This is a genomic window from Streptomyces sp. I05A-00742, assembly GCF_013055795.1.
Taxonomy (GTDB): Bacteria; Actinomycetota; Actinomycetes; order Streptomycetales; family Streptomycetaceae; genus Streptomyces.
In genome coordinates this window covers 1-55,578 of record NZ_JABETO010000032.1, presented here as the reverse complement: position 1 = coordinate 55,578, position 55,578 = coordinate 1, and the positions used below count along the sequence as shown (strand labels likewise).

Sequence of the window (55,578 nt, the reverse complement as noted above, 5' to 3'; positions counted from 1 at the left end):
TTGCAGTTTGGTTTCCCTTGCAGTACAGAGCCTGCGGAGCATGTAACCCGCAGGCTTTTGTAGTTTTCAGACTTCTTGCAGGTTCTGGAGCAGGGCAACCCTTTGGGCCCAAGGAGGGCTTTATGGCTACCGGAACCGTGAAGTGGTTCAACGCTGAAAAGGGCTTTGGCTTCATCGCCCAGGACGGCGGGGGCCCCGATGTCTTCGTCCACTACTCCGCGATCAACGCCTCCGGCTTCCGCTCCCTCGAGGAGAACCAGCAGGTGACCTTCGACGTCACTCAGGGTCCGAAGGGCCCGCAGGCGGAGAACGTCACCCCCCAGTAGTCCGGGACCGGCCCTCCGGGGCCGGCGCGAGGTGACAGGCCGGTCGCGGCCGATGCAGTACCAAGGAGCCCTGTCCCACCGTTTCGGCGGCGGGGCAGGGCTCCTGTCTTTGACCGGACGTCTTTGATCGCCGCCGATCGCCTCGCCGCTGATCGCCTCGCCGCCGATCACCGCCGATCTCCGCTTGATCCGGCCGCGAGCGGGTTCGATCAGGAACGGGGCCGGTCAGGACCGTCACCGATCATGGCTGCGCCGCCCGGCGCCACGGCCGGAAGCGTCACATCCGGGCATATTCCTGTTTCCGGACCCCGGACATCCGCTCCGCCCGGCATTTGTTTAACAAATCCTTAACCCTGTTCGTACAGCGCATCGATTTCCCTGCTGTGCCGTTCGAGAATTATCGAACGCCGCAGTTTGAGGGTGGGGGTCAGCTCCCCGCTCTCCACCCCGAAATCGCCCGGCAGGATCGCGAACGCCCTGATCCTGGCCGGGCCGGCCGACCGGGCGTTCACCGCGTCCACGGCCTCCTGGCACAGCCGCCGCACGCCCGGGTGGCGCGCGGGCCCCTCCGCGCCGAAGCCGACGCCCTCCCGGGCCGCCCAGCCCGCGATCTCCCCGGCGTCCAGGGTGAGCAGCGCGACGGGGTACGGACGGCGGTCGCCGACCAGGACCGCGTGGGAGATCCAGCGGGACTGCCGGAGGGCGGATTCGGCCAGTGCGGGCGTGATGTTCTTGCCGCTCGACGTGATGATGATGTCCTTCTTGCGGCCGGTGACCGTGAGGAAGCCGTCGTCGTCCAGGGAGCCGAGGTCCCCGGAGCGCAGCCAGCCGTCCGCGTCCAGCACCGCGGCGGTCGCGGCGGGGTCGCCGTGGTACCCCGGGAAGACCCCCGGCCCGCGGGCGAGGATCTCGCCGTCCGGGGCGACGCGCACCTCGCAGCCGGGGACCGGCCGGCCGACCGTGCCGGGCCGGAACGCCCCCGGGCGGTTCAGGGTGACCACCCCGGACGTCTCGGTCATCCCGTAGCCCTCGTGGAGGGGGATGCCGCAGGCGCGCAGGAAGTCCAGGGTGCCGGGGGCGATGGGCGCGGCGCCGGTCAGGGCCCAGCGCAGCCGCCCGCCGAAGACGGCCCGCACCGGTGCGAAGAGCCGGTCCTCGGCGGCCTGCCACGCGGCGCGCAGCGGCCCGTCCGGCTCCTCCCCGCGCTCACGCAGGACGGCCGCCCCGAGGCCGGCGCGTACGTCCGCCGCCAGCCGCGCGGGCCCGTCCGGGCCCGCGGCCCCGGCGAGGGAGAGCGCCATGGCGTGGACCTTCTCGAAGAGGCGCGGCACCGAGGGCAGATGGGTCGGCCGGACCTCGGCGAGCTCGGTCACGATGTCCTCGGTCCGGCCGCCGTAGTAGCAGAGCGTCGCGCCCCGCAGCAGGGTGCCGAACTGCACCAGCTGGGCGAGGAGATGGGCCAGGGGGAGGTAGAGGTACGTGGTGTCGCCGGGGTCGTAGGTGATGATCCCGGCCGTCGCGTCGTGGGCCGCGGCGAGGTTGCCGTGGGTGAGGCAGCAGCCCTTGGGGAGTCCGGTGGTGCCGGAGGTGTAGATGATGCCGCAGAGGTCCGTCTCGGTCCGCTGTTCCGCCCGGGCGAGCAGGTCGTCCACCGTCGCCCCGGCGGCCGCCCCCGCCAGCGGCGCCCCGGTCCCGTCGTCCATCACCACCACGTGCCGCAGCTCCGGCAGCCGGGCGCGGAGCGGTGCGATCCGGGCGGCCCGTTCCGCGTCCTCGGCCACCGCCACCGTCGCCCCGGAGTCGGCCAGCACCCAGGCGAGTTCGTCCTCGCCGGCGGTGGGGTAGACCGGCACCACCACCGCGCCGGCGGCCAGCGCCGCGAGGTGGACGTACGTCCACTCCGGGCGGGTCCCGGCGAGGACGGCGACCCGGTCGCCGGGGCGCACCCCGAGGGCGATCAGGCCGCGTCCGGTGGTCCGTACCGTCTCGCGCAGCCGGTCGTAGCCGACGTCCGTCCAGCCGCCCTCCGGGGCGCGGTGGCGGAGGGCCGGGCCGGCGCCGTACCGGTCGGCCGTCCATTCGGCGAACAGGGCGAGGGTGCGGGGTCGTTCGGGCATGGCGCCTCCGCGGGTCGGGGGTGGCGGACGGACTCCCGTCCTCCGTGCCGGGGGCCGTACCCCCGTGCCCCCGGACCGCTCCGGAACCCTACGCACGCCACCCCCGCCCCAGGATTGACCGAAACGCTCAGCACCCCTGACCCCACCGCTCGGCGCACCATGCCCCCATGGGCGAACTCCCCGTCACCACCGGCGACCGCACGATCGGCACGCACTTCGTACGGGCCGCCCTCGGCGGCGCCGTCCGCCTCGGCCACGACCCCGTCCCCCTGCTCCAGACGGCGCGCATCCCGCCCCTCCTGCCGGGCGACGACGGCGGGCGGGTGACGCCGGAGCAGTTCACTCGGCTGGTCCGGGCGGTGCGCCGGGTGACGCGCGACGAGTTCCTGGCCCTGTCGACGGTCCCCAGCCGGCCCGGCACGTTCGCGATGATGTGCCACGCGTGCGTCGGCTGCCCCGACCTCGGCGCGGCCGTCGACCGGGCCGTCCGCTTCTACGGCCTCTTCCCCGGCGGCCCCGACCTCGCCCTCCGACTCCGCGGGGACGAGGCGGTGTTCACGATCCGCAATGACCTCTGCAGGGTACGGGAAGGGCGCTTTCTCGCCGAGTGCGCGGTCCTCGTCTGGCACCGGCTGGCGAGCTGGCTCATCGGCCGGCGCATCGTCCTGAACTGGGCCGACTTCGCCCATCCGGCGCCCCCGTACGCGGGCGAGTACGAGCTGATGTTCGGCTGTCCGGTGCGGTTCGGGGCCCGCCGGACCGGCGCCGGCTTCGCGCCGCGCTGGCTGACCGCGCCCGTGCTCCGGGACGAGGCCGCGCTCGCGGCGTTCCTCCGCCGCGCCCCCGCCGGCCTGCTGAGCCGCCGCGACTACGGCACGACCGTCGCCGACCAGGTCCGCAGCGCCCTGACGGGAGCGCTCCGGTCGGACCGTCCGGTGCGGCTGCCCGAGGCGCGGGAGACCGCCGCCCGGCTCGCGCTCAGCCCGGCGACGCTGCGGCGCCGGCTGGCGGCGGAGGGCACCTCGTACCGGCTGCTCAAGGACGAGGTCCGCCGGGACGCGGCGCTCGCCGGGCTGGCCGCCGGGCGGGAGTCGGCGGCCGAACTGGCGGTCCGGCTGGGGTACTCGGAGGACACCGCCTTCCACCGGGCGTTCCGCCGCTGGACGGGGACGACGCCGGGCGCGTACCGGCGGGAGGCGGGGAGCGCGCTCCTCCGCGAGCGCTCCGGGTGAACGGGCCCGAGCGCTCCGGCTGACAGGCCCGGGCTCTCCGGCTGACGGGCCCGAACGCTCCGGGCCGACGGGACCGAGCACTCCGGTCGGCAAGGGTGAGCGTCCCGGTCAGCATCGCTATTACCGGTGAGTTACTACGGTGCGAACAACTGCGCGGCACCATCCGACAGTTGGGAGCACTCCATGCGCTTGCGCACCCTGGCCCTCACCGCGGTCACGGCTCTGGCCGCGACCTTCGGCCTCACGGGCCCCGTCCGGGCCGGCACCCCCGTCAGCATCGACACCCCCATCCGCACCGGCAGTCCCGGCGACATCGTCAGCTCCTCCCCCACCGCGTTCCACCCGCTTCCCGGCCAGCCGACCCTCACCCGGGCCTGGCACATCACCTACCGCTCGACCACCGCCAAGGGCGCCCCGAACGTCGTCTCCGGCACCGTGATCGTCCCGCAGGACGGCAGACCCGGCCCCCGGCCGCTGATCACCTACGCCGTGGGCACGGTCGGCCTCGGCGACCAGTGCGCGCCCTCCGCCGGCTTCCCGCTCGGGACGGCGGTCGAGGCCAACCTCATCCAACTGCTGACCGCCCGCGGCTGGACCGTCGCCGTGACCGACTACGAGGGCCTGGGCACCCCGGGCGACCACACCTACGTCGTCGGCCGCTCGGCGGGCCACGCCGTCCTCGACGCCGCCCGCGCGGCGCTGCGACTGCCCGGCACCGGGCTGGGCGCCGACACCCCGGTGGGCATCATGGGGTACTCACAGGGCGGCCAGGCCACAAGCTGGGCGGCCGAACTCCACGACAGCTACGCGCCCGAGCTGGACGTCAAAGGCACGGCCACCGGCGGCATGCCAGCCGACCTGATCAAAACCGCCGCGTTCGAGGACGGCGGCGTCGGCGCCGGCCTGGTCCTCATGGCCGCGTCCGGCCAGAACGCGGCCTACCCCGAACTGCGGCTCGACGACTACCTCAACGACCGCGGCCGCCGCTCCCTGAGCTTCCTCAGGAACAACTGCGTCGCCGTCGACGTCGCCGCCGGACTCTTCAAGAAGATCTCCGACGTGACCGTCCGGAACCCGCTGGAGGCGCCCGACTGGCAGCGCGTCCTGCGCTCCTCGACCCTCGGCACGCACGCCCCCGACCACCCCGTGTACCTCTACCACGGGACGGCCGACGAGCTGGTCCCGTACGCCGGCGGACAGCGGCTGCGCGCCGACTGGTGCGCGCGGGGCGCCGGCGTCCGCTGGACGTCCCTGCCGCTCACCGAGCACGTCACCGGGGCGGTCGTCCAGGCCGTCCCCGCGGCCGACTGGCTGGCGCAACGTTTCGCCGGAAAGCCGGACGCGGGCGACTGCGGCTGAACGACCGCCGGCCGGACCGGGTCAGCCGGCGGGTGACACCGCGGGGGCGACGCCCCAGCGCCTGCCGCTGACCAGGTTCTCCAGCCCCACCCACGCCACGTTCATCAGCGTCTCCGCCGTCTCCTTGGCCGAGGGGGCGGCACCGGCGGGCCCGTTCGCCCACCCGGCGAGCGCTTCGGCCGCGCCCACAAGGGCGTGGGCGAGGCCGGTCACCTCCCGCCCGACCAGCGGCGTCCGCCCCGGCGCCGCCCCGGCGGCCTCCTCGATCAGCCGCACGACGACCTCCACGATCTCCTCGCGCAGCCGGGCCACCACCTGGTCGAACGGTTCCCCGTGCGTACGGGCCCGGCAGCTGAGCACCGCCCACCCCTCGGGGTGGGCCGCGGTGTGCGCGAAGAACGCGCGCAACCCGTCCCAGAGCCGGCGGTCCGCCGGGGCGTGCGGCTCGACGGCGGACCGCACGGCACCGAGCAGCGCCTCCGCCTCGCGCCGGATACAGGTGCCGAAGAGGTCCTCCTTCGAGTTCAGATACAGGTAGATCAGGGGTTTGGACGCCCCGGCGAGTTCGGCGATCTCATCCATCGAGGCGGCGCTGTAGCCGCACCGGGCGAACACCCGCACGGCCGCGTCGATCATCTGCCGCTCCCGCACCTCCCGGGGCATCCTCCGCACCCTGGGCTTCGTCCTGTCCGGCACGGACGTCCTCACGCCGGTCCGGATCCTGGCAGCGTCGGTCTGTGCAGTGGTCACAACAAGCATCCCTCCGCCCCCGCTACAGTACCGGCAGGTAATATCACGCAGGGAGCGGGCGTCAAGGGCGGCCATCAGGCCGTCGGCGGCACCTCACCGCTCAGACAGGTGGACGCCGCGGGCCGCGCCTCCGCCAGGAAGATCGTCTGCGCCATCATGCGGTAGCCGGACATCCCCTCGCGCAGCGTCTCCACGGACTCCTCCGGGTGCACGGAATCCACCACGGCGTACGGCCCCTCGGCGTTGAACTGGTGCGACGCACCGCGCGGTATCTGCATGTCCACCCAGCAGTTCGGGGGCACGATCACATTGTGCCGCTCCTTGCCCTGCGCACCCGGAAGACGGTCGGCGAACTCCCGCAACGGCCCGCCCGCCCAGGTCGGCGAGGGCATGACCCGGATCGGACTGAGGCTCGACGTCCGGATGGTGGTGTCCGGACCCGTCATCATCCGGACGAAGCGCAGGCCCGTGTGCAAGTGCATCCGGGAGCAGATGTTCCGCGCCGTGACGTCGTAGAAGTCCATCAGATACCGGTCCGCGAAGAACCCCTCGAAGGGCGCCTCGACCATATAGACGTCCCCCTCCTCGAACTCCTGCGCCCGCCTGATCCCATCGGCCGGAACCGGCCCGGACCGCTCCTTCCGGTGCCCCTCCCGCACAACGGCCGCCAGCGCTTCCACGACGACGAGCGCGGCGGCGGCCGGGAGCCGGAAGAGAGGCGTGAGGCGACAGGGATCCCCGTCGCGGTACGCGCCCAGATCGTGGAACTCGTCCTCGTGGTCCGGGGAATGCTTCATCCTGACGGTCATGCGTCCTCCCCACCGCGCGAGCCACCTGCTCGCGAACGGGACCGGCACCCCCCGGAAACCGTCCGTCACGGATGGAAACCTCACACCCACGACCGGGCACCGGCCCACACGGATCGCACCCTGACCGTCAGAGTCTCACGCCCACTCCGGCCCTTACTCAACGCGCCTCTCGGCCAATTCACCACGAGAGGAGGGAGATTGCCGGGACCCCACATCTCTCCGGCCACACCTCTCCAGCCACATCAACTGCCGCACAGCTACCCAGGGCAGACCACGCGCCCGCGCGTCCAGCACCCGGAAGAGCTGCCGATGGGTGACGTGCCGCCACCACCACTCCTCCATCGCGGGCACGCTCCCCCTGTCGTTCCCCCGGCCGTTCCCCCGGTCGTCCAGGAGCGACGGGGCGCCCTGCACATCCTCCAGGTGCACCCGGAGGGCCTCGGCGATATCCATCAGCATCTTCACGGTGTTGACCGGGATACGGCCCGACTCGACGCGATAGACCCAGCCCTCGGACCGGCACAGCAGTGCACCCAACTCACGCTGTGTCAGCCGCCGCCGCTCCCGGTAGAACCGCACCCGGCTGCCGAACGCCTTGTGGTCGGTCATGCCACGCATCGCCGCCCCTCCCGGTCGCGCCGCTCCAAGTGTCGTGGGCCGCACTGTGCAACGACAGAGCGCGATGTACGGAGCGGGAACCGGCCTCATTAGGCTCGGCCGCATGCCGGAGCCCGAGAACGAGCACGAGAAGCGCATGGCCCGTCCCCGTATGGCCGCGGGTGCGCTCTTCTTCGACGAGGAGGGCCGGGTGCTGCTGGTCCGGCCCTCGTACAAGCCCAAGTGGGAGATCCCCGGCGGGTACGTCGAGTCCGGCGAATCGCCGCTCGACGCCTGCCGGCGCGAAGTGGCCGAGGAACTCGGGATCACCCCGCCCATCGGCCCCCTCCTCGTCGTGGACTGGGCACCGAGCGACGCCGAGGGCGACAAGGTCCTGTTCGTCTTCGACGGCGGGCTTCTCGATCCGGGGCAGTTCCGGAAGATCAAGCCCGCGGCCGACGAGCTGCTGGAGGCCCGCTTCCAGCCGGCGGAAGCAATCGAGGACCTCCTGATCCCGAGACTCACCCGCCGGGTACGGCAGGCCGTTGCCGCCCGGGACGCGGCGCACTTCCGCTACCTGGAGCACGGGCAACGTCCCCGCGCAGAGTATTGACCGCGTCGAGGAGCCGGTCGCCCTGGCCACCACCGGCGATGCCGGCGCGCAGGACCCACAGGGTCCTTCTGCCCGTCGGGAGCTTCGAACAGCACGGCGCCCATTTGCCGTTGATCACGGACACGGCCGTCGTCTGCCTGATCGCTCGCCGGCGATCCCTCATCACTGCCGGGCCGTGAAGACGGCCGATCCGGCCCCCTCCCGGACCGCCGACATCACCGGGACGCCCAGCCTCCTCTGCACTCGCTGCCCCCTCCGTTCTCATTGGGCTCAACTCTTCTATAGATACCCCCCAGGGGTATATGCTCACGCCGTGAGTCCGCGGGAGCGGCCACACTGGACGGGGAATGGGGATGACGGTCATGGACCACAGCGCACACCACGCCGACACCGCGCAGCACGGCCACGCCGCGCACGACCACGCCGCGCACCAAGCGCACGTGGGACACGCCGGGCACGCCGGGCACGAGGGACACCGGATGGGCGGGGTGACCTGGGGAGCCGCCGCGAGGGCGACGCTGCACTGCCTGACCGGATGCGCCATCGGCGAGATCCTCGGCATGGCCGTCGGCACGGCCCTGATGTGGGGCAACACGCCCACCATGATCTTGGCGATCACCCTGGCGTTCGTCTTCGGCTACTCCCTGACCCTGTTCGCGATCCGCAAGGCCGGCCTGGGCTTCAAGGCCGCCCTCAAGATCGCACTGGCCGCCGACACCGTCTCCATCGTCGTGATGGAGCTCGTCGACAACGGGATCATCGCCCTGGTCCCCGGCGCGATGGACGCCCACCTGGACGAAATCCTGTTCTGGACCTCACTGCTCGGCGGGTTCGTGATCGCCTTCCTGCTCACGACTCCGGTCAACAAGTGGATGATCGGCCGCGGCAAGGGCCATGCCGTCGTCCACGCCTACCACTGACGCCTCTCACTCCACATGCCGAGGGGCGAGGGAGGTTCCCGGACAGCAGGAAGCCCCCGGCCTCGTGGGCGAATTCGAGGGGTCGTCGCAACACGTGATCACTGACGTGTGGTGGCGAGCAGTTTGGACAGACGCTCGGCTGGGGTTTCCCAGCCGAGCGTCTTGCGTGGGCGGCTGTTGAGTTCGGCAGCGGCGGCGTCCAGGTCCTCGCGGCTGTAGCGGGCCAGGTTGGTGCCCTTCGGGAAGTACTGCCGCAGCAGGCCGTTCGTGTTCTCGTTCGATCCGCGCTGCCAGGGGCTGGCGGGATTGCAGAAGTAGACCGGCATGTCCGTGGCGGTGGAAAAGAGGACGTGGCCCGCCATCTCGTTGCCCTGGTCCCAGGTCAGTGAACGCCGCAGGTGAGGCGGAAGTTCGCTGACAGTGGCGGTGAGCGCTTGGTGGAAGTGCTCTGCCCGGTGGCCGTTGGGCAGGTGCACCAGCATGGTGAAGCGGGTGGTCCGCTCGACCAGCGTGCCGATGGCGGAGCCGTGGTTCGCTCCGACGATGCAGTCGCCTTCCCAGTGGCCGGGAACGGCGCGGTCGGCGACCTCCGCGGGTCGATCGCTGATCATCACCATGGGCGCGGTGAAGCGAGGCTGGCGCTTGTAGGCCTGGCGATGGGGGCGCCGGCGGGCTCGTCCGGTCCGCAGGGCCTTGGTGAGTTCACGGCGGAGTTCGCCGCGGCCTTGGACGTAGAGCGCCTGATAGATCGTCTCGTGCGTCACGCGCATCTCCGGGTCGTCGGGGAAGTCACGGCGGAGCTGGTGGGCTGTCTGCTCCGGGCTCCAGCGCCGTTCCAGACGCTCCTGGACGTAGTCCCGCAGCCGGGGGCACCGACCGATCTTCCCGGGCTTAGGACGGGGCCGACGGGCATCCGCGCGGGACTGGGCGACGTAGGGCCGGTAGGTCCACTCGGTGCCGCGCCAGAGCGCGCCGTTGCGGCGAATTTCCCGGCTGACCGTGGAGGGACTGCGTCCCAGCTCGGCGGCGATCGCGCGGACGGAGGCCTTCTCCCGCAGCCGGTCGGCGATGTGGATGCGCTCCTGCTCGCCGAGGTACCGGCTGGACGAAGCAGGGACGGCCGCCCGTTGCGAACGAACGGGCGGCTCTACCCTGCCACTGTTGAGCAGGCGACCGTTGCGCCACCCGCGAGCGGTTCGCAGGTGGACACCTACACGCTTGGACGCCTCTGCACTGCTGTATCCCTGCTGCACAAGCCGGAAGTATTCCTCCCGCTCAGCGTGCAGCCTCTTGCGCCCCTGGGGCCTCCGGTCCCTACGAGCTTCGAACTCCATCGCATCCCCTGAGCTGGGGTGTTGCGACGACCACTAGAACGGAAGGTGCGAGGCCGGGGGCTCTTCCGTGGGTGCTACGCGGCGCTCAGCACCGGCTCCCGCGCCGGCTCGGCGTCCTCCAGCTTCGAGCCGTCGGCCGTGGCGTACGCCTCGCGGTCGAGGATGCCCTCGCGGGAGGCGACGATGATCGGGACGACGGACTGCCCGGCCACGTTGGTGGCGGTGCGGATCATGTCGACGATCGGGTCGATGGCGAGGAGCAGGCCCACACCCGCCATGGGCAGGCCCAGGGTGGAGAGGGTCAGGGTGAGCATCACGGTCGCGCCGGTCAGGCCGGCAGTGGCGGCGGAGCCGATGACCGAGACGAAGGCGATCAGCAGGTAGTCGCGGACCTCCAGGGGCACGTCGAAGACCTGGGCCACGAAGATTGCGGCGATGGCCGGGTAGATGGAGGCGCAGCCGTCCATCTTGGTGGTGGAGCCGAAGGGCACGGCGAAGGAGGTGTACTCCTTGGGGACGCCGAGGCGCTCGGTGACCCGCTGGGTCAGCGGCATGGTGCCGACGGAGGAGCGGGAGACGAAGGCCAGCTGGATGGCGGGCCAGGCGCCCTTGAAGAACTGGAGCGGGTTGACCTTGGCGACGGTGGCGAGCAGCACCGGGTAGACGCCGAAGAGGACGATGGCGCAGCCGACGTAGATGTCGGCGGTGAACGTCGCGTACTTGCCGATCAGGTCCCAGCCGTACTTGTGGATGGCGTGGCCGACCAGGCCGAGGCTGCCGAGCGGGGCGAGCCGGATGACCCACCACAGCACCTTCTGGAGCAGCTCCAGCACGGACTCGCTGAGAGTGAGCAGCGGCTTGGCCTTCTCGCCGATCTGGAGGACGGCGATACCGGCGACGGCGGCCATGAAGACGATCTGGAGCACGTTCAGCTGGGTGAACGGCGTGATGACGTCGGTGGGGACGATGCCGGTGATGAAGTCGAGCCAGGAGCCCTTCTTCTTGGGGTCGGCGCCGTCGGCGGCGGTGAGGCCGGTGCCGGAGCCGGGGTCCGTGAGCAGACCGATCGTCAGGCCGATGGTGACCGCGATCAGCGACGTGATCATGAACCAGAGGAGCGTCCGGGTGGCCAGCCGTGCGGCGTTGGAGACGTTCCGCAGGTTGGTGATCGAGACCAGGATGGCGAAGAAGACCAGCGGGGCCACCACGACCATGAGCAGCTGGACGAAGATGTCACCGATCTTGTCCAGGGTGGTCTGCAGCCAGCCGATGTCGCCGCTCCGGGCCGCCCAGCCGAGCAGGGCGCCGAGGACGAGACCGAGCAGGATCTGGGCCCAGAAGGGCACCTTGGGTATACGGCCGAGGGCGGCGCGGACCCCGGAGGACGGGGTCGCGGTGGAGGGGGGCGTCGAGGACAACGGAATCTCCGGGGACAGACGGGGGTGAAAAGGGGCGCGGGGCGCCGGGAGGTCCGTACGGGATCTCCGGCCGCGTCGGGGAAATCAGCGGCGGCAACAGGCCGCGGACAGACAGCGGCAAAGATCGACGTGCAGGCGCGCCACGAGCACGGGGCCCGCGGGGATTCGGTGCGCTGCTGCTGTCTTCATGTCGACACGTTAACACTGGAACTTTGAGAAACCCAAAGGGTCTCTTTGGGTTCCAGAGGCTCCGACGGCAGGAAAAACGCCGCGCGCCCCGCCGTGGAGCGGTTGCTCGACGGCGAGGCGCGCGGTGCGATGTGACGAAAACTACCCTTGGGGCGAAAACTACTCTTGGGGAGAAATGTCCGCCTCAGACCCGGTCCTCCTGACCGGCGTTGGCCTGGAGGCGCTCCCGCGTCCGCTCGACGCGCTCGGACACCTGCACCGCCATGGCGTCCCGCTGCTTGCGCAGCAGCACCCAGCTCAGGGGCGCCGAGAGGATCAGGGCCAGCAGGATCATCCAGACGAAGTTGGAGTTGTTCGCCCCGAGCGGGACGACGCGGGCGTAGCAGAGCACCCACACGACGGCGAAGCAGGCGATCAGCAGGCCGAACCGCAGCGCGGTGTAGCGGAGCGAGGCGAACTTCTGGCCACTCACAGCCTTCTGGTCGCTCACAGCCGTCTGGCCGCTCACGGCCGTCTGGTCACTCCCGGCCTTCTGACCGCTCTCGGCTTTCTGGCCACTGGGCTGCTGGCTACTCACGGCGGACCTTCTTCACAACGGCAGTCGAAAGGGCTCGTACCAGTCAAGCACGCCCCCGAGTGGATCAGTCGAGAGGGAGCCACATCAGGATGTCGTCGCGGTAGTCGTCCGCGGCGAGCCGCAGCCCGGCCGGCACCCGGCCGACCTCCTTGAAACCGTTGCGCTCGTAGAAGTGCTCGACGCCCGTGCCGCCGCGCACCTCCAGCCGCAGCGCCTCAAGTCCGGCCTCGCGCGCCATCTCCACGGTCTCCTCCATCATCCGCAGCCCGTGGCCGCCACCCTGGAGCCCGGGGTCGACCATGACCAGGACGACCATGGCCCAGTGCCGCATCTTGAAGTCGGGGTTGAGCCTGAGGAACGTGGTGCCGGCCAGCCGCCCGTCCTCGTACGCGGCGAGCATCCGGTGCTCGCCGGCCACCACCCGGCCGATCTGGACCTCGGTCGCGGCGCGCACCTCCTCCTCGGTCACCGAGGCCACGAAGCCCACGGCGCCACCTGCCCGGGAGACGTCGTACCAGAGCCGGAAGAACTCCTCGCGGAGCTCGGGGGTCACCTGCGGATCACGGCGGAAGGTAAGAGACATGTTACCGATGCAACCATTACCGACCGCGCCCGCGCAAGGGAAAAGTCCCGGTGAGGCAGGCGCCTCACCGGGACTTCCGGAGATGGTGAAGGAGGAGAGTCAGACCCGCATCGGCTGCGGCGCCTCGCGGCGGTCCGCGTCCGGACCGTCGTACTCCCGGATGACCTCGTAGCGCGTGTTCCGCTCCGCCGGGCGGAAGCCCGCGTCCCGGATCAGCTCCAGCAGGTCGTCACGGGTCAGCTTGTTCGGCGTGCCGTAGTTGTCCGCGTCGTGCGTGATCTTGTACTCGACGACCGAGCCGTCCATGTCGTCGGCGCCGTGCTGGAGGGCGAGCTGCGCGGTCTGCAGACCGTGCATCACCCAGAAGACCTTGACGTGCGGCACGTTGTCGAAGAGCAGCCGGGAGACCGCGAAGGTCTTCAGCGCCTCGGCGCCGGTGGCCATGGAGGTCCTGGCCTGGAGCCGGTTGCGGATCTTGCCGTCCTTCATGTCCACGAAGTCGTGCTGGTAGCGCAGCGGGATGAAGACCTGGAAACCGCCGGTCTCGTCCTGGAGCTCGCGCAGCCGCAGCACATGGTCCACGCGGTGGCGCGGCTCCTCGATGTGCCCGTAGAGCATCGTGCACGGGCCCTTGAGGCCCTTCTCGTGCGCGAGCCGGTGGATGCGCGACCAGTCCTCCCAGTGGGTCTCGTGGTCGACGATGTGCTGCCGGACCTCCCAGTCGAAGATCTCCGCGCCGCCGCCGGTCAGCGACTCCAGACCGGCGTCGATCAGCTCGTCGAGGATCTCGGAGGCCGGCATGCCGGAGATCTTCTCGAAGTGGTGGATCTCGGTGGCGGTGAACGCCTTCAGGGAGACCTGCGGCAGCGCCTCCTTGAGCGCCTTGAGCGAGCGCGGGTAATAGCGCCAGGGCAGCGTCGGGTGGAGGCCGTTGACGATGTGCAGCTCGGTGAGGTGGTCGTTCTCCATCGCCTTGGCGAGGCGGACGGCCTCCTCGATGCGCATGGTGTACGCGTCCTTCTCGCCCGGCTTGCGCTGGAACGAGCAGTAGGCGCACGAGGCCGTGCACACATTGGTCATATTGAGGTGGCGGTTGACGTTGAACAGGACCGTGTCGCCGTTCTTGCGCGTGCGCACCTCGTGGGCCAGGCCACCGAGCCAGGCGAGGTCGTCGGACTCGTAGAGCGCGATGCCGTCCTCACGGCTCAGCCGCTCACCGGCGCGAACCTTCTCCTCCAGCTCGCGCTTGAGTCCCGCGTCCATGCGTCCACCTCTCTGGTACGTACGGAGTACGTCCGGTTTCCTCCGCCTGGCCCGGTCGAGCCTACTCCCCCGCCCGGGCGCCTCCTCAGATGCCCTCGGGCAGCTCGCCGACCCTGTTCTCCCACTTGGTGGAGAGCACGATCGTGGTGCGGGTGCGGCTCACGCCCTTGGTCCCGGACAGCCGGCGGATGGTGCGCTCCAGCCCGTCCACGTCCCCGACGCGCACCTTGAGCATGTACGAGTCGTCGCCGGCGATGAACCAGCAGTCCTCGATCTCCTCCAGGTCGCGCAGCCGCTGCGCCACGTCCTCGTGGTCGGCCGCGTCGGAGAGCTGGATGCCGATCAGCGCCGTGACGCCCAGGCCCAGCGACGCGGCGTTGACGGTCGCGCGGTAGCCCGTGATGACGCCGGCCGCCTCCAGGCGGTTGATCCGGTCGGTGACGCTCGGCCCCGACAGGCCGACCAGCCTGCCCAGTTCCGCGTACGAGGCCCGGCCGTTCTCCCGGAGGGCCTGGATGAGCTGCCTGTCCACCGCGTCCATTGGCTGGAACCTTTCAATAATCAGCGAACTTGCCGTCTTGCATGTAGAATCTAAGGCATTGAAGGGCTGAAGCCCCGAAAATCTTTCACCGAACGCTTACGGCACCAACGATCCTTCAGGAGTGAACCCGTGTACACGATCGAGATGGCCTATGCCCGCATGCGCGAGCTGCAGGACCTGGCCAACCGCTCGCGTGCCCACCAGTCCGTCGCCGCCGCCCGGCACGCCGAGGCCTCCGGGGCCCGCGCGGCGCGCCGTCCCAAGAAGCGCTAACTCCCCTCCGGGGAGCGGCCTCCGCCGAGCTCCCCCTTCCACCGGCGGTAGTACCGGTGCGGCACGCCCGCCGCGTCCAGTACCCGCCCGGCGACGAAGTCCACGAGGTCCTGGATGTGCGTCGCCCCCGCGTAGAACGCCGGAGAGGCGGGCAGCACGATCGCGCCCGCCTCGTCGAGCGCCACCAGCTGTCTCAGCGTCTGACCGCTCAGCGGGGTCTCCCGCACCGCGACCACCAACGGCCGCCGCTCCTTGAGCGTCACGCTCGCGGCCCGCTGGAGCAGGTCCTTCGACAGCCCCAGCGCCACACCCGCCACACAGGCCGTGCTCGCCGGGACGATCAGCATCCCCTTGACCGGGTACGACCCCGACGACGGCCCCGCCGCCAGATCACCGGCCGCCCAGTGCCGCACCCGCGCCGGAACGGCATCGCCCACATCGAACGCCTGCGGCTTCCCATCGGCCCCGCGCGCCAGCCATTCCCGCAGGTCGTCCTGCCAGTGCGCGTCCCGGAAGGCGATCCCCGTCTCGTCCAGCAGCGTCAGCCGCGAGGCCCGGCTGACCACCAGGTCCACGTCCTCCCCCGCAGCCAGCAGCCCCCGCACCACGGCGGCCGCGTAGGGCGTCCCGGACGCACCGGAGACACCGACCACCCAGGGCCGGCGCTCGGGTCGTTGCGTTGCGTGTTCGTACGGCTCCACGCCCCCGAGCCTAGTCGGCCGGGGCGGCGGGCCTTCGGTCAGCGGGTCGGTGACCCGCGTTCACCCACGGATCGGAGGTGCTGGCGGCGCGGCGACCGGCAGGGAAGCCGCCGATCGGGCCCCGGGAGCCCCGGCGGATGTGCGGGCCGGAGCCCCGGAACTAGACCCCCAGCCCCCGCACCGTCAGATCGAGCAGCGCGCACACGAACAGGGCAATGCCGATGAAGCCGTTGACCGTGAAGAACGCCCGGTTCAGCCGGGACAGGTCGCGCGGCGTGACGATCGAGTGCTCGTAGAGGAACGCCACCGCGACCACCACCAGCCCGGCCCAGAAGAACGCGCCCGCGTGGGTGGCCGCCCCGTACCAGGCCAGGAGGGCGGTGGTGATGGCGTGGCAGGCGCGGGCGCCGTACAGCGCCGCGGGGATGCCGAAGCGGGCGGGGGTCGACTTCACGCCGTGGGCGCGGTCGGCGGCGACGTCCTGGCAGGCGAAGATCAGGTCGAAACCGCCGATCCAGACGCCGACCGCGAGGCCCAGGACCACCGCGTCCCACGACCACGAACCGGTCACCGCGAGCCAGGCCCCGACCGGGCCCATGGCCTGCGCGAAGCCCAGGATGGCGTGCGGGAAGTCGGTGAACCGCTTCCCGTACGGGTAGACCACCATCGGGATCACGGCGATCGGCGCCAGGGCCAGGCACAGCGGGTTCAGCAGGCCCGCGGCGCCCAGGAAGAGGACCACGGCGACGAGCGCGCCGGTCCACGCCGAGCGGACGGAGACCGCGCCGGTGACCAGTTCGCGGTTGGCGGTGCGCGGGTTCCGGGCGTCGATCTCGCGGTCGATGATCCGGTTGCAGGCCATGGCGAATGTGCGCAGGCCGACCATCGCGACGGTGACCAGCAGCAGCTTCCACCAGTCGACGCGCCCGTCCTCCTGGAACATCGCGGTGAAGGAGGCGATGTACGCGAAGGGCAGCGCGAAGACCGAGTGCTCGATCAGGACCAGGCGGAGGAAGGCACGGGTACGGCCGGGCTGCGGGACGGCGGCGGCGGAGACGCTCACAGCCCGTACTCCTTCCAGCGCTTCGTCACCCGATCGGCGACGTCCGGATCCGACTCGACCATCCGCGGCCAGCCGCCGTCCCGGGTGTAGCCCTCCTCGGGCCACTTCTCCGTCGCGTCGATGCCCGCCTTGCCGCCCCAGAACTGCTGGTACGAGGCGTGGTCCAGGTGGTCGACCGGGCCCTCGACGACGGTGAGGTCGCGCGCGTAGTCGACGTTGCCGAGGGCGCGCCAGGACACCTCGTGCAGGTCGTGGACGTCGCAGTCGGAGTCCACCACCACGATCAGCTTGGTCAGCGACATCATGTGGGCGCCCCAGATCGCGTGCATGACCTTCTGCGCGTGCTTGGGGTACTTCTTGTCGATCGAGACGATCGCGCAGTTGTGGAAGCCGCCGGACTCCGGCAGGTGGTAGTCCACGATGTCGGGGATGATGATCTTGAGCAGGGGCAGGAAGAAACGCTCCGTCGCCCGCCCCAGCGGCCCGTCCTCCGTCGGCGGCCGGCCGACCACGATCGACTGGAGCAGCGGGCGCCGCCGCATGGTGACGCAGTCGATGGTGAGCGCGGGGAACGGTTCCTGCGGTGTGTAGAAGCCGGTGTGGTCGCCGAACGGGCCCTCCGGCAGCATCGTCCCGGGCTCCAGCCAGCCCTCCAGCACGACCTCGGCCGCGGCCGGGACCTGGAGCGGGACGGTCTTGCAGTCGACCATGTCGATCCGCTTGCCCTGGACGAAGCCGGCGAAGAGGTACTCGTCGATGTCGCCGGGGAGCGGCGCGGTGGACGCGTACGTCACCGCCGGCGGGCAGCCGAAGGCGATGGCGACCGGGAGCCGCTCACCGCGCTTCGCGGCCACCTGGTAGTGGTTCCGGCTGTCCTTGTGGATCTGCCAGTGCATCCCGATGGTGCGCTTGTCGTGGCGCTGGAGCCGGTAGAGGCCGAGGTTGCGGACGCCGGTCTCGGGGTGCTTGGTGTGGGTGAGCCCCAGGTTGAAGAAGGAGCCGCCGTCCTCGGGCCAGGTGAAGAGCGCCGGCAGCGCGTCGAGATCGACGTCGTCCCCGGTGAGCACCACTTCCTGGACCGGCGCGTCCCCGGACTTCACCTTGCGCGGCGGCACGTGCGCCATCGCGCCCAGCTTGCCGAACGCCTCCCGGACCCCGATGAAGCCCTGCGGCAGCTCGGGCTTGAGCAGCCCGCCGATCTTCTCGGCGATCTCGTCGTACGAGCGCAGCCCGAGCGACTTGAGGAGCCGGCGGTCGGTACCGAAGACGTTCATGGCCAGCGGCATCGCCGAGCCCTTGACGTTCTCGAAGAGCAGGGCCGGGCCGCCGGCCTTGTTCACCCGGTCGACGATCTCCCCGACTTCCAGGTGGGGGTCGACTTCGGCCTTGACGCGCTTGAGGTCGCCATCGCGTTCAAGCGCTCTGAGGAACGAGCGGAGATCGTCATAAGCCATGCGATCCAGTATCGAGCACGGACTACCCTGGCCTTGTCACGGGGCCGTGCGACGGCCCCACCGCCACGCCCCGGGGGTCTTCGGCCAATGCTCAGGTACCTGCCGTTCCTGCTGGTCCTGGCGTTGTGGATCTACGCCTTCATCGACTGTCTGAACACTCCGGAAAAAGAGGTCCGCAAACTGCCGAAGACAGCGTGGGTGATCATCATCCTGCTCTTCGGCGAGGTGCTGCTCGGTCCGATCGCCTGGTTCGCCGTCGGCCGGCCGCGCGCGGCGGCGGGCGCGCCGGGGCGGCGCGCGGGCGGCGACGGCCGCTGGGTGGCCCCGGACGACAACCCCGACTTCCTGCGGTCGCTCGACAAGGACCGCGGCAAGCCGGGCGGGGAGGGCGACGAAAGGGCCTGAGGCCCCCGGCTCCCTCCCTGGCCCCACCCCGTTCGGCGGCCCGGCATCCGCCCATCGGCCCAGTCCCCGATCCCTCGATCGGGTAATACGATCTACTGCCTAATCCTCACGGGATCTTCAACTCCCTCTCCGTCACGGGCATTTGGCGGGCCGTTCACCCGCCCTCCCCTACCCCCCGCACTCCCGGGCCGGGAGAGTCGCAGCGGCCACACTGTGGCCTGACGCGACCTCAGGGAGACGGCCATGCCCGCGATGATGAGCAGACGAAGACTCCTCGGTTCCGCCGCGGGCGGAGCCGGCGCCGCCGCGCTCTCGCTGCTGCCGCCCAGCGTGCAGCGGGCGGTCGCGGCCGGACCGCCCCGGCGCGGTTCGCTGGCGGACATCGAGCACGTGGTCATGCTGATGCAGGAGAATCGTTCCTTCGATCACTACTTCGGCACCCTCAAGGGCGTCCGCGGCTTCTCCGACCCCAAGGCCCTGCGGCTCTCCACCGGCAGGAGCGTCTTCCACCAGCCGGACGCCGAGAACCCCAAGGGCTATCTGCTCCCGTTCCACCTCGACACCCGGAAGAGCAGCGCCCAGGCCATCCCCTCCACGAGCCACGCCTGGTCCGTGCAGCACGACGCGTGGAACGGCGGGAAGATGGACCGCTGGCTGCCCGCGCACCGCAAGGCGGACGGGAAGAACGGCCCGTATGTGATGGGCTATCACACCCGCGAGGACATCCCCTTCCAGTTCGCCCTCGCCGAGACGTTCACCATCTGCGACAACTACTTCTGCTCGGTCTTCGGCCCCACCTGGCCCAACCGGCTCTACTGGATGACGGGCACCATCGACCCCGGCGGCACCAAGGGCGGCCCGGTCATCAACAACACCATGCCGTCCCCCTACCGCTGGACCACCTACGCCGAGCGCCTCCAGAACGCGGGCGTCAGCTGGCGCGTCTACCAGCAGGAGGACAACTACGGCTGCAACATGCTGGAGTGGTTCCAGCGGTTCCGCGACGCGAAGCCCGGCAATCCGCTGTACGAGCGCGGGATGCGCCGGCAGCCCGAGGGCACCTTCGAGGACGACGCCCGCAACGACCGGCTGCCGGCCGTCTCCTGGATCATCCCCACGGGGCCGCAGTCCGAGCACCCGCACTTCATGCCGGCCGCCGGCGCGGACTTCGTCGCGAAGAAGATCGAGGCGATCGCGGACAACCCGAAGGTCTGGGCCAAGACGGTCTTCATCCTCAACTACGACGAGAACGACGGCCTCTTCGACCACGTCCCGCCGCCCGTACCGCCGAAGGGCACGAAGGACGAGTTCGTGCAGGGCCTGCCGATCGGCGGCGGCTTCCGCGTCCCCTGCCTGATCGTGTCGCCGTGGACGGTGGGCGGCTGGGCGGCGGGCGAGGCGTTCGACCACACCTCGGCACTGCGATTCCTGGAGCGCTGGACGGGCGTCCGGGAGCCCAACATCAGCGCCTGGCGGCGGCGCGCCTTCGGCGACCTCACCTCGGCCTTCGGCTTCGACGTCCCCGCGACTCGGGCGCCGAAGCTCCCGAGGGACACGGAGAAGGAGCTGGAGGAGGCGGAGTGGGAGGTCGCCCACCTGCCGAAGCCGACGCTTCCGGGGGCCACGCAGCGGGTCCCGGTGCAGGAGAAGGGAACGCGACCGCGACGGTAGGCCCTACGGAAGCTCCCGCTTCCCCTGCCGGTACTCGTCCCGGAGCTCCCGCCACCGGTCGAGCCGCCAGGTCGCCCAGTCCGCCGGGTGCCCGGCCAGCGCCTGCATCAGGTACTCGAAGTGGTGGTGCCACCCGGCCAGACAGTCCAGCCGCTCGTCGTCCGTCCCCGGCATCTCATTGGTGAAGTGCAGCAGCGTCCCGCCGACGCTCACGGGCGCCCGCTCCAGCTCGAACCGGATGCGCCCGTGCACCTCGACGGTGTACTCCACGACGCTCTCCGGCTCCCAGGCCGTCACCCGCCCGGGCGCCACCGTCGTATTGCCCTCCGGGTCCGTGTTCAGCCACCGGAGGGTGACCGCGCCGCCCTCCCGCGGCTCGAACGGCTCCGCGGCCGCCAGCCACGTCGGCAGCCCTTCGGCCGTCGCGACGGCCTCCCACACCTGGTGCTGCGGATACGGCAGCGACAGCTCGTAGCACAGGGTGTGCACGTCGCCGTGGGTCTCGGAGGCACCGTAGGGAGACGGTATTTCCATACCTCCAGCAGACCACAGCCCCGCCGGGAGCGCGCGCCGGTCGGCCGCGCGGATCAGTCGCGGGGCCAGGACGCGGTGTCGATCACGATTCCGGAGGAAGTGTCCCCGAGGGCACGGGTCAGCTCTCGAATGATCACGGCATGCACCTTGCGGTGCTGATTGAGAACGATCGCCCCCTCGATGATCTCCACCCGGTACCCCGCAGGCACCCCCATGGCCTCGATGAGCTCGAACATCTCGCTGAGTTCGGCCGAGCACTCCACAGTCATCGACGGCACCTCCACCGCGCCACGAGCCTAGGCTCGCACGCGATTTCCACACGCGCACAAAGGCCCGCTTCCCTCGAAAGAGGGAGCGGGCCCCGGTGCGATGACGTCGCGGTTCCTACTCGACGCCCGAGTACGAGTGCTTTCCGCCGAAGAGGAAGTTGACCCCGTAGTAGTTGAAGATGTAGCAGCCGAACGCCGCCAGGCCGAGGTAGGCGGCCTTGCGGCCCTTCCAGCCGGCGGTGGCGCGGGCGTGGAGGTAGGAGGCGTAGGCGACCCAGGTGATGAAGGACCAGACCTCCTTGGGGTCCCAGCCCCAGTAGCGGCCCCAGGCCGCCTCGGCCCAGATGGCGCCGGCGATGATCGTGAAGGTCCACAGCGGGAAGACGGTGGCGTTGATCCGGTAGCCGAACTTGTCGAGCGTGGCCGCGGACGGCATCCGGCTCAGCATGTTGTCCCAGGACATCTGGAGGCGGACGCCCAGGCGGATGCCCAGGCCGGCGTCGGAGGGCAGGCCCTTGAGCTTCTTCTCCAGGATGCCGGGACCCGTCTTGCCTGCGGCCAGCCGGAGCTCGTAGCCGTCGCGGAAGCGGTAGAAGAGCGTGGAGACGGCGCCGACGTACAGCGCGGCGCCGGAGAGGATCGCGCAGGAGACGTGGATCCACAGCCAGGGCGAACGGAGCGCGGGCACCAGCTGGTCGCTCGACGTGTAGAGCACGCTGATGGCGAGGCCGAGGTCGAGCAGGATCGTGGTGACCAGCGGCAGGCCCAGCCAGCGGATGTTCTTCCTGGCCGCGAGCAGGCCCAGGTAGACGCCGACGGCGCACATGCCGAAGGTCGTGGAGAACTCGTACATGTTGCCCCACGGCGCCCGCTCCACCGACAGGGCGCGGGTGACCACACCGCCCGCGTGCAGCACGAAGGCCAGCACCGTCAGCGAGACCGCGATCCGGCCGTACAGGTCGCCCTTCTCGCTGCCGCCCGCCGCGCCCGGCCCGTCGGGCACGTCGTCCCGGGCGCCGGGGGCCGAGCGGGTGACGACCTTGGGCCGCTCCAGCACCGCGGTGCCGCCGGCCTTCCGGACGGTGACCGCCACGGCCGGGCGGGCCTCGGCGGTGATCGCGGCGGCGGTACGGCCGACGGCGCTTCGGCTGCCGAAGACCCACTCGGTGATGTGTGCGAGGAAGGCGAGGGTGTAGACAGCCATCGCCGAATAGATCAGCACATTGCTGGTGTGGGCCATGTTCTCGTTGGCCGCGGCAGCGATGTTCACGCGCGCGCTCCTTCGGAGGAATCTGTGGGGTCAGCGGTTCGGGTGGGTTCTTCGGCGGTCGCGTCGTCGGGCTTTTCCACAGCCTCGGCCTCTTCCTCCGCCTTTTGCTCGGCCTTTTCTTCGGCCGCCTCTGCCTCTGTCTTTGCCTCGGCCTTTTCCTCGGCGGCGGCCCCGCCTTCTGCGGGCTCCTCCGCGACCGGCGGCGCGTCGCCCTGGAGGGCGATCGCGAGCTCCAGGAGCTCCTCCGGCACCTTGGCGGACTCACTGCGGCCGAGGCCGGCCAGCTCGACGACGGTACGCCCGTCCGCCCCGCGCACGGCGCGCACCCACACCCGGCGGCGCTGGATGAACAGCGACCCGGCCACTCCGACCACCGCCGCGACGGCGCCGGCCAGGGCCGGCAGGTCGGCCGGCTTGTGGGAGACCTGGAAGGTCGCCCAGTTGCTGATGCCGTCGAACTTCAGCGACCCCGCACCGTTCGGCAGCGTCAGGCTCTCGCCGGGCTTCAGCGCCCGCGCGAACTTCCGGCCGCCCTCCTCCTTGAACTGCTTCATCCTCTTGGTGTCGAGCTTGTAGACGCTCTGCGGCACGCCCGAGTCGATGCCCAGGTTGCCGTAGTAGGCGGTCAGGACGAGGTGCGGGTTGTCCAGCGCGGGGAAGACCGAGGCCATGGAGCCGGTCCGCAGGTCGAGCGTGGGGACGAAGTTGCCCAGGAAGCCGAGCTGGAGCGGCTTGCCGTCCTTGTCCACGGAGTCCGGCACCTTGAGCACGGTCGTCTCGGTGATGTTGCTGTCCAGCGGCAGCGAGGCCACCGGGCCGCTGTAGGCGATGTTGCCCTTGCCGTCGCGGACGGTCACCTTGGGCGCGTAGCCGTGGCCCTGGAGGTACACCTTCGAGCCGCCGACCTCCAGCGGCTCGTTCACCTTGATGGTGGCGTCGCGCGCCTCGCCGTCGGGGCGCTCCCAGTACGTGATGTGCGCGGCGTAGTCGCGCGGGGTGCCCTTCTGCGGCCCGGTGCGCTCGTAGCTCCCGGTGAAGCCCTTGAGCTTGAAGCTGAACGGCGGCAGGTCGTCGGTGTCGAAGAGGGAGCCGGACTTGAAGTCGTCGTACTGGGTGAGCGTGTTCGCGAACCCGTCCTTGTCGCCCTCGACGATGAGCTTGCCGCCCTCGTACTTCCACAGCTGGGCCGACGCGAACGCCACCAGCATCACGATCAGCGAGACGTGGAACAGCAGGTTCCCGACCTCGCGGAGGTAGCCCTTCTCCGAGGCCACGGAACCGTCGCCCGCCTCGGTGCGGAAGCGCTTGCGCCGGAGCACCTTCCGGGCGGACGCGAGCACCTGCTCGGGATCGGTGTCCGTGCGCCAGGTGGTGTAGGCGGGGAGCCGGGTGAGGTTGCGCGGCGCCTTCGGCGGGCGGCCGCGGAGCTGGCCGACGAACTGCCAGGTGCGCGGCACGATACAGCCGATCAGCGACACGAACAGCAGGATGTAGATCGCGGAGAACCACACCGAGCTGTAGACGTGGAAGAGCTGAAGCTTCTCGTAGAGAGGCGTCAGCGTCTTGTGCGCTTCCTTCCAGGTGTCGGTCTTCACCGAGTCGACGCTGGTCTGCGGGATCAGCGAGCCGGGGATGGTCGCGAGCGAGAGCAGGAGCAGCAGGAGCAGCGCGACCCGCATCGAGGTCAGCTGCCGCCAGAACCAGCGCAGCCAGCCGATGACCTCCCGCCCGGTCCAGGCGAGCGCGCCGAGCGCGCCCGGGCGCCGGACGCCGCCGAACGAGCCCGGCACCACCTGGCCCCTGGCCTCGGATTCCTCGGCCGGGGCGGTGGACAGCCGGGCGCCCGCGGCGGCGTCCTCCTGGGCCTCGGTGGTGGGGGTGCTATCGGTCTTGGCCATGGTTCAGATCCCGGGTTGGTACTTGCTCGACCACGTCTGCAGGTCCTGGATGAGGTAGTCCCACGCTCCCGTCACCAGGAGGATGCCGACCAGGACGAGCATGCCGCCGCCGATCCGCATGACCCACGCGTAGTGCTTCTTGACCCAGCCGAACGCGCCGAGGGCGCGCCGGAAGGCGAGGGCGGTGAGGATGAACGGCAGACCGAGGCCCAGGCAGTAGGCGAAGGTCAGGAGGGCGCCGCGGCCGGCGCTCGCGTCGTAGAAGGAGAGGCTCTGCACGGCGGCGAACGTCGGCCCGATGCACGGCGTCCAGCCGACGCCGAAGCCGATGCCGAGCAGGGGCGCGCCCAGCAGGCCCATGCCGGGCTTCATATGGAAGCGGAATTCGCGCTGGCCGAAGCGGTTCAGCAGGCCCATGAAGAGGAGCCCGAGCGCGATCATCACCACGCCGAGGACGGTGGAGATGGTCTCCTGGTACCGCTGGAGGGTGGTGCCGAAGTAGCCGAACAACGCCCCGGTGGACATCAGTACGGCCGTGAACCCCAGCACGAACAGCGAGGCCCCCGCGAGCATCCGCCCCCGCTTGGCCTGGGCCAGGTCCGCGCCGCCGGTCCCGGTGACGTACGACAGGTAGCCCGGCACGAGCGGCAGCACGCACGGCGAGAAGAAGGAGACGAGCCCGCCGAGCACCGCCACCGGCAGGGCCAGCAGCAGGGCACCGGACAGGACGGTGTGGTTCATGCCGTCACCGGAGGCGGCGAGAGCGGTCGACGCGGAGAGCACGGGGTCACTTCTCCGCGACCAGCTGGTCGAGCGTCTCGTTCAGCTCGTCCTCGCCCAGCGGCTTGAGCGCCCGTGCGGCGATCTTCCCGTCCCGGTCGATGAAGATCGTCGACGGGATGGCCTGCGGGTTGAGGCTGCCCTTGGGGAAGCGGAGGATCACCTTCCCGGACGCGTCGGAGATGCTCGGGTACGGGACCTTGAACGTCCTCTCGAACGCCTTGGCCAGCGAGGGGTCGGGGTCGCGGACATTGAGGCCCACGAACTCGACGTCCTTGCTCTTGTACGCTTCGGCCGCCTTGACCAGGTTCTTCGCCTCGGCCCGGCACGGAGCGCACCAGGAACCCCAGACGTTAAAGACAATGATCTTGCCCTTGAACTTCTCGGTGGCGTCGAGCTGTTCGTCCTGCAGCGTCTTGCCGGAAATCTCCGGCGCGTCCGTGCGCTTGTCCCGGTCCTTGACGACGTCGATCCCGCCCGTGCCCTGGACGAACTGCGTCTCGCCGCCCCCGCCGGAGGTGCCGCCGGACCCGCAGGCGCTCAGCGCCAGCGCGGCGAGCGCGGCACCGATGGCCGGCACGGTGGTACGACGACGGAACAGCGGGAACCGGATGCGTCGATCGGCGCGGCAGGCACTCATGTGAAAAGTTTCGCATGGCGATTTCCGGGATCTTCCGCGCCCCCCTTGCCCCACACGACCCTGGTGGTCAGCGGCCCGGCGTCCACTTCTCCCCGGCCCCCAGCCGGCGCAGCCGATCCAGGACCGCGGGGTCCTGCGCGTCCAGCCAGTCGCAGAGCTGCCGGAAGGAGACCGGGCGGACGTCCTTGTGCTTCTCGTCGGCGATGTGTTTGAGCGCTTCCTCCACAGCGTCCATGTAGATCCCGCCGTTCCACTGCTCGAAGTGGTTGCCGACGAAGAACGGCGCCCGATTGGTCTCGTAGGCCCGCCGGAATCCGGCGAGGTACGCCTCCGTGGCCTGCTGCCGCCAGCGCGGATAGTGGACCGGCGGGGCCTTCGTGGAATTCCGGGACTGATTGGCGAGCAGGTTGTAATCCATGGAAAGCAGCTCGAAAGAGTGACCCGGAAAAGGGATCAGTTGCAACGGAAAGTCCCAGATCCCCTCCCGCTTCACCGGCCACATCTGACGCCCGCCCGGGGAGCTGGCGTCGTACCGCCAGCCGAGCCGGGCCGCCGCCGGCAGCAGGTTCCGCCGGCCGAGCAGGCAGGGGGTCCGCCCGCCGACGAGCTCCTTGCGGTAGTCGAAGGGCAGCGGTTCGAGATCGGTGAACCCGGTGTTCGTCCGCCAGGAGGTGACGAACGAGACGGCCTGCTCGATCTCCGACCGCCACTGCGCCGGCGTCCAGCGGGCGACCGATCCGGCGCCCGAGCAGAAGTGCCCGTTGAAGTGCGTACCGATCTCGTGGCCCTCCAGCCACGCCTCGCGCACATTCCGCAGCGTCTCCCGGATGTGCTCGTCGTTGAGGTAGCCGATGGCCGAGGCGCCCACCCGGTTGTTCGGCGGCCGGTAGAGGGACTTCCGGGACTCGGGCAGGCAGTAGAGGCCGGTGAGGAAGAACGTCATCCGCACGCCGTGGTCGCGGGCGAGCCGGCGGAAGCGCGGGAAGAGCCCGTTGCCGACCTCCCCGGCGCCGTCCCAGGAGAACACGACGAACTGCGGCGGCTTCTGCCCCGGCTCCAGCCGCTCCGGCGGCGGGGGCTGGAACGGCTGCGGGCCCGCGTCCGCCGTGGAACCGTCCCCGATGGGCCGCGCCCGGGCCCGCTCCTTCGCCCGGACCACCACCGGGTCCGCGTCCGCGCCCGGGGTGAGCGAGCAGCCGGCGGCGCCCAGCGCGACGGCCGCACCCACGCCCGCGCCCAGGAACCCTCGCCGGCCGATCTCCCGCACGCGCGGCCTCCGCTCGTCGTCGAAGCGCCCCCGCCCTCCTGCCGTCCATATAAGACGACATGGGGGACGGGGGCGCGTCGGCGTACGACGGTCGCGCCAACGGCACGCTCCGGCCGGGCCCCGGATCAGGCCCCGAACGCCTTGCTGCCGCCCTTGACCGGCTTGGCGCCCGCCCGCAGATGGGCGGGGACCAGGTCCCGGGCCGGCTCGCTGTAGCCCACCGAAACGATTTTGTCGCCGCGGTAGGTGAACGTCGTCAGGCTCGCGAGCGTGCACTGCCGCTTGCGCGGGTCGTGCCACAGCCGGCGCCGCTCCACGAAGCTGCGCACGATCCAGATCGGCAGCTGGTGGCTCACGCAGACGGCCTCGTGCCCGCGGGCCGCGTCCCGCGCCGCGTTCAGCGCGCCCATCATCCGCACCACCTGCTCGACGTAGGGCTCGCCCCACGACGGCCGGAACGGGTTCGTCAGGTGCTTCCAGTTGGCCGGCTTGCGCAGCGCGCCGTCGCCCACCCCGAACGTCTTGCCCTCGAAGACGTTCTCCGCCTCGATCAGCCGCCCGTCCGTCGCCAGGTCCAGCCCGTGCGCCTTGGCGATCGGCGTCGCCGTCTCCTGCGCCCGCTCCAGCGGCGAGGCCACCACATGGGTGACGTCCCGGCCCGACAGGTGCTCGGCCACCCGGTCGGCCATCTCCCGGCCCAGGTCGGACAGGTGGTAACCCGGCCGGCGGCCGTAGAGCACGCCCTCCGGGTTGTGCACCTCGCCGTGCCGCATCAGATGCACGACGGTGATGTCGTTGCCGCCACTCACTTCTGCTCCTCCGTCGCCTCGGCCGCCGCCCGCGCCGCCGCCGGCAGGGCCGCCGCGATCCGCTCGATCGCCGCACTGTCATGGGCCGTCGACACGAACCAGGACTCGAACGCCGACGGCGGCAGGTAGACGCCCCGGGCCAGCATCGAGTGGAAGAAGGCGGTGTACCGGAACGACTGCTGCCGCTTGGCCAGCTCGTAGTCCGTGACCTCCCGGTCCGTGAAGAAGACCGAGAACATGTTCCCCGCCGTCTGGAGGCGGTGCGCGACCCCCTCCTTCGCCAGCGCCGCGGTGACCAGCCCGCGGACCTCGGCCGAGACCGCGTCCACCCGCTCGTACGCCGCGTCGTCCAGCAGCCGCAGCTGCGCCAGGCCCGCCGCCGTCGCGACCGGGTTCCCGGAGAGCGTGCCCGCCTGGTAGACCGGGCCCGCCGGCGCCAGGTGCGCCATCACGTCCGCCCGGCCGCCGAAGGCCGCCGCCGGGAAGCCGCCGCCCATCACCTTGCCGAAGGTCATCAGGTCCGGCGTGACGCCGTCGATGCCGTACCAGCCGGCCTTCGACACCCGGAAGCCGGTCATGACCTCGTCCGAGATGAACAGGGCGCCGTTCTTGGCGCACGCCTGCTTCAGGTCCTCGTTGAAGCCGGGCCGCGGCGGGACCACGCCCATGTTGCCCGGGGACGCCTCGGTGATCACACAGGCGATCTCGCCCGGGTGCGCGTGGAACGCCTCGTGCACGGCCTCCAGGTCGTTGTACGGCAGCACGATCGTGTCACCCGCCTGGGCGCCCGTGACGCCGGGCGTGTCCGGGAGGCCGAACGTCGCCACCCCGGAGCCGGCCGCGGCCAGCAGGGCGTCCACATGGCCGTGGTAGCAGCCCGCGAACTTGATCACCTTCGCCCGGCCGGTGAACCCGCGCGCCAGCCGGATCGCCGACATCGTCGCCTCGGTGCCGGACGAGACCAGACGCACCTGCTCCACCGGCGCCACCCGCGCCACGATCTCCTCGGCGAGGGCCACCTCGCCCTCACCGGGCGTACCGAAGGACGTGCCGCGGGCCACCGCGGCCTGTACCGACGCGATCACCTCGGGGTGTGCGTGGCCGAGAATCATCGGCCCCCATGAGCAGACCAGATCCACGTACTCCCGGCCATCCGCGTCGGTGAGGTACGGACCGGTCGCGGACACCATGAAACGGGGCGTACCACCCACCGCGCGGAACGCCCGCACCGGAGAGTTCACGCCACCGGGGGTCACGACCGCCGCGCGCTCGAAGAGCGTCTGGGACACTGGGGCTTCATATGAATAAGGCACTCTGTTCCTGCCTGCGGAGACGTAGGGAGGGACGGCGACGGCGGCCGCTCGCCCCGGCTTGTGGGCCCTGCTGGAGTTCGCTCGGTTTCTCCTGCTTTCGGCCGGATGTCAGCCCCCGCGCATCTGGGACACTGGGGCCGAAGAGGGGTAGCTCACGCCAGCCATGGTCTCAGAGCCCCGTGGGCACGCGTGTCCGGGCGTTTCGCACGCTCTCGACGGGGGAGGTGTCTGAGACGATGATCGGGTTGCGCGGCGGGGGCTGTGCTGCGTAAAAAAGCGATCGGGTGGAGATATGCATCGCGGTGGCGGACTGGGTGAGGGCACCGACGACCTGGGGCCCGACCGAGCCCGGCCGCCGCGCAGGGGCCGGCACCGGCGGGACGACCGCCTCGGGGCCAGCGGGGCGAACAACATCGGCGGGACCGGTGGGACCGACGAGAACAACGGGGACGGCGGGGCCGACGGGGGACACAGCGCGATCAGGAGTGGCCGAGTGGGGGTGACCTACAAGTACTTCGGGGCACCCAACGGGGCCACCGCCGCCCGCGTGCCCATTTCCATGCGCCCCGAGGAGCTCGGGGGCGACGAGCTGGGCATGGGCGGCATGTTCACCAGGATCAAGCCGGAGACGGTCGCCGCCATGGTGCTCACCGGCATCCAGGGCATACCCCTGCACAAGGTCCCCCCGCTGGAACTGGTCGTGCTCCACCCCGACTACGCGGTCGTCAAGCTGCCCATGACGGTCGTCGACCCGCTGCGCGGCATCGGCGAGGAGTCCGTGGGCGCCGCCGCCTTCATCTGGTCCACCGTCCCCGACCGGGGCGGTCCGCGCGACGCCTTCACGGTCTACCGGCTGCTCCACGAGTGGCAGGACTTCTCCCACCGCCTCCACGAGGCAGGCCACCAGCCGTACTGCCTGGTCTGGCCCTGACCCCGACCTCCTCGCGGGACCCCCACGGGCCCCGGGACCGCCGCGGGACGCCCGGCATATCCTCGGCACCACCTGCCGCCGTCACCGCCACCGCCCGAGGAGGCACCATGACCACCCCCACCGCCGTGATCACCGGCGCGAGCAGCGGAATCGGCGCGGCCACCGCCCGCAGCCTGGCCGCCGCCGGCTACCGCGTCGTCCTCGCGGCCCGCCGCANCGGCTGCTCCACGAGTGGCAGGACTTCTCCCACCGCCTCCACGAGGCAGGCCACCAGCCGTACTGCCTGGTCTGGCCCTGACCCCGACCTCCTCGCGGGACCCCCACGGGCCCCGGGACCGCCGCGGGACGCCCGGCATATCCTCGGCACCACCTGCCGCCGTCACCGCCACCGCCCGAGGAGGCACCATGACCACCCCCACCGCCGTGATCACCGGCGCGAGCAGCGGAATCGGCGCGGCCACCGCCCGCAGCCTGGCCGCCGCCGGCTACCGCGTCGTCCTCGCGGCCCGCCGCAAGGACCGGATCGACGCCCTCGCCGCCGAACTGACGGCCGCCGGCCACCAGGCCGTCGCCTACGAACTCGACGTCACCGACCGCGACGCGGTCACCGTCTTCTCCGTCTTCCTCGACGACTTCGCCCCCGTCGAGGTCCTGGTCAACAACGCCGGCGGGGCCATCGGCGCCGAGCCCGTCGCCACCGCCGACCCGGCCGACTGGCGCACCATGTACGAGGTCAACGTCCTCGGCGTGCTCCAGACCACCCAGGCCCTGCTCCCGCTCTGGAAGACCTCCCCCGGCACGGTCGTGATCGTCTCCTCCACCGCCGGCCTCGCCACCTACGAGGGCGGCGGCGGCTACGTCGCCGCCAAGCACGGCGCCCACGTCATCGCCGAGACCCTCCGCCTGGAGGCCAACGCCCTGCCGGTCCGCGTCATCGAGATCGCCCCCGGCATGGTGCGCACCGACGAGTTCGCCCTCAACCGCTACCGCGGCGACGAGGGCAAGGCCGACGCCGTCTACACCGGCGTCAACGAACCGTTGACAGCCGAGGACGTCGCGGAGACGATCACCTGGGCGGTCACCCGGCCGCACCACGTCAACGTCGACCTGCTCGTACTGCGCCCCCGCGCCCAGGCGTCCAACTACAAGGTGCACCGCGAGCCCCAGGAGAACTGACCATGCGCGTCACCGGCTTCGACCACCTCGTCCTCAACGTCACCGACGTCGAGCGCGCCCTGGCCTTCTACACCGGCCCGCTCGGCCTGGAGCCGGTCCGCGTCGACGAGTGGCGCGCCGGGAAGGTCCCCTTCCCCTCCGTGCGCGTCTCCCCCGACACCATCATCGACCTGTTCCAGCGCGACCGCGGCGAGACCAACGTCGACCACTTCTGCCTGGTCGTCGCCCCCCTCGACTGGCAGCAGGTCATCGACGCCGGCACCTTCGACGTCGTCAGCGGCCCCTCCAACAACTTCGGCGCCCGCGGCCAGGCGGAGTCCCTCTACATCCGCGACCCGGACGGCAACACGGTGGAGCTCCGCTGGTACCCGCAGGACGCGTGAGGCGCGGGGGCGCGCCCGAAGAACAGTGCGCTCACCGGTTCGAGTGACCGAGGAGCGTTCGACCTCGCGAGGGTGGTCGCGCGTTCGACGATCGGCGTATGACCTTTATGGACCTCGAAGACCCGCGGTACGCGTATATGTTCGGCTTCCTGCAAGCCGATGGACACCTACACGCGGGTCCCGGCCGCAAAGGGCGCCTCAGCGTCGAGATCAGCCACCGGGACAGCGACATCCTGCATGCCTTCCAGGTGCTCTGCCCGTATCCCAGCACGATCAGGGAGCGCACCAGGACCACGAACTTCGCGGAGAACTGCAGGTCCGCGACCTGGACGCTGTACGCGGCAGAGGCCAGAGCCCGGCTCAACGAGGCGGGCCTGCCCTACGGGAAGAAGTCGCGCACGATCACCCCGCCCCGGGTGCCCTTTTCCCGACGTGACTACCTGCGCGGCCTCATCGACGCCGACGGCGCGATCGGCTTCACCCACCAGGAGCTGCCGTTCGTCAGTCTGGTCACGGCGAGCACCGCCGTGGCGACGTACTTGTGCCGATACACCAAGCTCCACCTCGGTCTCCACAAGCTGACCAGTCGTAACTCCCGCGACCAGGTCTACAACGTCATGTACATGCGCGAAGCGGGAGCGTCTCTCGCCGAGCACCTGTACTACCCGGGTTGCCTGGCTCTGCGACGGAAACGCTCCGCCGCTGCCGAGGTGGCGGCGTGGGAACGTCCATCCCACATGTCCCCACCCCGCCGACGGCGCACTTGGGCACCGTGGGAGGACCAGGCTCTACTGGCGGCTCCGACCCTCGACGAAGCCGCCGAACAACTCGGCCGGTCGAAGAAGTCCTGCCAGGTCCGCCGGTGGCGACTGCGCCACCCGTGAATGACGTCAGCCCTTGACGCAGATGACCTGCTTCAGCTTGGCCACCACCTCGACGAGGTCCCGCTGCTGGCCCATGACCTGCTCGATCGGCTTGTAGGCCGCCGGGATCTCGTCCACCACGCCGGAGTCTTTGCGGCACTCGACGCCCCGGGTCTGGTCGGCCAGGTCCTTCGCCGAGAACCGCTTCTTCGCCGCGTTGCGGCTCATCCGGCGGCCTGCGCCGTGGGAGGCCGAGTTGAAGGAGTCGGCGTTGCCGAGGCCGCGCACGATGTACGAGCCGGTGCCCATCGAGCCGGGGATGATGCCGTACTCGCCGCCGCCCGCGCGGATCGCGCCCTTGCGGGTGACGAGCAGGTCCACACCCTCGTAGGACTCCTCCGCCACGTAGTTGTGGTGGCAGGAGATGACCTCACCGAAGGTGACCTTGGCCTTCTTGAACTCCCGGCGGATCACGTCCTGGGACAGTGCCATCATGATCTCGCGGTTGTGGCGCGCGTACTCCTGAGCCCAGAACAGGTCGTTCCGGTAAGCCGCCATCTGAGGCGTGTCCGCCACGAAGACGGCCAGGTCACGATCGACCAGTCCCTGGTTGTGCGGCAGCTTCCGAGCCTGCTCGATGTGGTACTCGGCCAGTTCCTTGCCGATGTTTCGCGATCCGGAGTGCAGCATCACCCACACCGAATTGTCCGAATCAAGGCAAAGTTCCCAAAAGTGATTTCCCGAGCCGAGCGATCCCATCTGCTTCAGCGCCCGCCCCTGACGGAACTTGACCGCTTCCGCGATCCCGTCGAACCGCCCCCAGAAGTCGTCCCACCCCGCCGTCGGAAAGCCGTGCAGCCGTCGCGGGTCGACCGGGTCGTCGTGCATCGCGAAGCCCACGGGGATCGCCTGCTCGATCTTCGACCGCAGGTGGGAGAGGTCCCCGGGGAGGTCGTTCGCGGTCAGCGAGGTCTTGACGGCGGACATGCCGCAGCCGATGTCCACGCCGACGGCGGCCGGGCAGACGGCGCCGCGCATGGCGATGACGGAGCCGACGGTCGCGCCCTTGCCGTAGTGGACGTCGGGCATCACGGCGAGGCCGGCGATCCAGGGCAGGGTGGCGACGTTCCGCAGCTGCTGCATGGCGCCGTCCTCGACCGTCGCCGGGTCCGCCCACATGCGGATCGGTACCCGGGCGCCGGGCAGCTCGGTGTACGGCATATTTTCCTCATTCCCCCAGAAAAGGCATATAACGCAAAAGCCGGATCAATCCGTGGATTCACGACAGCGGACCAGCGGTGCGGCGGCGCGTGCGGTAGACATTGTGTCCAGCGGCCACCCAGCCGCGGCAACCAGTTTTCGGCCCGTGACCGGGCCGGGAGCGCGTGGAGAAGCGGGCGAAGGGAGCCACGGACAGTGCAGCGAAGGGCGTACCGGCTGGTAGCTGCACCGGCCGCGCTGGCAGCCGCCGCCGTGCTCGCGGCGGGGCTGACGGGGTGCAGCGGTGGCTCGGGCGGCATGGGCGGGGACGACGACCCCAAGCCCGGCCCCGGCGAGTCCGCGCCGCCCACGGCCGAGCCGGGCAAGTACCACAGCCTCCCCGAGCCGTGCGGCTATGTGAGCCGCGAGACGCTGCGCCGGATGCTGCCCGGCGGCGGCGAGGAGGGCGACCAGGCCGCCGAGGAGCTCTACCGGGGCCAGCCCACCATCACGTACGACGCCGACCGGCGCGTCGGGTGCCGCTGGAACCAGGAGACCCCGGACGGCACCCGCCGGCTGTCGGTCGACTTCGAGCGCGTGGTGTCGTACCAGGCCGGGGTCAGCGACGAGGAGCGGGCGCAGCAGCTGTACAACAAGCTGTCCGACGACGCGCACATCCCGGCCTCCTCCTCGGTCACACCGTCGTCCCCGCCCTCGTCCCTCCCGGCGCCGCCATCGGGCGGCAAGGGCGGCCCGAAGGGCCCCAAGGACCCGAAGGACCCCAAGGGCGCCAAGGAGAAGGCGAAGAACGAGCCCCGGACCACCGACGCGTCCTCCCGTCCCGCCACCACGGCGACGCCTCCCGCGCAGCCGCCCGGGGGCGGCCCCGAGCTCGGTTCGCGGGCCCTGGACGACGTGGGCGACAACGCGTTCGTCAGCGACAAGCTGGTCTCGGGCGGCTCCGGCGCCCACCGGGACGTGACGGTGGTCTTCCGTTCCGCGAACGTCCTGGTGACGATCGTCTACCACCAGCAGCCGACGGACCGGACGAGCGTTCCGAGCAGTCAGGACCTCCAGGGCAAGGCACACGTCCTGGCCCGTGAGATCGAGGCCGGGCACTTCAGCAACTAGCCCGGCGAGTACCACCCCATTTCGGCCGCCGCCGCGGCCGGGCCGCGTACCGTGCCAGTAGCCCCTGACCGGCCCCCAGCACCGATTGAGCGAAGGACCCATGCACCGACGAACAGCTCCGCGACTCGCCCGACTCCTCGCCTGCGCCGCAGTACCGGTGATGCTCGTCGCCGGCTGCTCGGACTCGGACGACGACTCGGGAGCGAAGAAGGCCTCCAGCACGCCGTCCTCGGAGGCGACGAAGCCGGCCCCCACGCCCACCGTGGTCGCCGCCAAGTACCCCAAGCTGCCCGAGCCGTGCAAGGCCGTGCAGGCCAAGACGGTCGAGAAGCTGGTGCCGAAGCCGAAGGAGAAGAAGGGCCAGGTCCTCACGGCCGGCAGCTGCTACTGGGCCGGGCTGGACGACTCGGACGCCGACGACCTGCAGTTCCGCTCGCTGAACGTCCAGTTCAACGGATTGAGCGCGGACCCGACGCTGGGTTCGGCCGACAAGCGGGCCCAGGTCTTCGCCGAGGAGCAGGTCAAGAAGGCGATGAAGGAGGACGGGGCGAAGGACGCCAAGTCGCAGAAGACCTCCGGGATCGGCGACTGGGCGACCACGGTGACGACGACCACGAAGAAGAACGGCGACGAGTTCCACAACGCGTGGGTGATCACCCGTACCGCGAACGTGGTGGTCACGCTGCAGTTCAGCGGCGCCGGTTACCAGGGCGCGAAGGCGCCGGACGCAGCCGAGCTGGCGAAGGACACGCCCACGCCGGCGAAGGAGGCGGTCGCCGCGGTGGCCGCCGCCAACAAGAAGTAGCCCACGCGGGGAAACGTGAAGGGGCCCGCCTCCCGGGGGAGGCGGGCCCCTTCGCGCGCGTCAGGCGGCCAGGAGCTTGCGCACCCGGTCCGCGCCGACGGCGAGGAGCAGGGTGGGCAGGCGCGGGCCGGTGTCACGGCCGACGAGCAGCCGGTAGAGCAGCGCGAAGAAGGAGCGCTGGGCGACCTTCAGCTCGGGGGTGGGCTTGGCGTCCGGGTCCAGGCCCGCCTGGATCTTGGGCACGCCGTAGACGAGGGTGGTGAGCCCGTCGAGCGACCAGTGGTCGTCCAGTCCGTCGAGGAGCAGCCGCAGGGACTCGCGGCCCTGCTCGTCGAGGGCGGCGAGGGTCTCGGTGTCGGGCTCCTGGCGGACGATGGTCCGCTGGTCGGCCGGGACCTGGGTGTTGATCCAGTGCTCGGCGCGGTCGAGGCGCGGCCGGGTCTCGTCGAGCGAGGCGACCGGGTTCTCCGGGTCGAGGTCGCCGAGGATGCGCAGCGTCTGCTCGTCGTGGCCGGCGGTGATGTCGACGACGGAGGCGAGCGTGCGGTACGGCAGCGGGCGCGGGGTGCGGGCCAGCTCGCCGGCGGCGGTGCGGGCGGCGCGGCTGTGCGCGGCGGCGTCGGCGGGCAGCACGGAGCCGTCGGCGACCTTGGCCTCCAGCTTGTCCCACTCGTCGTAGAGCCGCTGGATCTCCTGGTCGAAGGCGATCTTGAAGGACTGGTTGGGCTTGCGGCGGGCGTAGAGCCAGCGCAGCAGCGGCGCCTCCATGATCTTCAGGGCGTCGCCCGGGGTGGGGACGCCGCCCTTGGAGGAGGACATCTTGGCCATGCCGCTGATGCCGACGAAGGCGTACATCGGGCCGATCGGCTGCTCGCCGCCGAAGATCTTGCGGACGATCTGGCCGCCGACGACGAAGGAGGAGCCGGGCGAGGAGTGGTCCACGCCGGAGGGCTCGAAGATCACGCCCTCGAAGGCCCAGCGCATCGGCCAGTCGACCTTCCAGACCAGCTTGCCGCGGTTGAACTCGCTGAGCAGGACGGTCTCGGAGTGGCCGCAGACGCAGGTGTAGGAGAGCTCGGTGCTCGCGTCGTCGTACGCGGTGACGGTGGTGAGGTCGCGCTCGCAGGCGCCGCAGTACGGCTTGTACGGGAAGTAGCCCGCGCCGCCGCCGCTGCCGTCGTCCTCGCTCGCCGCGCCGGAGCCCTCGGCGGCCTCCAGCTCGGCCTCCTCGACCGGCTTCTGCTGCTTCTTGGGCTTGCCGGTCGCCTTGTCCTTCGTCCGGTACTGGTCGAGGATCGCGTCGATGTCGGCGCGGTGCCTCATCGCGTGCAGGATCTGCTCGCGGTAGACACCGGAGGTGTACTGCTCGGTCTGGCTGATCGGGTCGTACTCGACGCCCAGCTCGGCCAGGGACTCGACCATGGCGGCCTTGAAGTGCTCGGCCCAGTTCGGGTACGCCGAGCCGGCGGGGGCCGGGACCGAGGTCAGCGGCTTGCCGATGTGCTCGCCCCAGGAGTCGTCGACGCCGGGGACGTCGGCCGGGACCTTGCGGTAGCGGTCGTAGTCGTCCCAGGACAGCACATGGCGGACCTGGTGGCCGCGGCGGCGGATCTCGTCGGCGACCAGGTGCGGGGTCATGACCTCGCGCAGGTTGCCCAGGTGGATCGGGCCGGAGGGGCTGAGGCCGGACGCGACGACGATGGGTTTGCCGGGCGCGCGGCGCTCGCCTTCGGCGATGACCTCGTCGGCGAAACGGGAGACCCAGTCGGCCTCGGTGCTCTGAGCCTGAGCCACGGCACTTCCTTCCTTACGGTCTGGCATGACCATTGTCCCAGACGGCGGCGGGGGGCCGCCGGTTGCCCGGGGAGGCGCGGAAAAGCACGCGGGGCCTGTGATATCGGCATGGGATACTCGGGTGCGGCGGCGCCGCCCTCCCTGCACACGTCGCCCTCAGCACGCACGCCTTCTACAAGGAATGGGCCCGCTTCCCATGGCTTTGGTTCCCTCCCTCGCTTCCACGCTCGACCGGCGCATCGCGGACGCGCTCTCGGCGGCCCTGCCGGAGGCGGGTGCCACCGATCCGCTGCTGCGACGAAGCGACCGGGCGGACTTCCAGGCCAACGGGATGCTCGCGCTCGCCAAGAAGCTCAAGGGGAACCCCCGGGAGCTGGCCGGCCAGGTCGTCGAGCGGCTGCCGGCCGACGGGCTGATCGCCGGGATCGAGGTCTCGGGCCCCGGCTTCCTCAACATCACCCTCACCGACCGGGCGATCCTGGAGACGCTGGCCGCGCGCGCCGCGGACGACCGACTGGGCGTGCCGTTCAAGGAGCACCCCGGCACGACGGTCATCGACTGGGCGCAGCCGAACGTGGCCAAGGAGATGCACGTCGGCCACCTGCGGAACTCGGTGATCGGCAACGCGGTCGTCAGGATCCTGGAGTTCGCGGGCGAGAAGGTCGTCAGCCGTCACCACATCGGCGACTGGGGCACCCAGTTCGGCATGCTCATCCAGTATCTGATCGAGCACCCGCACGAGCTGGACCACGAGGGCGAGGTCTCCGGCGAGGAGGCCATGACCAATCTGGGCCGGCTGTACAAGGCGGCCCGCACGCTGTTCGACGCGGACGACGCGTTCAAGGCGCGGGCGCGCCGCCGGGTGGTGGACCTCCAGGCGGGCGATCCGGAGACGGTCGCGCTGTGGCAGAGGTTCGTCGACGAGTCGAAGATCTACTTCTACTCGGTCTTCGACAAGCTCGATGTGACGATCCGGGACGAGGACATCGTCGGCGAGTCGGGGTACAACGACATGCTCGCCGAGACCTGCCGGATGCTGGAGGAGTCGGGCGTCGCGGTGCGCTCCGAGGGCGCGCTGTGCGTCTTCTTCGACGATGTGAAGGGCCCGGACGGCAATCCGGTGCCGCTGATCGTCCAGAAGTCCGACGGCGGCTTCGGCTACGCGGCGACGGACCTGTCGGCGATCCGCGACCGGGTGTTCAACATCAAGGCCGACACCCTGCTCTACGTGGTGGACAGCCGCCAGTCGCTGCACTTCAGGATGGTCTTCGAGACGGCCCGCCGGGCCGGCTGGCTGACGGACGACGTGAAGGCCGTGCAGCTGGGCTTCGGCACGGTGCTGGGCAAGGACGGCAAGCCGTTCAAGACGCGTGAGGGCGAGACGGTCCGGCTGGTGGACCTGCTGGACGAGGCGATCGAGCGGGCGACGAAGATCGTCCGCGAGAAGGCCCAGGACGAGATGGGCGAGGCGGAGATCGCCGAGCGCGGTGCCCAGGTGGGCATCGGCGCGGTGAAGTACGCGGACCTGTCGACGTCCGTCTCCCGGGACTACAAGTTCGACCTGGACCAGATGGTCTCGCTCACGGGCGACACCTCGGTGTACATCCAGTACGCGTACGCCCGGAACCGGTCCATCCTCCGCAAGGCGGGCGGGATCGCGCCGGCCGCCCACCCGGAGCTCGAACTGGCCCCCGCCGAGCGGGCGCTGGGCCTCCACCTGGACGAGTTCGCGGCGACGCTGGCGGAGGTGGCGGAGGCGTACGAGCCGCACAAGCTCGCCGGGTACCTGTACCAGCTGTCCTCGCTCTACACGACGTTCTTCTCGGAGTGCCCGGTGCTGAAGGCCGGCACCCCGGAGCAGGTCGAGAACCGCCTCTTCCTCTGCGACCTGACCGCCCGCACCCTGCGCCAGGGCATGGCGCTGCTCGGCATCCACACGCCCGAGCACCTCTGAGTCATGGCGCCGAAGGGCCCTTCCCGCACCGGGAGGGGCCCTTCGGCGCACCGAGCTCGAACCAGATCAACTTCCCGACCAGGCCCTGTGGTTGGTCGCGCAGCGTGAAGCCGCCCCAGCTGTCGGCGCACCACTGGACGAGGCCCAGCCCCCTCCCCTGCTCGGCCTCCTGGCCCGCCGCGTCCACGGGCGGGACGGCGTCCAGGGCGGGCATCCGTGGGTTGGTGTCCCAGACGGCGACGCGGACGCGGTCGCCGTCGCGGCGCACACGGACGGAGGCGGGTCCGTCGGAGTACCGGTAGGCGTTGGTGACCAGCTCGGAGGTCAGCAGCTCGGCGGTGTCGGCGAGTTCGAGGAAGCCGTGCTCCTCGAAGATGGTGCGCAGGGTGCGCCGGGCGATGCACGGTGCCATCGGGTCGGAGGGGACCTGGAGCGTGTATTCCCAGTCGTCGGCGAGATCGGGCTCATGACTCATGCACGCCTCCATAGAGTGAGCAACCTGATACGCACAGTAGTCATGTTCGGATTGCCCGTGCCAGGGGTGCCCGGATTCGAGGAGAGACGACCTATGTGGGTGACACGGGAGGTTTGAAAACGCCGGACGAGCTGAAGTCAGCCCGTCCGGCGCTTGAGGACAGCGCGCGCAGCGCGCTTCGGGGGTACGGGGGCAAAGCCCCTACCGCAGCCCCCGCGCGACCTCGGTGGCCCAGTACGTGAGGATCATGTTCGCACCGGCCCGCTTGATCCCGGTCAGCGTCTCCAGAATCGCCCGCTCCCGCTCGATCCACCCATTGGCGGCGGCAGCCTCGATCATCGCGTACTCACCGGAGATCTGATACGCCGCGACGGGCACGTCCACCGCGTCCGCGACCCGCTGGAGCACATCGAGGTAGGGAAGCGCCGGCTTCACCATCACCATGTCCGCCCCCTCCGCCAGGTCGAGCGCGAGCTCGCGCAGCGACTCGCGGGCGTTGGCCGGGTCCTGCTGGTACGTCTTGCGGTCACCCTGCAGCGACGAGGCGACGGCCTCGCGGAACGGCCCGTAGAACGCCGACGAGTACTTGGCGGTGTAGGCGAGTATGGACACGTCCTGGTGCCCGGCCGCGTCCAGCGCGGCGCGGATGACGCCGACCTGACCGTCCATCATCCCGCTGGGGCCGACGACGTGCACGCCCGCGTCGGCCTGGACGCGCGCCATCTCGGCGTACCGCTCCAGCGTCGCGTCGTTGTCCACCCGGCCGTCGGCGTCGAGGACGCCGCAGTGGCCGTGGTCGGTGGACTCGTCCAGGCACAGGTCCGACATGACGACGAGGTCGTCGCCGACCTCGGCCTTCACATCCCGGATGGCCACCTGGAGGATGCCGTCCGGGTCGGTGCCGGCGGTGCCGGCGGCGTCCTTGTGCTCGGGCACGCCGAACAGCATGATCCCGCCGACCCCGGCCTCGACCGCCTCGGCGGCGGCCTTCCGGAGGGTGTCCCGGGTGTGCTGGACGACGCCGGGCATCGAGGAGACCGGCACCGGCTCGGTGATGCCCTCCCGCACAAAGGCGGGGAGGATCAGCTCGGCCGGGTGCAGCCGGTGCTCGGCGACCATGCGGCGCATGGCGGGGGTGGTCCGCAGCCGTCGGGGGCGTGCGGCCGGGAAGGATCCGTAGGTGCTCAACTCCGTGCCCTTCTGCGCGATCCGGGTCGTCGCTCGCTCGGACGGGTGACCGGGTCGCCGGCCTCCACGGCGGCGTCGCGCCGGGCGGCCCCGAACTCGGCGAGCGTCTCGGCCAGCTTGTGCACCGAGGGCTCGGGCGACAGCACGTCCACCCGCAGTCCGTGCTCCTCCGCGGTCTTCGCGGTGGCCGGGCCGATGCAGGCGATGACGGTGACGTTGTGCGGCTTGCCGGCGATGCCGACCAGGTTCCGCACGGTGGACGAGGAGGTGAAGAGCACGGCGTCGAAGCCGCCGCCCTTGATCGCCTCGCGGGTCTCGGCCGGCGGCGGCGAGGCGCGCACGGTCCGGTACGCGGTGACGTCGTCCACCTCCCAGCCGAGCTCGATCAGGCCGGCCACCAGGGTCTCGGTGGCGATGTCGGCGCGCGGCAGGAAGACGCGGTCGATCGGGTCGAAGACCGGGTCGTAGGGCGGCCAGTCCTCCAGCAGCCCGGCGGCGGACTGCTCGCCGCTCGGCACCAGGTCCGGCTTGACGCCGAACTCGATCAGCGACCTGGCGGTCTGCTCGCCGACGGCCGCGACCTTGATGCCCGCGAAGGCGCGGGCGTCGAGCCCGTACTCCTCGAACTTCTCGCGGACCGCCTTGACGGCGTTGACCGAGGTGAAGGCGATCCACTCGTAGCGGCCGGTGACGAGGCCCTTGACCGCGCGCTCCATCTGCTGCGGGGTGCGCGGCGGCTCCACGGCGATGGTGGGCACCTCGTGCGGCACGGCGCCGTACGAGCGGAGCTGGTCGGAGAGCGACGCGGCCTGCTCCTTGGTGCGGGGCACCAGGACGTTCCAGCCGAACAGCGGCTTGGACTCGAACCACGACAGCGGTTCCCGCCGGTCGGCGGCGCTGCGCTCGCCGACCACGGCTATCACCGGCTGGCCGCCGTCGGGCGACGGCAGCACCTTGGCGGCCTTGAGCACCTGGGCGATCGTGCCGAGGGTGGCCGTCCAGGTGCGCTGGCGGGTGGTGGTGCCGGCGATGGTGACGCTGAGCGGCGTGTCGGGCTTCCGCCCGGCCGCGACCAGCTCGCCGGCGCCGGCGCCCACCGCGTCGAGGGTGGTGGTGACGACGACGGTGGCCTCGCTCGCGCCCACCTCGGACCAGCAGGCCTCGGAGGCGGTCCGGGCGTCGACGAACCGTACGCCCCCGCCCCGGTCGTCCCGGAGCGGGACGCCCGCGTAGGCGGGCACGCCCACGGCGGTGGCGACGCCCGGCACGACCTCGAAGGTGATGCCCTCGGCGGCGCAGGCCAGCATCTCGTCGGCGGCGTTCCCGTCGAGGCCGGGGTCGCCGTGGACCGCGCGGACGACCCGCTTGCCGCCGCGCGCGGCCGTCATGACAAGATTGGCGGTGTCCCTGAGGACAGGGACGTCGGCGGCCTTTGACGTCTCGTCAGCAACCGTCTGCGCAGGCATGTCCACATGCGCGCGCGCATGCGTACGCACCACCTCCAACACCTGTGGATCGGCGATCAGGACGTCCGCGGACGCCAGCGCCTCGACGGCGCGGAGCGTCAGCAGTCCCGGGTCTCCGGGGCCCGCACCGAGGAAGGTGACGTGCCCGTGCGCGGGATGGTTCGGGGCGGTGGGGTTCAATGTGCTCGCTCCCCCATAAGACCGGCCGCACCCTTGGCCAGCATCTCCGCCGCGAGCTCGCGGCCGAGGGCCAGGGCGTCGTCGTGGGACACGGGTACGGGACCGGTGGTGGACAGCTGCACCAGCGTCGAGCCGTCGGTGGTGCCGACGACGCCGCGCAGGCGCATTTCGGTGACAGCCTGCTCGGCTCCATTGGGGTATCCCCTGCTCGAGCGCAGTCGAGAGCTTGGGGAAAGGTCGGCCAGCGCACCCACGGGTGCGGAGCAGCCGGCCTCCAGGGCGGCGAGCAGGGAACGCTCGGCGGTCACGGCGGCCCGGGTGTGCGGGTCGTCGAGCTCGGCGAGCACGGCGGCGAGCGGCGCGGCGGCCGCGGTGCACTCGATCGCCAGGGCCCCCTGACCGGGGGCGGGCAAAACGGTGTCGGGCGACAGGAACTCGGTCGCCACGTCGATCCGGCCGATCCGGGTGAGCCCGGCGGCGGCCAGCACGACCGCGTCCAGCTCCCCGTCGGTCACGAAACCCAGCCGGGTGTCGATGTTCCCGCGGACCGGCACGGTCTCGATCTCCTTGCCGAGCGCGCGCGCCCAGGCGTTGAGCTGAGCCATGCGGCGGGGCGAGCCGGTGCCGATCCTGGCCCCGGACGGAAGGTCCTCGAAGGTCAGTCCGTCGCGGGCGATCAGCACGTCGCGCGGGTCCTCGCGGCGCGGGACCGCGGCCAGGACGAGGTCGTCCGGCTGCGCGGTCGGCAGGTCCTTGAGCGAGTGCACGGCGAGGTCGACCTCGTCCGCGAGCAGCGCGTCGCGCAGCGCGGAGACGAACACTCCGGTGCCGCCGATCTGCGCCAGGTGCTCCCGGGAGACATCCCCGTACGTGGTGATCTCGACCAGCTCGACCGGACGTCCGGTCAGCTGTCGCACCGCCTCCGCGACCTGCCCCGACTGGGCCATGGCCAGCTTGCTGCGCCGGGTTCCCAGGCGCAGCGGGGCGGTCGATGTGCCGTTCATGCCGACTCCCGTGCGTTGTTCTTGCTGTCGAGCCGCGCGTCGGCCCTGCTGACGGCGGCCACCGCCTGCGGGTCGAGGTCGAAGAGCTCCCGCAGCGCGTCGGCGTAGCCGGCGCCGCCGGGGGTGGACGCCAGTTCCTTGACCCGCACGGTCGGGGCGTGCAGGAGCTTGTCGACGACGCGGCGGACGGTCTGGGTGATCTCGGCCCGCTGCTTGTCGTCCAGGCCGGGCAGCCGTCCGTCGAGCCGGGCGATCTCGCCGGCGACCACGTCCGCGGCCATGGTGCGCAGGGCGACCACGGTGGGTGTGATGTGCGCGGCGCGCTGGGCGGCGCCGAAGGCGGCGACCTCGTCGGAGACGATGGCCCGCACCCGGTCGACGTCGGCGGCCATCGGGGCGTCGGCCGACGCCCCGGCGAGGGCCTCGATGTCGACGAACCGGACGCCGTCGATCCCGTGCGCGGCGGCGTCGATGTCGCGCGGCATGGCGAGGTCGAGCAGGGCGAGGCGGGCGCCCCCGGCGCAGGCGGCGTCGACCGCGCAGACCTTCCGTCCGGCCAGCGCGGCGGTCACCGCGTCGGCCGTGAGGACGAGGCCCGTCGCGCCCGTGCAGGAGACGACGATGTCGGCGAGCGCGAGCTCGTCCGGCAGGGCGCTCATCTCCACGGCGCTCGCCGTGACCTTCCCGGCGGCGCCGGGCTCGGTCAGGATCTCCACGAGCCGCCGGGCCCGCTCCAGCGTGCGGTTGGCGACGGCCACATGGGCCACCCCGGCGCGGGCGAGGGTGGCGGCGGCGAGGGAGGACATGGACCCGGCGCCGATGACGAGGGCGCGCTTGCCCGCGACCCAGTCCTCGACGGACGGGCCGTCGTGGAGCTGCTCCAGGCCGAAGGTGACCAGCGACTGGCCGGCCCGGTCGATGCCGGTCTCGCTGTGGGCGCGCTTGCCCACCCGCAGGGCCTGCTGGAACAGGTCGTTGAGCAGCCGGCCGGCGGAGTGCAGCTCCTGGCCGAGGGCGAGGGCGTCCTTGATCTGGCCGAGGATCTGGCCCTCGCCGACGACCATCGAGTCCAGGCCGCAGGCCACCGAGAAGAGGTGGTGGACGGCCCGGTCCTCGTAGTGGACGTAGAGGTGCGGGGTGAGCTCGTCCAGGCCGACGCCCGTGTGCAGGGCGAGCAGCGTGGACAGCTCGGCGACACCGGCGTGGAACTTGTCCACGTCGGCGTAGAGCTCGATCCGGTTGCAGGTGGCGAGCACGACCGCCTCGGTGGCCGGCTCGGCCGCGAGGGTGTCGTGCACCAGCGCGACCCGGGCCCCGGGGGTCAGCGAGGCCCGCTCCAGGACGCTCACCGGCGAGCTGCGGTGGCTGAGACCCACGACGAGCAGGCTCATGCCGGCATCACGGCGGGGACGTCCCCGTCCGGTCCCTTCCTGCCGTCCCGGCCGGCGGCCGCGGCGGGACGGGCGGCGCTCCCCGGACGCGCCGGACCGGACCGGTCGGCCTGCTCGGCGTCCTCGCCGGCCTTGCGCTGCTCGTGGAACGCGAGGATCTGGAGCTCGATCGACAGGTCGACCTTGCGGACGTCGACGCCGTCCGGCACCGAGAGCACGGTGGGGGCGAAGTTGAGGATCGAGGTGATCCCGGCGGCGACCAGGCGGTCGCAGACCTGCTGGGCGGCGCCGGCCGGGGTCGCGATGACGCCGATGGAGACGCCGTTGTCGCTGATGATCGCTTCGAGTTCGTCGGTGTGCCGCACGGGCAGCCCGGCCACCGGCTTGCCCGCCATCGCGGGGTCGGCGTCGATCAGGGCCGCGACGCGGAAGCCGCGGGAGGCGAAGCCCCCGTAGTTGGCGAGCGCGGCGCCGAGGTTGCCGATGCCGACAATGACGACCGGCCAGTCCTGGGTCAGGCCGAGCTCGCGGGAGATCTGGTAGACGAGGTACTCGACGTCGTACCCGACGCCGCGGGTGCCGTACGAACCGAGGTAGCTGAAGTCCTTGCGGAGCTTGGCGGAATTGACGCCCGCCGCCGTCGCCAGTTCCTCGGAGGAGACCGTGGGGACCGAGCGCTCGGAGAGCGCGGTCAGGGCGCGCAGATACAGCGGAAGCCGGGCGACGGTGGCCTCGGGGATCCCTCGGCTTCGGGTCGCCGGTCGGTGAGTTCGGCCAGTTGCCACGGTGCTCCTGCGGGTAGAGCGGGGCTGCGGGCGGCGTCCTGTCCCAGGACCGCCCCGTCGTATGCAGGCTATGTCTTTGTGAACGCGTGCACAAAGATGGTGTCCGCTTTGTCCGGGCAAAGTGACAGGCGTCACGCGGAGTTTCGGCCGGTTCGGGGAACCATTGGCCGGACCTCGACTGCGGCCACTCGCGTCACGCCCGCACCAGGGGTCGGATGACGGGGACACGGGCGCTCACTCCTCACCGCTATACCCCCGGACACCAACAAATCGCCCATGATGGTAGTCGACCCAGGCACCTAATCGTCCCGGTCGAGCGCCCTCCCCCGTTTCGGACCGTCCGGCTCCGCCCGGCCCGTCCGCCCCCGGGCACAATGACGGCATGAGCCTGCTGCGCCGCCGCAAGAACCCCTCGACGAGCACCGTCACCCTGATCGGCAAGCCCGACTGCCACCTGTGCGAGGCCGCCGAGGCCGTCGTCGCCGAGGTCTGCGGCGAGCTGGGCACCCACTGGGAGAAGAAGGACATCACCCAGGACGAGGAGCTGTACCGGAAGTACTGGGAGCAGATCCCGGTCGTCCTCGTCGACGGCGCCCAGCACGACTTCTGGCGCGTGGACCCGGCCCGGCTGCGCAAGGCGCTCGGCGCCTGACCGGACCCGGGAGCGGACGTGACGTTACCGACACGTAGTGTTCACGTCAGGGCACCGCTCCCGCCCTGATTGCTCCGAACAAACTGGCTATGCTCGCGGCATGGCCCACCCGTCGCCCGACCGCCGCCCCGGCAGGAGCCCCTTCGGGGCGCGCCTCGAATTCCGCTGGCTGTCCTGGCTCTCGTGGCTCTCCCCCCGCCGCTACGCCACCGCGCGCAGCGTACGGGCGGGCGAGGCGGCGGCCGAGGCGGCCCGCAAGTCGGTCCAGGAGCAGGAAGCACGGGACCTCCGGGAGGCCCAGGAGTCCGCTCCGGCGGAGGCGCCCGCCACCGGGAAGCCGGGCCGGAAGGCCGCCCGGGCCGCCGAGCCGGAGTTCCCCGTCCCCGGCGACACCAGGGCCGCGGCCTTCTTCGACCTCGACAACACCGTGATGCAGGGCGCCGCCATCTTCCACTTCGGCCGGGGCCTCTACAAGCGGCACTTCTTCCGCAAGCGCGAACTCGCCCGCTTCGCCTGGCAGCAGGCCTGGTTCCGGCTGGCCGGCAACGAGGACCCCGCGCACATCCAGGACGCGCGCGACAGCGCCCTGTCGATCGTCAAGGGCCACCGGGTCTCGGAACTCATGTCCGTCGGCGAGGAGATCTACGACGAGTACATGGCCGAGCGCATCTGGCCCGGCACCCGCGCCCTCGCCCAGGCGCACCTGGACGCGGGCCAGAAGGTCTGGCTGGTCACCGCGGCGCCCGTCGAGACCGCGACGATCATCGCCCGCCGGCTCGGCCTGACCGGCGCCCTGGGCACCGTCGCCGAGTCCGTCGGCGGCGTCTACACCGGCAAGCTCGTCGGCGAGATGCTGCACGGCCCGGCCAAGGCCGAGGCCGTCCGCGCCCTGGTCGCCGCGGAGGGCCTGGAGCTGTCCCGGTGCGCGGCGTACAGCGACTCCGCCAACGACATCCCGATGCTCTCGCTGGTCGGGCACCCCTGCGCGGTCAATCCCGACGCCCGGCTGCGGCGCCACGCCCGGGAGCACGACTGGCGGCTGCGCGACTACCGCACCGGCCGCAAGGCGGCCCGCGTCGGCATCCCCGCCGCCGCCGGCCTGGGCGCCCTGGCGGGCGGCGCGGCCGCGGCCGTCGCCCTGCACCGCCGCCGTCGCTGACCTGCCACGGAATACTTCCCTCCGGTTCCCGTCACCGGATCGGGCGATCACCCAGGCGAGCCGCAGACGCCTCTCCAGCCACGCTGCGTAACCACGGTTCCCCCACAGGCAATCCGGTTGTCATACCCCCACACAGCCCCCGGCAGTCCTGCCGTGTCCGGATTGCCACAACACGCTGCCCAATCGGCCACGCTAGCGGCAAATACGGTCAACTTCCGTTAGCAGTTCGATATTTGAACGGGCAGCAATAGGTGGGAGAGCGAACGGAAACGATGATTTGAGCAACTCGGTGTAGTGCTGCCTGTACGAAGGGTTATTCTCCTCAGACGCAAACCGGTCCCTCGCTTGTCCCTACGTCGAGTGAACGGACCGGCACTGCACGTGATGGAAGCTCTGCCTCTGGGAGTCCCGTGTACCCACACGTCGGGGTTGACGCCTCGGGCCTGGCTACGCTGCGCGCAGCGGTCGTCGACCGCCTGCGCGGCTTCGTCCCCACCGCGTACGCCGTCCCCGCCTTCGCCACGCTCGCCCCCGCGGTAGCCGCAGGCGCTGCCGGGCAAAGGAGCCCCTGCTACGCCCTCGCCGAGGCCGGCGCCGCCGTCGGCAGACGCACCCGCCGCGGCACCGCCGCCCCGGCCGCCACTACAACGCGCCGCCCCAGCGCCGACAGCGACAGCGCCCGCATGCTGGACCTCGTCGAGCGCGCCCAGGCCGGTGAGGCCGATGCCTTCGGCCGGCTCTACGACCAGTACGCCGACACCGTCTACCGCTACATCTACTACCGAGTCGGCGGCCGGGCCACCGCCGAGGACCTGACCAGCGAGACGTTCCTGCGCGCCCTGCGCCGCATCGGCACCTTCACCTGGCAGGGCCGCGACTTCGGCGCCTGGCTGGTCACCATCGCCCGCAACCTCGTCGCCGACCACTTCAAGTCCTCCCGGTTCCGCCTGGAGGTCACCACCGGCGAGATGCTCGACGCCAACGAGGTCGAGCGCAGCCCCGAGGACTCCGTCCTCGAATCCCTGTCCAACGCCGCCCTGTTGGAGGCGGTGCGCAAGCTCAACCCCCAGCAGCAGGAGTGCGTCACCCTGCGCTTCCTCCAGGGCCTGTCGGTCGCCGAGACCGCCCGGGTCATGGGGAAGAACGAAGGCGCGATCAAGACCCTGCAGTACCGGGCCGTCCGCACCCTCGCCCGGCTCCTCCCCGACGACGCCCGCTGAGCGGCACTCCCGCACCGACGGCGCGTAACCCGACTGCCACGCCGCTCGTTGTGCGGGATGCAGACTTCCCGCTGTCGCGCCATGCCCGCACACACTCACTCGTTCGAGTGGATGCCCTCAAGGCGTGCAACCTCCAGGTGTCCGGGGGAGTCGATCGTCATGACGAGAGGAGGTGCCGCCTGTGATCGCGAACGTTTCGGCGCACCGGCGGGCGAACGCCTTCGCCCAAGCCCTGGAGGAGCAGGAACTCCAGGGCGAGGCGGCCGCACGGACCGGCCCACCGGCGGACGACGCCGGGCAGGGCAAGCTGCTGAGCGTGGTGGGCGGACTCGCCGCACTGCCCGCTCCGAAGCTCGATCCCGAGGTCAAAACCGTGCAGCGGGCGCAGCTGATCGCCGCCATGGAGGCGCAGTTCGCCGGTGGTGCCGCGACCGTCCCGGAGCCCCGCAAGGCCCCGGCCGCCGCGTCCGGGTCCCGGGCGGGCGGCAAGGGGGCCCACCGGGCCGGGCCGCTCGGTCGGCTCAAGCCGCGCTCCCGCTGGTCCAAGGGGCTGGCGGCCGGCGGGCTCACCGTGGGCGTCGCGGCCGGAGCGCTCGGCGGAGTGGCCGCCGCCAGCTCCAACGCCCTGCCCGGTGACACGCTCTACGGGCTCAAGCGCGGCATGGAGGACCTCAAGCTCGGCATGGCCGACAGCGACTCCGAGCGCGGCGGCATCCTCCTCGACCAGGCGTCCACCCGCCTCCAGGAGGCCCGCCGCCTCATGGAGCGGGGCCGCTCCGGCCACCTCGACCACGAGTCGCTGAGCGAGATCCGCAAGACCCTCTCGGGCATGCGCCACGACGTCTCCGAAGGTCACCGGCTGCTGCGCGCCGCGTACGACCACGACGGCTCGCTGGGCCCGATGAAGCGGCTCTCGTCCTTCACCGCCTCGCACCGCGAGGGCTGGAGCCAGCTGCGCGACCGGCTGCCTCTACCGCTCAACGACGTCCGGGACCAGGTCAGTTCGGTCTTCAGGGCCATAGACGACGAGATCGAGCCGCTGCAGTCCCTGCTCCACGACAACAAGGACCGGCACGAGTCGCACGGCCGGCACACCGCCTCTCCTTCGCACAGCGGCACCAAGGGCACCCCGGGCCACGGCACCCCGGCACCCCACACGTCGTCGGGCGGCGGTGGCAAGCACGCGGGCAGCCACCGCCCGTCGCCGTCGCAGAGCACCCAGGACGAGCAGGAGGGGCTCCTCGGCGGCACGGGGCTGCTCCGCCCCGCCCCCACGGCGGAGAGCTCCGGCCCGGCCGGTACACCGCATGGCAAGGACGGCAAGCCGTCCAAGCAGCCGGACATCACCATCCCGCCGCTGCTGCCGGACATCCTCCCGGGGCTCGGCATCCACGGCGAGGACCAGAAGTAGCGCCGGAACGGATACGGCGGCCGGTGTTCCCAGGGGGGAACGCCGGCCGCCGTGTCGTTGACGGTCCGGGATTCAGAAGAACCCGGGCTCAGATCCGCAGGCTTCGGGGGACCGCGCCGGACTCCGTCCGCCGACCGTGGACCGGTCAGAAGAACACGGATCTCCGCTGCACGAGCAGCTTGTACAGCGTGTGCTGAATCGTCTCCCGCACCTGGTCCGTGAGGTTGAACATCAGCATCGGGTCGTCCGCCGCCTCCGGCGAATACCCCTCCGTGGGGACCGGCTCCCCGAACTGGATCGTCCACTTCGTCGGCAGCGGCACCGCGCCCAGCGGGCCGAGCCAGGGGAAGGTCGGCGTCAGCGGGAAGTACGGCAGCCCCAGCAGCCGCGCCAGCGTCTTGGAGTTGCCGATCATCGGGTAGATCTCCTCGGCCCCGACGATCGAGCAGGGCACGATCGGCGCCCCGGCCCGCAGCGCCGTGGAGACGAAGCCGCCCCGCCCGAAGCGCTGGAGCCGGTACCGCTCCGAGAACGGCTTCCCGATCCCCTTGAATCCCTCCGGCATCACCCCGACGACCTCGCCGCGCTCCAGGAGCCGCTGCGCGTCCTCGGCGCAGGCGAGGGTGTGGCCCAGCTTGCGCGAGATCTCGTTGACGACCGGCAGCTTGAACACCAGGTCGGCGGCGAGCATCCGGACGTGACGTCCCGCCGGGTGCTGGTCGTGCACGGCGACCTGGAGCATCAGTCCGTCGATCGGGAGCGTCCCGGAGTGGTTGGCGACGACCAGCGCCGCGCCCTTCTCCGGGATGTTCTCGATGCCTCGCACCTCCACCCGGAAGTACTTCTCGTAGAACGGGCGCAGGGCCGACAGCACGACCTGGTCGGTGAGCTCCTTGTCGAAGCCGAAGTCGTCCACCTCGTAGTCGCCGGTGATCCGGCGGCGCAGGAAGTTCAGCCCGTGGGCGAGCTTCCGCTCCCAGCCGTCCGCCGCTGTCTCCGCCGCGACGGAGGGACGGGCCTCGTCCTCGCCGGCCGGCGGGTCCTGCCGCTCGTCGCGCGGCGGTGGGACGGGTGCGAGGGGCGCCGCGGCGGGCCGGGGCGTACGACCTCCCGTGGCGCCGCGCCGCGACCGCCGCTTGGACCGCGGCTCCTCGCCGAACGGGATGACCTTCGCGTCCGCCATGGTGCGTGCGCTCCTCACTTCGGGCCGCGGCCGGCAGGCACCGCGGCGGCGATCCGGTCAACGGTACGGGCGAGGGTGTGGGGCGGCAGCAGACCGGTGCCGCGGCTCCGGGTGAAGTCGGCGAAGGCGCCGGCCGAGGTGTAGCGGGGGTGGAAGCCGAGGGTCTCCCGCATCTGGGTGGTGTCCACGACGCGCCCGTGGGTGAGGAGCCGGATCTGCTCGGGCGAGACGTCGAGCATCCCCAGCGCACGCAGCGCGGAACCGGCCCAGGTGACGCTGGGGAGGAAGAACGGCAGCGTGGGGCGCCCGAGGCGCCTGGCGGCCTGTGAGAGCAGGACGACGCCGTCCCCGGCGATGTTGAACGTCCCGCTGTTGAGCGTGCCTCTGACGGGCTCCGAGGCGGCGATCCGCAGCACCTCGACGGCGTCGTCGTCGTGCACGAACTGGAGCCGCGGGTCGAAGCCGAGGACCGTGGGCAGGACGGGCAGCGAGAAGTACTCGGCGAGCGGCGAGTCGGCGCAGGGCCCGAGGAGGTTGGCGAAACGCAGCACGCACACCGCCACGTCGGGCCGCCGGCGGGCGAATCCCCGCACATAGCCCTCGACCTCCACGGCGTCCTTGGCGAAGCCCCCGCCGGGGAGGGACTTGGGCGGCGTCGTCTCGGTGAAGACCGCGGGGTCGCGGGGCGCGGAGCCGTAGACGCTCGTGGTGGACTTCACGACGAGCCGCCGCACGGAGGTCGTCTTCTGGCAGGCACCGAGCAGCTGCATGGTGCCGATGACGTTGGTCTCCTTGACCGTGCTCCGGCTCCCCCGGCCGCTGCCGCGCTTGCCGAGTGGGGTGCCGTTGACGTCCATGTGGACCACGGTGTCGACCGCGTGCTCGGTCAGGACCCGGGCGATCGCGGGGTGGCGGATGTCGGCCTGTACGAATTCGGCCCCGCCCAGGCGGTGCTCGGGTGGCACCGCGTCCACCCCGATGACCCGTTCGACGCCGGGCTCGCGCAGGATCCGGCGGACGAAGCGGCCGCCCAGCCGGCGTGCGACTCCTGTGACGAGCACGACCCTGCCCAAGATCAGCGCCTTCCCTTCCGTGGGGCCTTCCCCCACCCGCTCCCGGGTGCCCTGTGGCGGTCACCGTAGCGGGTCGGTGTCTCGCTGTGACGAGCGCTCGTCGCGGGGAGCGACATTTCAAGCCGTGGCGAGAGCCTTACACGGTGCGGCGCCGCGCGGTGCGGCACCTTCCGCGGACCGATGCACCGCAGCCCTCCCACCGCCGGAGCGGTGGGAGGGCTGCGGGACGAACACAGCGACGCTGCTTACTTCTTGTTGCGGCGCTGAACGCGAGTGCGCTTGAGCAGCTTGCGGTGCTTCTTCTTGGCCATCCGCTTGCGCCGCTTCTTGATAACAGAGCCCACGACTACCCTCGCTTACATCGATTCACTCGGTGCGGGGCGTCCGAGCCCACACGACCTACATCGGGCCAGCCTACCCGCCACCGGGCGAACAGCGTAATCCGAGGATCTCGTCAGGCGGTTTCCACCCCCACAAATGACTCACGGAGGTACTCGTGCACCGCCTGCTCTGGGACCCGGAAGGACCTGCCCACCCGGATCGCCGGCAGATGACCGCTGTGCACCAAGCGGTACACGGTCATCTTGGATACGCGCATCACCGCGGCGACTTCCGCCACGGTCAGGAACACGACCTCGTTGAGAGGCCTTTCGCCAGCAGCCATGACACACCTGAACCTTCCGCACATGACGCGCACCGGCTTCCCCTCCGGTGACTCCTCGTCGCTGCGCGCTCACTCCCCAGATTAGGGGCGGGTGATGCGAGTGGGGAAGAGGAGCAGCCATCGGCCGCCTACCGTGACAGACACGCTCGATTGAGTACATAGCGAGTAAGCGGTCGGTAGTAATCAGACCGCACAGTGTCATCAAGCGGAACGACCACGGACACCCGTCCCTCGGCCTCTCCGACGAACAGCGCGGGGTCGTCGGAATCCGCCAGTCCGATGGCCTCAAAACCCAGTTGACCTGCCCCGCAGACCCACCCGTGGTCCCCGATGACCAGGGCCGGGAGGGGTCCCTCGCCATCCGCCGCGGCAGCCAGCGCGGTACGAAGCGGGAGGGGTGAATGCGTATGTGCGCCGGGCTCATTCGCGGTGGCGCACGCGCCGGGTTCGCGCACCATCGCGACTCCCCGGACGTAGTCAAGGTTGTATGTGCGTACGCCAAACCGGGTCGTTATGTCGATACTTCGACCCTGCGCAGGGGTGAGAACACAACATCCCGCCGCCGACAGGCCTGCGGCCAACCCGGCGTAGAAACCCAGGAGCCGGTGGGGATGGCCGGTGCCGATCAGCACCGGAGCGCCCGTCGCGGCGACCGTGGCGAGGCGTTCCGCGAAGGCACCCAGTGCCGTCAGTGTTCGATCCGGGTCGATCACATCATGCCCGGAAGTCTGTTCAGGATCGGCTGAAACTCCACACCTTTGGCCCATCAGCCGTAACAATTCCCTGAAGTTCCAGTCACTTTCCGGCTCCAGACCCATCAGCACCCGGGGGTCGCGGGCCACGAACCGCCGGTAGCGGTCGAGGCTCCGCTCCCGGGTGGTGGCCACGGGCCCGGCGAGGCCGGCCGCGAGCAGGTGTGCGCGCAAGCGTTCCACGCACGGCTAACGGGGGCGGGGGGCGGGCGGCTACGGATGGAGGCCGGGGAAGCGGGCTACGGGGCCTGTGGGGCCCTCGTCCGGGGTCTTGTGGAGCCCTGTCCGGGGTCTTTGGGTCCCCCGGGTCCCCCGGGTCTCTCGGGTCCCTCGACTCAGGGCAGGAGGCCGTGGGAAGGAAAGACCGCCCGACGGGTCGCCAGGATCGCCTGGTCCAGGCGGTCCGCGGGGTCGTAGCCGGACGCGGCGAAGTCCTTCCACTCCGGCCGCAGCCCGTCGGTCATCCGCAGCGGCCCCCATTGGCGGGTCCGCCGGAAGACTTCGTGCCGCCACTCGTCCGGGACGGGCGCCTCGGGGCCCACCGGCCGGTCCGCGGCGATGCCGCAGAGGTGGGTCCAGGTCCGGGGCACCACGTCGACGACCGCGTAGCCGCCGCCTCCCAGGGCAACCCAGCGGCCGTCGGCGTGGGCGTGCGCGAGGGCGTGACAGGACGCGGCGACGGCCCGTTGGGCGTCCAGGGAGACGGTGAGATGCGCGAGCGGGTCCTCGAAGTGCGTGTCCGCCCCGTGCTGAGTCACCAGTGCCTGGGGCCGGAAGGCGGCCAGCAGCTCGGGGACGACGGCGTGGAACGCACGCAGCCATCCGGCGTCCCCCGTCCCGGCCGGCAGCGCCACGTTGACCGCGCCGCCCTCGGCCTGCGGGGCCCCGGTCTCCTCCGGCCAACCGGTCTGCGGGAAGAGGGTGCGGGGATGCTCGTGCAGCGAAATGGTGAGCACCCGGGGGTCCTCCCAGAAGGCAGCCTGCACTCCGTCCCCGTGGTGGACGTCCACGTCCACGTACGCCACCCGCTCGGCGCCGAGTTCGAGCAGCCGGGCGACGGCGAGAGCGGCGTCGTTGTAGACGCAGAACCCGGACGCCGCCCCCGGCATCGCGTGGTGCAGCCCACCGGCGAAGTTGACGGCGTGCAGGGCCTCGCCGCGCCAGACGGCCTCGGCGGCGCCGACGGACTGACCGGCGATCAGCGCGGAGGCCTCGTGCATGCTCGCGAAGGCGGGAACGTCGGCTGTTCCGAGCCCGTACTCGGGCTCGGCCGCCCGCGGATCGGCCGACGCCGCCCGGACGGCGTCGATGTAGTCCTGACGGTGCACCAGCCGGAGCGTCGACTCCCCGGCCGGCCTGGCCGCGACGACGCGCATCGCCTTGTCCAGGCCGAAGGCCTCGACGAGGCGCATGGTCAGGGAGAGCCGTATCGGATCCATGGGATGCCCGGGGCCGAAGTCGTAAGCCGTGACCGCCTCGTCCCACATCAGCTGCGCGCGCCCGCTCATAACGGTCACGCTATCGGGAAACACAGAAAAGCCGTAGGCCTTGAATCAATCGATTCGATTGATTCAAGGCCTACGGCTTCATCAAATTTTGTTCGGCGGCGTCCTACTCTCCCACACGGTCCCCCATGCAGTACCATCGGCGCTGAAAGGCTTAGCTTCCGGGTTCGGAATGTAACCGGGCGTTTCCCTAACGCAATGACCACCGAAACACTATGAAATTAACCCAACCAACCATCACTTGCATGGTTTCGGCTG

Annotated in this window: 56 protein-coding genes, 1 rRNA gene and 1 pseudogene; 21 read left to right on the top strand and 37 right to left on the bottom strand. The window is 71.0% G+C overall.

The window, feature by feature from the left end; genetic code table 11:
- The first annotated feature begins 122 nt into the window (after nt 1-122).
- Nucleotides 123-326: a cold-shock protein gene (locus HN013_RS24940; protein WP_171169943.1), complete on the top strand. Its 204-nt coding sequence runs from the start codon at nt 123-125 to the stop codon at nt 324-326.
- Between the two features lie 347 nt (nt 327-673).
- Here HN013_RS24940 and HN013_RS24935 read toward each other — a convergent pair whose 3' ends face one another.
- On the bottom strand, nt 674-2,443 hold the full coding sequence (locus HN013_RS24935) for a long-chain fatty acid--CoA ligase (RefSeq protein WP_171169940.1): 1,770 nt from the start codon (nt 2,441-2,443) through the stop codon (nt 674-676).
- 167 nt (nt 2,444-2,610) lie between these two features.
- Between HN013_RS24935 and HN013_RS24930 the strand changes: the two genes are divergently transcribed.
- Both HN013_RS24930 and HN013_RS24925 read left to right on the top strand, forming a co-directional pair.
- Nucleotides 2,611-3,675, top strand: coding sequence for an AraC family transcriptional regulator (locus HN013_RS24930; RefSeq protein ID WP_171169938.1), 1,065 nt, complete (start codon nt 2,611-2,613; stop codon nt 3,673-3,675).
- A gap of 183 nt (nt 3,676-3,858) precedes the next feature.
- On the top strand, nt 3,859-5,034 hold the full coding sequence (locus HN013_RS24925) for a lipase family protein (protein ID WP_171169937.1): 1,176 nt from the start codon (nt 3,859-3,861) through the stop codon (nt 5,032-5,034).
- A gap of 21 nt (nt 5,035-5,055) precedes the next feature.
- Here the strand turns inward: HN013_RS24925 and HN013_RS24920 are convergent, their stop codons facing one another.
- The 3 genes from HN013_RS24920 to HN013_RS24910 form a co-directional block, all read right to left on the bottom strand.
- A complete protein-coding gene (locus HN013_RS24920; RefSeq protein ID WP_171169935.1) occupies nt 5,056-5,697 on the bottom strand; it encodes a TetR/AcrR family transcriptional regulator in 642 nt (213 codons plus the stop codon).
- 161 nt (nt 5,698-5,858) lie between these two features.
- Nucleotides 5,859-6,593, bottom strand: a complete 735-nt coding sequence (locus tag HN013_RS24915; protein ID WP_249375363.1) for a hypothetical protein — start codon at nt 6,591-6,593, stop codon at nt 5,859-5,861.
- Between the two features lie 153 nt (nt 6,594-6,746).
- The gene (locus HN013_RS24910; protein ID WP_249375361.1) at nt 6,747-7,211 is read right to left on the bottom strand and encodes a helix-turn-helix transcriptional regulator; all 465 of its coding nucleotides are present in this window, start codon (nt 7,209-7,211) and stop codon (nt 6,747-6,749) included.
- Nucleotides 7,212-7,314: 103 nt separating this feature from the next.
- Between HN013_RS24910 and HN013_RS24905 the strand changes: the two genes are divergently transcribed.
- From HN013_RS24905 to HN013_RS24895, 3 genes are all read left to right on the top strand, one after another.
- A complete protein-coding gene (locus tag HN013_RS24905; RefSeq protein ID WP_249375359.1) occupies nt 7,315-7,803 on the top strand; it encodes an NUDIX hydrolase in 489 nt (162 codons plus the stop codon).
- Between the two features lie 38 nt (nt 7,804-7,841).
- Nucleotides 7,842-7,982: a creatininase family protein gene (locus HN013_RS24900; protein WP_249375357.1), complete on the top strand. Its 141-nt coding sequence runs from the start codon at nt 7,842-7,844 to the stop codon at nt 7,980-7,982.
- 183 nt (nt 7,983-8,165) lie between these two features.
- The gene (locus HN013_RS24895) at nt 8,166-8,723 is read left to right on the top strand and encodes a DUF4396 domain-containing protein (RefSeq protein ID WP_171169933.1); all 558 of its coding nucleotides are present in this window, start codon (nt 8,166-8,168) and stop codon (nt 8,721-8,723) included.
- 98 nt (nt 8,724-8,821) lie between these two features.
- On the opposite strand, the gene HN013_RS24890 is transcribed toward HN013_RS24895, so the two are convergent.
- The 6 genes from HN013_RS24890 to HN013_RS24865 all read right to left on the bottom strand — a co-directional run bounded on the left by HN013_RS24890 (nt 8,822) and on the right by HN013_RS24865 (nt 14,628).
- On the bottom strand, nt 8,822-10,057 hold the full coding sequence (locus HN013_RS24890) for an IS30 family transposase (RefSeq protein WP_249375355.1): 1,236 nt from the start codon (nt 10,055-10,057) through the stop codon (nt 8,822-8,824).
- Between the two features lie 74 nt (nt 10,058-10,131).
- Entirely contained in the window at nt 10,132-11,475 is a 1,344-nt protein-coding gene (locus HN013_RS24885) for a dicarboxylate/amino acid:cation symporter (protein WP_171169929.1), read from the bottom strand.
- A 373-nt stretch (nt 11,476-11,848) separates the two neighbouring features.
- Nucleotides 11,849-12,241: a DUF4229 domain-containing protein gene (locus HN013_RS24880; protein ID WP_312018706.1), complete on the bottom strand. Its 393-nt coding sequence runs from the start codon at nt 12,239-12,241 to the stop codon at nt 11,849-11,851.
- Nucleotides 12,242-12,305: 64 nt separating this feature from the next.
- Complete coding sequence (locus HN013_RS24875) at nt 12,306-12,824, bottom strand: GNAT family N-acetyltransferase (protein WP_171169927.1); 519 nt, start codon at nt 12,822-12,824, stop codon at nt 12,306-12,308.
- A gap of 99 nt (nt 12,825-12,923) precedes the next feature.
- On the bottom strand, nt 12,924-14,087 hold the full coding sequence (gene mqnE, locus HN013_RS24870; protein WP_171169925.1) for an aminofutalosine synthase MqnE: 1,164 nt from the start codon (nt 14,085-14,087) through the stop codon (nt 12,924-12,926).
- Nucleotides 14,088-14,172: 85 nt separating this feature from the next.
- Complete coding sequence (locus HN013_RS24865) at nt 14,173-14,628, bottom strand: Lrp/AsnC family transcriptional regulator (RefSeq protein ID WP_171169923.1); 456 nt, start codon at nt 14,626-14,628, stop codon at nt 14,173-14,175.
- A 129-nt stretch (nt 14,629-14,757) separates the two neighbouring features.
- Between HN013_RS24865 and HN013_RS24860 the strand changes: the two genes are divergently transcribed.
- Nucleotides 14,758-14,901 (top strand): hypothetical protein, encoded by a 144-nt coding sequence (locus HN013_RS24860; RefSeq protein WP_171169858.1) that lies wholly within the window; start codon nt 14,758-14,760, stop codon nt 14,899-14,901.
- On the opposite strand, the gene HN013_RS24855 is transcribed toward HN013_RS24860, so the two are convergent.
- From HN013_RS24855 to HN013_RS24845, 3 genes are all read right to left on the bottom strand, one after another.
- Complete coding sequence (locus HN013_RS24855) at nt 14,898-15,602, bottom strand: UbiX family flavin prenyltransferase (RefSeq protein WP_171169920.1); 705 nt, start codon at nt 15,600-15,602, stop codon at nt 14,898-14,900. The two genes, HN013_RS24860 and HN013_RS24855, sit on opposite strands and share 4 nt — an antisense overlap.
- Nucleotides 15,603-15,762: 160 nt before the next feature.
- Nucleotides 15,763-16,665, bottom strand: a complete 903-nt coding sequence (mqnP, locus tag HN013_RS24850) for a menaquinone biosynthesis prenyltransferase MqnP (RefSeq protein ID WP_171169918.1) — start codon at nt 16,663-16,665, stop codon at nt 15,763-15,765.
- Nucleotides 16,662-18,119 (bottom strand): menaquinone biosynthesis decarboxylase, encoded by a 1,458-nt coding sequence (locus HN013_RS24845; protein WP_171169916.1) that lies wholly within the window; start codon nt 18,117-18,119, stop codon nt 16,662-16,664. Before HN013_RS24845 ends, mqnP begins: the two co-directional genes overlap by 4 nt.
- An 87-nt stretch (nt 18,120-18,206) precedes the next feature.
- Here HN013_RS24845 and HN013_RS24840 point away from each other — a divergent pair, with 87 nt between their 5' ends.
- Together HN013_RS24840 and HN013_RS24835 are read left to right on the top strand one after the other, a co-directional pair.
- Complete coding sequence (locus HN013_RS24840; protein ID WP_171169914.1) at nt 18,207-18,524, top strand: PLD nuclease N-terminal domain-containing protein; 318 nt, start codon at nt 18,207-18,209, stop codon at nt 18,522-18,524.
- A 243-nt stretch (nt 18,525-18,767) separates the two neighbouring features.
- Nucleotides 18,768-20,195 carry a phosphocholine-specific phospholipase C gene (locus HN013_RS24835; RefSeq protein ID WP_171169913.1) on the top strand — a complete coding sequence of 476 codons (1,428 nt, stop codon included), beginning with the start codon at nt 18,768-18,770 and terminating at the stop codon, nt 20,193-20,195.
- A 3-nt stretch (nt 20,196-20,198) separates the two neighbouring features.
- Here HN013_RS24835 and HN013_RS24830 read toward each other — a convergent pair whose 3' ends face one another.
- The 9 genes from HN013_RS24830 to hemL all read right to left on the bottom strand — a co-directional run bounded on the left by HN013_RS24830 (nt 20,199) and on the right by hemL (nt 28,951).
- Complete coding sequence (locus HN013_RS24830; protein WP_171169911.1) at nt 20,199-20,729, bottom strand: SRPBCC domain-containing protein; 531 nt, start codon at nt 20,727-20,729, stop codon at nt 20,199-20,201.
- Between the two features lie 53 nt (nt 20,730-20,782).
- On the bottom strand, nt 20,783-20,998 hold the full coding sequence (locus tag HN013_RS24825) for a hypothetical protein (RefSeq protein ID WP_212764772.1): 216 nt from the start codon (nt 20,996-20,998) through the stop codon (nt 20,783-20,785).
- Between the two features lie 115 nt (nt 20,999-21,113).
- On the bottom strand, nt 21,114-22,268 hold the full coding sequence (gene ccsB, locus HN013_RS24820; RefSeq protein WP_171169909.1) for a c-type cytochrome biogenesis protein CcsB: 1,155 nt from the start codon (nt 22,266-22,268) through the stop codon (nt 21,114-21,116).
- The gene (locus HN013_RS24815; protein WP_171169907.1) at nt 22,265-24,166 is read right to left on the bottom strand and encodes a cytochrome c biogenesis protein ResB; all 1,902 of its coding nucleotides are present in this window, start codon (nt 24,164-24,166) and stop codon (nt 22,265-22,267) included. Before HN013_RS24815 ends, ccsB begins: the two co-directional genes overlap by 4 nt.
- Nucleotides 24,167-24,169: 3 nt before the next feature.
- Entirely contained in the window at nt 24,170-24,907 is a 738-nt protein-coding gene (locus tag HN013_RS24810; protein ID WP_171169960.1) for a cytochrome c biogenesis CcdA family protein, read from the bottom strand.
- Between the two features lie 46 nt (nt 24,908-24,953).
- Nucleotides 24,954-25,586 carry a TlpA disulfide reductase family protein gene (locus tag HN013_RS24805; protein ID WP_171169905.1) on the bottom strand — a complete coding sequence of 211 codons (633 nt, stop codon included), beginning with the start codon at nt 25,584-25,586 and terminating at the stop codon, nt 24,954-24,956.
- A gap of 67 nt (nt 25,587-25,653) precedes the next feature.
- Complete coding sequence (locus tag HN013_RS24800) at nt 25,654-26,853, bottom strand: hypothetical protein (protein ID WP_171169903.1); 1,200 nt, start codon at nt 26,851-26,853, stop codon at nt 25,654-25,656.
- 125 nt (nt 26,854-26,978) lie between these two features.
- The gene (locus HN013_RS24795; RefSeq protein ID WP_171169958.1) at nt 26,979-27,626 is read right to left on the bottom strand and encodes a histidine phosphatase family protein; all 648 of its coding nucleotides are present in this window, start codon (nt 27,624-27,626) and stop codon (nt 26,979-26,981) included.
- Between the two features lie 32 nt (nt 27,627-27,658).
- A complete protein-coding gene (hemL, locus tag HN013_RS24790) occupies nt 27,659-28,951 on the bottom strand; it encodes a glutamate-1-semialdehyde 2,1-aminomutase (RefSeq protein ID WP_312018705.1) in 1,293 nt (430 codons plus the stop codon).
- 316 nt (nt 28,952-29,267) lie between these two features.
- Between hemL and HN013_RS24785 the strand changes: the two genes are divergently transcribed.
- The 5 genes and pseudogenes from HN013_RS24785 (at nt 29,268) to HN013_RS24765 (ending at nt 32,349) form a co-directional block, all read left to right on the top strand.
- Nucleotides 29,268-29,906 carry a hypothetical protein gene (locus HN013_RS24785; protein ID WP_171169899.1) on the top strand — a complete coding sequence of 213 codons (639 nt, stop codon included), beginning with the start codon at nt 29,268-29,270 and terminating at the stop codon, nt 29,904-29,906.
- 107 nt (nt 29,907-30,013) lie between these two features.
- A pseudogene (locus HN013_RS34230) lies at nt 30,014-30,109 on the top strand (SDR family NAD(P)-dependent oxidoreductase); the annotation flags it as partial.
- 202 nt (nt 30,110-30,311) lie between these two features.
- Nucleotides 30,312-31,082 carry an SDR family oxidoreductase gene (locus HN013_RS24775; RefSeq protein WP_171169897.1) on the top strand — a complete coding sequence of 257 codons (771 nt, stop codon included), beginning with the start codon at nt 30,312-30,314 and terminating at the stop codon, nt 31,080-31,082.
- Between the two features lie 2 nt (nt 31,083-31,084).
- The gene (locus HN013_RS24770; RefSeq protein ID WP_171169956.1) at nt 31,085-31,465 is read left to right on the top strand and encodes a VOC family protein; all 381 of its coding nucleotides are present in this window, start codon (nt 31,085-31,087) and stop codon (nt 31,463-31,465) included.
- Between the two features lie 98 nt (nt 31,466-31,563).
- On the top strand, nt 31,564-32,349 hold the full coding sequence (locus tag HN013_RS24765; RefSeq protein ID WP_171169895.1) for a hypothetical protein: 786 nt from the start codon (nt 31,564-31,566) through the stop codon (nt 32,347-32,349).
- A gap of 6 nt (nt 32,350-32,355) precedes the next feature.
- Here the strand turns inward: HN013_RS24765 and HN013_RS24760 are convergent, their stop codons facing one another.
- Nucleotides 32,356-33,549 (bottom strand): RtcB family protein, encoded by a 1,194-nt coding sequence (locus HN013_RS24760; protein WP_171169893.1) that lies wholly within the window; start codon nt 33,547-33,549, stop codon nt 32,356-32,358.
- Between the two features lie 195 nt (nt 33,550-33,744).
- Here HN013_RS24760 and HN013_RS24755 point away from each other — a divergent pair, with 195 nt between their 5' ends.
- Both HN013_RS24755 and HN013_RS24750 read left to right on the top strand, forming a co-directional pair.
- On the top strand, nt 33,745-34,659 hold the full coding sequence (locus HN013_RS24755; protein ID WP_171169892.1) for a hypothetical protein: 915 nt from the start codon (nt 33,745-33,747) through the stop codon (nt 34,657-34,659).
- A 100-nt stretch (nt 34,660-34,759) separates the two neighbouring features.
- Nucleotides 34,760-35,464 (top strand): hypothetical protein, encoded by a 705-nt coding sequence (locus tag HN013_RS24750; RefSeq protein ID WP_171169890.1) that lies wholly within the window; start codon nt 34,760-34,762, stop codon nt 35,462-35,464.
- A gap of 60 nt (nt 35,465-35,524) precedes the next feature.
- Here HN013_RS24750 and lysS read toward each other — a convergent pair whose 3' ends face one another.
- Entirely contained in the window at nt 35,525-37,285 is a 1,761-nt protein-coding gene (gene lysS / locus HN013_RS24745; RefSeq protein WP_171169888.1) for a lysine--tRNA ligase, read from the bottom strand.
- Between the two features lie 169 nt (nt 37,286-37,454).
- On the opposite strand from lysS, the gene argS reads away from it, so the two are divergent.
- Nucleotides 37,455-39,212: an arginine--tRNA ligase gene (gene argS / locus HN013_RS24740; protein WP_171169886.1), complete on the top strand. Its 1,758-nt coding sequence runs from the start codon at nt 37,455-37,457 to the stop codon at nt 39,210-39,212.
- A gap of 1 nt (nt 39,213) precedes the next feature.
- Here the strand turns inward: argS and HN013_RS24735 are convergent, their stop codons facing one another.
- From HN013_RS24735 to HN013_RS24710, 6 genes are all read right to left on the bottom strand, one after another.
- Nucleotides 39,214-39,687 (bottom strand): ATP-binding protein, encoded by a 474-nt coding sequence (locus HN013_RS24735; protein ID WP_171169884.1) that lies wholly within the window; start codon nt 39,685-39,687, stop codon nt 39,214-39,216.
- A gap of 201 nt (nt 39,688-39,888) precedes the next feature.
- On the bottom strand, nt 39,889-40,875 hold the full coding sequence (gene hemB, locus HN013_RS24730) for a porphobilinogen synthase (protein WP_171169882.1): 987 nt from the start codon (nt 40,873-40,875) through the stop codon (nt 39,889-39,891).
- On the bottom strand, nt 40,872-42,521 hold the full coding sequence (locus HN013_RS24725; protein WP_171169880.1) for a bifunctional uroporphyrinogen-III C-methyltransferase/uroporphyrinogen-III synthase: 1,650 nt from the start codon (nt 42,519-42,521) through the stop codon (nt 40,872-40,874). The genes hemB and HN013_RS24725 overlap by 4 nt, the downstream gene beginning before the upstream one ends.
- Nucleotides 42,518-43,525: a hydroxymethylbilane synthase gene (gene hemC / locus HN013_RS24720; protein ID WP_171169878.1), complete on the bottom strand. Its 1,008-nt coding sequence runs from the start codon at nt 43,523-43,525 to the stop codon at nt 42,518-42,520. The genes HN013_RS24725 and hemC overlap by 4 nt, the downstream gene beginning before the upstream one ends.
- Nucleotides 43,522-44,916, bottom strand: coding sequence for a glutamyl-tRNA reductase (locus tag HN013_RS24715; RefSeq protein ID WP_171169876.1), 1,395 nt, complete (start codon nt 44,914-44,916; stop codon nt 43,522-43,524). The genes hemC and HN013_RS24715 overlap by 4 nt, the downstream gene beginning before the upstream one ends.
- Nucleotides 44,913-45,701: a redox-sensing transcriptional repressor Rex gene (locus HN013_RS24710; protein WP_171169874.1), complete on the bottom strand. Its 789-nt coding sequence runs from the start codon at nt 45,699-45,701 to the stop codon at nt 44,913-44,915. The genes HN013_RS24715 and HN013_RS24710 overlap by 4 nt, the downstream gene beginning before the upstream one ends.
- Before the next feature lie 382 nt (nt 45,702-46,083).
- Here HN013_RS24710 and HN013_RS24705 point away from each other — a divergent pair, with 382 nt between their 5' ends.
- From HN013_RS24705 to HN013_RS24690, 4 genes are all read left to right on the top strand, one after another.
- The gene (locus tag HN013_RS24705; RefSeq protein WP_171169872.1) at nt 46,084-46,353 is read left to right on the top strand and encodes a glutaredoxin family protein; all 270 of its coding nucleotides are present in this window, start codon (nt 46,084-46,086) and stop codon (nt 46,351-46,353) included.
- Between the two features lie 169 nt (nt 46,354-46,522).
- Nucleotides 46,523-47,512 carry an HAD family phosphatase gene (locus tag HN013_RS24700; RefSeq protein WP_171169954.1) on the top strand — a complete coding sequence of 330 codons (990 nt, stop codon included), beginning with the start codon at nt 46,523-46,525 and terminating at the stop codon, nt 47,510-47,512.
- A gap of 410 nt (nt 47,513-47,922) precedes the next feature.
- Nucleotides 47,923-48,732 carry an ECF subfamily RNA polymerase sigma factor, BldN family gene (locus tag HN013_RS24695; protein ID WP_171169869.1) on the top strand — a complete coding sequence of 270 codons (810 nt, stop codon included), beginning with the start codon at nt 47,923-47,925 and terminating at the stop codon, nt 48,730-48,732.
- Between the two features lie 181 nt (nt 48,733-48,913).
- Complete coding sequence (locus HN013_RS24690) at nt 48,914-50,143, top strand: DUF5667 domain-containing protein (protein ID WP_171169867.1); 1,230 nt, start codon at nt 48,914-48,916, stop codon at nt 50,141-50,143.
- 145 nt (nt 50,144-50,288) lie between these two features.
- Here the strand turns inward: HN013_RS24690 and HN013_RS24685 are convergent, their stop codons facing one another.
- The 7 genes from HN013_RS24685 to rrf form a co-directional block, all read right to left on the bottom strand.
- A complete protein-coding gene (locus HN013_RS24685) occupies nt 50,289-51,326 on the bottom strand; it encodes a lysophospholipid acyltransferase family protein (protein ID WP_171169865.1) in 1,038 nt (345 codons plus the stop codon).
- Between the two features lie 14 nt (nt 51,327-51,340).
- Nucleotides 51,341-52,399, bottom strand: coding sequence for an NAD-dependent epimerase/dehydratase family protein (locus HN013_RS24680; protein ID WP_171169863.1), 1,059 nt, complete (start codon nt 52,397-52,399; stop codon nt 51,341-51,343).
- Nucleotides 52,400-52,644: 245 nt separating this feature from the next.
- On the bottom strand, nt 52,645-52,743 hold the full coding sequence (locus HN013_RS24675) for a 30S ribosomal protein bS22 (protein WP_003948845.1): 99 nt from the start codon (nt 52,741-52,743) through the stop codon (nt 52,645-52,647).
- Nucleotides 52,744-52,853: 110 nt separating this feature from the next.
- Entirely contained in the window at nt 52,854-53,063 is a 210-nt protein-coding gene (locus HN013_RS24670; protein ID WP_154080489.1) for a helix-turn-helix domain-containing protein, read from the bottom strand.
- Nucleotides 53,064-53,191: 128 nt separating this feature from the next.
- Nucleotides 53,192-53,989 carry a phosphatase gene (locus HN013_RS24665; protein ID WP_171169862.1) on the bottom strand — a complete coding sequence of 266 codons (798 nt, stop codon included), beginning with the start codon at nt 53,987-53,989 and terminating at the stop codon, nt 53,192-53,194.
- 161 nt (nt 53,990-54,150) lie between these two features.
- The gene (locus HN013_RS24660) at nt 54,151-55,323 is read right to left on the bottom strand and encodes an acetoin utilization protein AcuC (protein WP_171169860.1); all 1,173 of its coding nucleotides are present in this window, start codon (nt 55,321-55,323) and stop codon (nt 54,151-54,153) included.
- Between the two features lie 90 nt (nt 55,324-55,413).
- Nucleotides 55,414-55,530 (bottom strand): 5S ribosomal RNA (rrf, locus tag HN013_RS24655).
- Between the last annotated feature and the right edge of the window lie 48 nt (nt 55,531-55,578).

Excerpts from the sequence above, each read along its gene's own strand:
- HN013_RS24895 (WP_171169933.1), top strand. The coding sequence starts at position 8,166 with ATGGACCACAGCGCACACCACGCCGACACCGCGCAGCACGGCCACGCC.
- HN013_RS24775 (WP_171169897.1), top strand. The coding sequence starts at position 30,312 with ATGACCACCCCCACCGCCGTGATCACCGGCGCGAGCAGCGGAATCGGC.
- HN013_RS24825 (WP_212764772.1), bottom strand. The coding sequence starts at position 20,998 with ATGACTGTGGAGTGCTCGGCCGAACTCAGCGAGATGTTCGAGCTCATC.
- HN013_RS24735 (WP_171169884.1), bottom strand. The coding sequence starts at position 39,687 with ATGAGTCATGAGCCCGATCTCGCCGACGACTGGGAATACACGCTCCAG.
- HN013_RS24900 (WP_249375357.1), top strand. The coding sequence starts at position 7,842 with ATGCCGGCGCGCAGGACCCACAGGGTCCTTCTGCCCGTCGGGAGCTTC.
- hemC (WP_171169878.1), bottom strand. The coding sequence starts at position 43,525 with ATGAACGGCACATCGACCGCCCCGCTGCGCCTGGGAACCCGGCGCAGC.
- HN013_RS24660 (WP_171169860.1), bottom strand. The coding sequence starts at position 55,323 with ATGAGCGGGCGCGCGCAGCTGATGTGGGACGAGGCGGTCACGGCTTAC.
- HN013_RS24935 (WP_171169940.1), bottom strand. The coding sequence starts at position 2,443 with ATGCCCGAACGACCCCGCACCCTCGCCCTGTTCGCCGAATGGACGGCC.
- HN013_RS24875 (WP_171169927.1), bottom strand. The coding sequence starts at position 12,824 with ATGTCTCTTACCTTCCGCCGTGATCCGCAGGTGACCCCCGAGCTCCGC.
- HN013_RS24835 (WP_171169913.1), top strand. The coding sequence starts at position 18,768 with ATGCCCGCGATGATGAGCAGACGAAGACTCCTCGGTTCCGCCGCGGGC.
- HN013_RS24890 (WP_249375355.1), bottom strand. The coding sequence starts at position 10,057 with ATGGAGTTCGAAGCTCGTAGGGACCGGAGGCCCCAGGGGCGCAAGAGG.
- HN013_RS24940 (WP_171169943.1), top strand. The coding sequence starts at position 123 with ATGGCTACCGGAACCGTGAAGTGGTTCAACGCTGAAAAGGGCTTTGGC.
- HN013_RS24805 (WP_171169905.1), bottom strand. The coding sequence starts at position 25,586 with ATGAGTGCCTGCCGCGCCGATCGACGCATCCGGTTCCCGCTGTTCCGT.
- HN013_RS24795 (WP_171169958.1), bottom strand. The coding sequence starts at position 27,626 with ATGCGGCACGGCGAGGTGCACAACCCGGAGGGCGTGCTCTACGGCCGC.
- mqnE (WP_171169925.1), bottom strand. The coding sequence starts at position 14,087 with ATGGACGCGGGACTCAAGCGCGAGCTGGAGGAGAAGGTTCGCGCCGGT.
- HN013_RS24815 (WP_171169907.1), bottom strand. The coding sequence starts at position 24,166 with ATGGCCAAGACCGATAGCACCCCCACCACCGAGGCCCAGGAGGACGCC.
- HN013_RS24865 (WP_171169923.1), bottom strand. The coding sequence starts at position 14,628 with ATGGACGCGGTGGACAGGCAGCTCATCCAGGCCCTCCGGGAGAACGGC.
- HN013_RS24910 (WP_249375361.1), bottom strand. The coding sequence starts at position 7,211 with ATGCGTGGCATGACCGACCACAAGGCGTTCGGCAGCCGGGTGCGGTTC.
- HN013_RS24930 (WP_171169938.1), top strand. The coding sequence starts at position 2,611 with ATGGGCGAACTCCCCGTCACCACCGGCGACCGCACGATCGGCACGCAC.
- HN013_RS24840 (WP_171169914.1), top strand. The coding sequence starts at position 18,207 with ATGCTCAGGTACCTGCCGTTCCTGCTGGTCCTGGCGTTGTGGATCTAC.
- HN013_RS24765 (WP_171169895.1), top strand. The coding sequence starts at position 31,564 with ATGACCTTTATGGACCTCGAAGACCCGCGGTACGCGTATATGTTCGGC.
- HN013_RS24905 (WP_249375359.1), top strand. The coding sequence starts at position 7,315 with ATGCCGGAGCCCGAGAACGAGCACGAGAAGCGCATGGCCCGTCCCCGT.
- HN013_RS24670 (WP_154080489.1), bottom strand. The coding sequence starts at position 53,063 with ATGGCTGCTGGCGAAAGGCCTCTCAACGAGGTCGTGTTCCTGACCGTG.
- HN013_RS24685 (WP_171169865.1), bottom strand. The coding sequence starts at position 51,326 with ATGGCGGACGCGAAGGTCATCCCGTTCGGCGAGGAGCCGCGGTCCAAG.
- lysS (WP_171169888.1), bottom strand. The coding sequence starts at position 37,285 with ATGCCAGACCGTAAGGAAGGAAGTGCCGTGGCTCAGGCTCAGAGCACC.
- HN013_RS24760 (WP_171169893.1), bottom strand. The coding sequence starts at position 33,549 with ATGCCGTACACCGAGCTGCCCGGCGCCCGGGTACCGATCCGCATGTGG.
- HN013_RS24915 (WP_249375363.1), bottom strand. The coding sequence starts at position 6,593 with ATGACCGTCAGGATGAAGCATTCCCCGGACCACGAGGACGAGTTCCAC.
- HN013_RS24715 (WP_171169876.1), bottom strand. The coding sequence starts at position 44,916 with ATGAGCCTGCTCGTCGTGGGTCTCAGCCACCGCAGCTCGCCGGTGAGC.
- HN013_RS24810 (WP_171169960.1), bottom strand. The coding sequence starts at position 24,907 with ATGAACCACACCGTCCTGTCCGGTGCCCTGCTGCTGGCCCTGCCGGTG.
- HN013_RS24845 (WP_171169916.1), bottom strand. The coding sequence starts at position 18,119 with ATGGCTTATGACGATCTCCGCTCGTTCCTCAGAGCGCTTGAACGCGAT.
- HN013_RS24705 (WP_171169872.1), top strand. The coding sequence starts at position 46,084 with ATGAGCCTGCTGCGCCGCCGCAAGAACCCCTCGACGAGCACCGTCACC.
- argS (WP_171169886.1), top strand. The coding sequence starts at position 37,455 with ATGGCTTTGGTTCCCTCCCTCGCTTCCACGCTCGACCGGCGCATCGCG.
- HN013_RS24830 (WP_171169911.1), bottom strand. The coding sequence starts at position 20,729 with ATGGAAATACCGTCTCCCTACGGTGCCTCCGAGACCCACGGCGACGTG.
- HN013_RS24750 (WP_171169890.1), top strand. The coding sequence starts at position 34,760 with ATGCACCGACGAACAGCTCCGCGACTCGCCCGACTCCTCGCCTGCGCC.
- HN013_RS24770 (WP_171169956.1), top strand. The coding sequence starts at position 31,085 with ATGCGCGTCACCGGCTTCGACCACCTCGTCCTCAACGTCACCGACGTC.
- HN013_RS24925 (WP_171169937.1), top strand. The coding sequence starts at position 3,859 with ATGCGCTTGCGCACCCTGGCCCTCACCGCGGTCACGGCTCTGGCCGCG.
- HN013_RS24920 (WP_171169935.1), bottom strand. The coding sequence starts at position 5,697 with ATGCCCCGGGAGGTGCGGGAGCGGCAGATGATCGACGCGGCCGTGCGG.
- HN013_RS24785 (WP_171169899.1), top strand. The coding sequence starts at position 29,268 with ATGCATCGCGGTGGCGGACTGGGTGAGGGCACCGACGACCTGGGGCCC.